We start from the raw sequence: 50557 nt of genomic DNA, 5'->3' as shown, positions 1-50557 counted from the left end.
GCCAAAATACTTCGTGATCGCCGCCGTCAACGTCGTCTTGCCGTGGTCAACGTGACCAATCGTGCCGATGTTTACGTGCGGTTTGGTGCGTTCAAACTTTGCCTTTGCCATCGCGGAGAGCCTCAAACATTAGGGGGCCCCAAAGCGGAACCCGATTTCCATCGGGCGCGAGATATCCACGATCCAAGGGAAAATCAAGTGTCACTTCGTCGAAGCGACCGGCTCCGGCGCTTTTGGCGGCAATCCGAACCATTCCGGGTTGTCGGCCAGCCAGCGTTCGATCCGTTTGGCGGCGTTGAAGCTAAGACGCTCCATCTGCTCTTCGGCGGTGCGGGTCAGACCAGAGCCGACCATGGTTTCCCCGTCCAACCCTTCAAAGACGGTGAATTGCACGCCTTTTTCATTCAGCTTCTTACCTGCCGCATCATCCCAGAGTGTCGCCGTCACGACCAGCGCGGATTTGGGCGATACCACCAACGGAATACCGGGCGGGGCCAGCGCATAGGCATCGACCGAGACGCCGAGATTGTAAAACTTGTCGCCCTCATAGCGCGACAGGCGTTTTTGCAATGCCGCGGTCAGGCTGTCATCCCAATCCTGCGGGTCGGCCTCGCGCGAGATCGGGACCTTTTGCGGATTGTCGGCCACCACGATATTATGGCCAAGCTTGAAATTGCCCAGCGAGACAGGGGCCTCCATCTCGGCTTGCTGACCACAAGCGGCCAGAAAGCCTGCGACGAAAAGGGGCAGAATGCGCGCGATGATCATGCTTCATGTCCTTGGTCAAACCACGCACCAGCCATAGCCTTTGCGGGGGGCCTGTGCAACCATGCCGCCTTCACCTGACCGGATTGCGCCCTATACTTTGTAATGTGCCTCGTATGGATTGGACTGTGCCATGACCTTGCCGCAAACACCTCTCGCCCCCGAGACTACCGCTTACCCAGCCCGCGTGCCGTTGCACAACACGCCGATGGGCCTTTTAGCCTCGGCCCGGGCGGGGCAGCGCAATGTGCTGGAGCTGATCCCCGAGATTGCGACGCGCCAACCGATGCTGTCGGGGCGCACGGGCAGACGCTGGCATATGGTCATGGACCCCGGCGCGCTGAAGCAGGTGCTGCGTGACAGGGTCGAGGATTACCCGAAATCCACCGTCACCAAGCTGATCCTTGAACAGGCAATCGGTGACAGCCTGTTTGTGGCCGAAGGGGCGGAATGGCTGTGGCAGCGGCGCACGGCGGCCCCGGTGTTCAGCCATCGCAATGTGGCAGCACTTGCCCCGGTGATGACGGCGGCGGCAGAACGCTCCAGCGCGCGGATTGCGGCCGCGCATGGGCGGGCGGGGGATATGTTTGCCGAAATGGTCACCGCGACCTTTGAGGTGATTTCCGATGTGACCTTTTCGGGCGGCGAAGGTTTTGACCGCAGCGCCGTGCATCGCGCGATTGAGGATTACATCGCCCATGCCGCCAAAGTGTCCGTGCTGGACCTGTTGGGCGTGCCGGGCTGGGTGCCGCGTCCGGGGCGGGTGATGGCAGGGGCCGCCATGCGGGAAATGAAACGCATCGCGGATGAGGCGATCGACAGCCGCCGCAAGGACGGTCGCCGCCCGGTGCCGGACCTGTTGGACCTGTTGCTGGAAGGCGAAGACCCCAAGACCGGCCGCAAGATGACCACATCCGAGCTGCGCGACAACCTGCTGACCTTTATCGTCGCCGGGCATGAAACCACGGCGCTGACACTGGCTTGGGCGCTGTATCTGTGCGCCTTTGATCAAGGGGTGCAGGCCGAGGCGCGGGAGGAGGCGCGCGCCGTTCTGGGGGACCGTGCGGCAACCCAAGCCGATATTGCGAACCTGCCCCTGACCCGCCAAATCATTGATGAGGCGTTGCGGATGTATCCGCCGGCGGCCTTTCTGTCTCGCACCGCGCAAGTGGCCGATACGCTGTGCGGGCGCGACATTCATCCCGGTGATACGGTGGTTCTGCCGATTTATGCGCTGCACCGCCACCACATGCTTTGGGATGACCCCGACCAGTTCAAGCCTTCGCGGTTCCGTGACCCCAAGGCGATTGACCGCTTTGCCTATCTGCCCTTTGGCGATGGGCCGCGCATCTGCATCGGGGCAAATTTTGCGCTGCAAGAGGCGGTGATCATTCTGGCAACCCTGCTGGCACGGCACCGGTTCACCCCGGTGACAGGCCGCGCGCCAAAACCGGTGATGATTTTGACCCTGCGGCCCGAAGGCGGGGTTTGGCTAAAGGTTGATCCGGTCTGAGGTTACGGCGCGCAGACCGTTTTCAACGCGGCCCAATCCGCCTCTGACAAGGCGGGCTTTGTGACACCTTGGTTGCGGGCGTTTTCCTTGGCACGCTCTGCCCGGTCGGCGCTGGACGGGTGGCTGGAGAAATATTCCGGGATTTCAATCTGATCCATCTCGGCCAGCTTGTCGAAAAAGGCGCCGAACCCTTCGGAACTGATCGCGGCGCGGTTCAGCATGGCCATGGCAAATGCATCTGCCTGCGCCTCTGCCGCGCGGGTGTAGGAGGTTTGCAAAAGCTGATCGCCCAGAATACCGATCACCGTGCCCCCGGACACATCGCCCAGCACAATCGACACGATCCCCGCCGAACCCGCCGCCCGCAGCATCAGCCGCGTCGGGTCACGCGCCTCGACATGGCCGATTTCATGGGCAAGCACGGCGGCCACTTCCCCGGGCGTGTCAGATTTATCCAGCAAACCACGCAGGATGACAACGCGCCCGCCGGGGGCCGCAAAGGCATTGACCATCGGGTGATCCAGAACCGAAACTTTCAGATCATAGGCCATCTCTTGCCCCTCGGTCAGCCGGGTGACCAGACGGTCCAGCGCGGCATTGCCCTGCGGATCGGTGCAGAGCAAAGAGCCTGCCCGCCCGCCAAGGAAACGCTCCATCTGGTTGACGACCGCATCGCCGAACTGGATTTCGGTTTCCAGCGGCATCCGATTGGCCAGAAAATCCGACATGCGCGGCAAAAGCACAAAGACGATGATGCCAATGGACACCACCGCCAGTGCAAAACGGCCAAGGATTCTGGTCGCCGTGCCGCGCCGCACATCGCGCTTTTTCAACGAGGGGGCCGACAGCCGCAACCACGCCTGCAAGGCCGGATCTTCGATCACCAGACGGGCCGGGTCGCGCGGGGTTTCATCCTCGGTATCGGAATGCAGGGTCAGGGTCAGGCTGTCGCTGCGGGCCTGATCGGCAAGGCTGCGCAACCGATCAAGCGGCCAAAGCATCGGCGTGCCGCCGGGGCCTTGCGCATCAATCATCAGGCCGCGCCCGTCCCGGCTGACCGTAACGAAAACCGGGTGGCGCTGCGCGGTATGGCCATCAAAGAAAACAGCCGCAACCGGCGCAGCGCCTATCATGGTCAGATCGCCCCGCCGATATCCAGCGCATCGGCAAAGCCTTCGGCATCTGCGCCTTTGTCATAGGCGCGCTGACGCACTGCGCCCAAAGCCTCGGCGTTATTGACCTTCAGATTAGTTGCCAGATGGCCGATGATCGGATGGGTGATCATCACCACGCCCAAGGCACCAAGGCCGATCAGGATCAGCAGATAGAGGATGACGATAGGCACGATTTGGGCGATGTTTGGCCCCATTCCCATCCCCATGCCGCCCGATGCCGCCATGCCATAGACCACGCCGCCCAGCACGCCAAAGGCAATCGCGGCGACAACGCCCAGAACAATACCGCCGACCAGCACGATCTTGATGATCTCGGCGGTGCTTGGGGTGGCGGTGAAAGTAACCTGTCCGTCCAGCGTCTTGTGGTTTGCAAGATAGGCATAGGCATGCACGCGGTAATAGACAAAGCCGATCATGAACCAGAAATAACCGACAAAGACCGCGATACCGATCAAGGCTTCGGCATTCATCACCCCGCCGACAATCGCGCCAAGGATCATGATGGCAAGGCCAATCAGCACATGTTTCAATGCCGCATAAAGCCCCTGCCAGCGCCCGCCTTGTTCAAATTTGGCATCGCCGTAATAGCTGCGATCCGTCATGTATTTTTCAAGATAAAAGGTCTGGCGCGGCAACAGCGCGCCCAGCGTGATGCCCGTCAACAAGTAGTGCCCAATCGCGCGCCAGGCATAGCCCCAGGCGGCATTATCCATGCCAAAGCGGATGCCCCGCAACCGGGTGCGGGCCAGTTTATAGCGCCGCGCGCGATAGACCGCAAAAAGCAGAAACGGCACGATGGCAAAGAACGAAATATAGACAGAGGCGATGATCGCCAGCTCATTCCCCGGCTGCATCATCACACCCAGCCCCAGGAAGGTCAGGATCAGTTGCACACCGGCCAGATAGACAGCCAGAAACACAATCGCGATCAGAAAGCCCAGCAGCTTTTCCAACCCGGTGCCGGTATATTCAAACGCATCCCCGTCGATCGAGACAGAGGACCAGATATATTTCCGCATCCGGGTTTTCGCCCAAAACCGGTAAATCCCGGCGGTGATGAGCGTCAACAAACCGGTCACAAAAGCCAGTTTGAAAATGGGGCCGGACTGGCCCGAATAGCGGACAATACCGCCTGAGTTCAATGACATAACAAAACTCCTAAAGTTTAATGCAGGTTTAGCAAGACCAAGCTACAGGCTTTGATCTGGCCAATAAAGGGGAAGTTGCGGCAGAGGGCGAAAAAGCGCGCCACTCTGTCGCAGGGGGCGCGCGCTTGCGCCTTAGGTAAAGCGGTTATCGCGTGGGAAACCGCGCGGGGCCATGCGGCCTGCGGTGGCGCGTTTGGCCAGCCATTCCTCCAGGTCGGTTTCTGTCCGGGTGCGGCCTGCCGGGTCTTTCCAGCTTAGGCCTTCGGTCAGCGCAAAGGTCGTGGCATCCGACAAGCCGCCGTCCTTGTATTTCTGCAAGCGCACGCCTTTGCCCTTGGCCATTTCGGGCAATTCATCAAGGCGGAATACCAGCACTTTGCGGTTTTCGCCCACAACGGCCACATGATCGCCGCGCACCACCTTGCAGACGGCGGTTTTGGCCTCGCCGCGCAGGGACAGCACCTGTTTGCCCGCGCGGGTCTGGGCCACCACCTCATCCGACGGGCAAATGAACCCATCGCCATCGCTGGAGGCGACAAGCATCTTGCTGCCGGGCTGGTGGATCATCAGATCGACAATCTCGGCCTCATTCGGCAAGTCCACCATCAGGCGCACGGGTTCGCCCATGCCGCGCCCACCGGGCAGGTTTGCGCCCAGCAGCGTGTAAAAACGGCCATTGCTGCCGACCAGAATGATCCGGTCGGTGGTTTCGGCGTGGAACAGGAAGCGGCCTTCGTCGCCGTCCTTGAACTTGGCTTCGGTATCCAGCGCAGCATGGCCTTTCATCGCGCGGATCCAGCCCATTTTGGAACAGATCACGGTGATCGGCTCGCGCTCGATCATCGCCTCATAGGGCACGTCCTCGACCTCGCCGGCCTCGGCAAAGGTGGTGCGGCGGGTGCCTTTGGCCCAGGAATGACCAAAGTTTTTCTGCACCTCTTTCAGGTCGGCCCCGATGCGCTTCCATTGCAAACGCGGGTCGGCCAGCAAATCCTCCAGATCGGCGCGCTCTTGCATCAAGGCGTCCCGCTCGGCGATCAGCTCCATCTCCTCCAGCTTGCGCAAGCTGCGCAGACGCATGTTCAGGATGGCCTCGGTCTGCACCTCGGTCAGCTCCCCCTCGCCCTCGGGCGGAGAGACGTAATCCTTTTCCGACAGCGCGCGCGGGTGGTCGATGCCCCAGTTTTCCGCCATCAAGGCGCGCTTGGGATCGGCGTCATAACGGATGATATCAATCACGCGGTCAAGGTTCAGGAAGGCGGTGATAAAGCCTTCCAGCACCTCTAGCCGATGGTCGATCTTGTCCATCCGGTGCTGGCTGCGGCGCTGCAACACATCGCGGCGATGATCAAGGAACGCGCGCAAGACGTCCTTCAGGCTGCACACTTTGGGCGTGCGACCATCAATCAGCGTGTTCATGTTCAGGCTGAAGCGAATTTCCAGATCGGAATTCTTGAACAGCATCCCCATCAGCATATCCGGGTCCACGGTGCGGACCTTTGGTTCAAGGATCAGGCGGATGTCATCGGCGGATTCGTCGCGCACATCGCCAAAGACCGGGATTTTCTTGGTCTGGATCAGCTCCGCCAGCTTCTCGATCAGCCGCGATTTCTGCACCTGATAGGGAATTTCGGTGACGACAATCTGCCATTGCCCACGGCCCAGATCCTCCACATGCCATTTCGCCCGCAGCCGGAAAGATCCGCGCCCGGACCGATAGGCGTCGATGATATTGGCGCGCGGTTCCACGATCACGCCACCGGTCGGGAAATCCGGGCCGGGGACAAGTTCGACCAATGCGTCATCTGCAATCGCAGGGTCTTTGATCATGGCCTGACAGGCGTCAATCAACTCATGCAGGTTATGCGGCGGAATGTTCGTTGCCATCCCCACGGCAATACCGCTGGACCCGTTGGCCAACAGATGCGGAAAGGCGGCAGGCATGACGACAGGTTCTTCGAGTGTGCCGTCATAGTTGGGGCGGAAATCGACGGCGTTCTCCGTCAAGCCTTCCATCAGCTTTTCGGCAATCGCGGTCAGCCGCGCCTCGGTATAGCGGCTGGCGGCCGGGTTATCGCCATCAATATTGCCAAAGTTGCCCTGACCATCGACCAGCGGATAGCGCACGTTGAAATCCTGCGCCAGACGTGCCATCGCATCGTAGATCGCGGCATCGCCATGCGGGTGATAGTTGCCCATCACATCGCCCGAGATTTTCGCGGATTTGCGGAAGCCGCCTGTCGGGCTGAGCTTCAACTCTCGCATCGCATAAAGAATCCGGCGGTGAACCGGTTTCAGCCCGTCACGGGCATCGGGCAAGGCCCGGTGCATGATGGTTGACAGCGCATAGGTCAGATACCGCTCGCCAATCGCGCGGCGCAGGGGTTCGGACACGGTCAGCGGCTGGGTATGGGGGATATCGGGCGATTTTGTCATGGATGTTGTGTAATCGGGCTGTGCGGCACGGTCCAGCCGAAATGAAAGCCCCCGCCCGAAGTGGGCGTCAGAAAATGCGGAATTGGGAAAGATTAACGTTTTTTCCCACAGTAAAAACTGTCATAAGGAAGGTAAGTCTGCTCGCGAATGCGAAACTGAATGGGGTTGGTATGATTAAGTTGTTGTCGCTTTTGGCGCTTGCTATGTTTTTGACGCTGTTGATCGGCGGCGAAGACAACGGGCAGGTTCGGCAAGGCCTGTTGAATGCAGATGCACCCGTGAATCGCCCGGTGGTCCGCACCGCCGCCGCCCCGGAAGCCGCAACGCCCCAAGCCACCGCACCGAAAGCCGATGTGACGCTGGCCGCATTCGCCCCCACAACACCGGCAGCCACCAAGGTGGAAGCCGCACAGCCCGTCTCGGCCCCGATCGTCGGCGGATTTGTGGTGATGGATGCGGATAAGGCGGCCTCGGTGGTGCCGCTGCCGAAGGTTGAAGAAGCCCCTGAATTGCCGATCATGTATGTCAGCAGCCGCTCGGTGAATGTGCGTGGTGGCCCCTCCACCGATTATGAGGTTGTGGGCCGCCTGACCCGCGCCGAAGCCGTAACCGTGGTATCGCCAGAGCAAGACGGCTGGGTGCAGATCCGGATCGAAGGCGATGGCATCGACGGCTATATCGCTGCCCGTTTGCTCAGCGAGACTGACCCGTCCAATTAAGGCGGTTTGCGGCCCCGCCCGTTTCGCATTAGATCAAGGGCGCAAGCAATCAGGGGCCGCGCCATGTCACAAAAATCCATTTTGATCACCGGATGCTCATCGGGTATCGGGCTTGACGCCGCGCGCACCTTGCACGCCCGCGGCTGGCGCGTGTTTGCCACCTGCCGGGCCGAGGCGGATTGCGCGCGGTTGCGCGGTGAAGGGCTGGAAAGCTTTCGCCTGGATTATGACGATGTCAGCAGCCTTGAATCCGCCGTTGCCGAGGTGATGACCCGCACGGGCGGCACGCTGGATGCGCTGTTCAACAACGGGGCCTATGCCATTCCCTGCGCCTATGAAGATCTGCCGCGCGATGCGTTCCGGGCGATTCTGGAAACCAATCTCATCGGCTATCATGACCTGACCTGCCGCGTGTTGCCGATCATGCGGGCGCAGGGGCATGGGCGGATTGTGAACAACTCCTCTATTCTGGGGATGGTCGGGTTTCGGTGGCGCACGGCCTATGTGGCGACCAAATTCGCGCTGGAAGGGATCACCGATGTGCTGCGGCTGGAATTGCGCGGCACTGGCATCCACCCGATCCTGATCGAGCCGGGGCCGATCACCACCAAATTCCGCGACAATAGCGCAATTCAGTTCAAACGCTGGATCAAATGGGACTCGTCGCCCCGCCGCGCGGAATATGCCGAAATTCTGGAACGCTTTGAAAACAAGGCCGGGCCGGACCGGTTTGAGCTGCCCGCCTCTGCCGTGACGGACAAGCTGATTCACGCGCTGGAAAGCAAACGCCCCCGCGCCCGCTACTATGTTACTATTCCCACGCATGTGATGGGAATTGCCCGGCGCTTGCTGCCCATCTGGGCGCTGGACCGAATTCTGGCAGGCGGCACATAAGCGTGGTGGACGTTTCGCCACAGCCGTTTTTTCTTCGCTTTTTCCGCGCAGCCGCTTACATCCCCTGCAAACAAGAAGGGACTTTTTATGCTTAGCGACCCGTTATTCATTATCGCCGCGATTGCCTGCCTTGGCGTGCTGTTCGTCCTGATTCTGGGCATAGGCAGTTTTGGCAAGGGTGGCGAAAACAGTGCCAAACGATCCAATAAGCTGATGCGCTATCGGATTTATGCGCAGGCGGTGGCGGTTGCGCTGATCATTCTTTTCGTCTTTTTGCGCCGGATGGGGGGGCAGTAATGGTCGTTCTTTCAAAGATTTACACCAAAACCGGTGACGCGGGCGAAACCGCCCTTGGCAATGGCGACCGGGTGGCGAAACATGCGCTGCGGGTTTCGGCCTATGGCACGGTGGATGAAACCAATGCGACCATCGGGCTGGCGCGCCTGCACAGCACAGGTGATATGGATGCCGCCCTTGCGCGGATTTCGAATGATCTATTCGATCTGGGGGCCGATCTGTGCACCCCGGACCGCGAAAACGATGCTACCGCCCCCTACCCCCGCCTGCGGATGATCGACGCGCAAGTGGCACGGCTGGAATCCGAGATTGACGCGATGAACACCAGCCTGACCCCGTTGCGCAGCTTCATTCTGCCGGGGGGCACCGCCCTTGCCGCCCATCTGCACCTGTGCCGCACGACCTGCCGGCGGGCCGAACGGCTGACGGTGGAACTGGCCAGCGTCGAAGATGTGAACCCCGCCGCCGTCAAATACCTTAACCGTTTGTCGGATTGGTTTTTCGTCGCCGGGCGCATCGCCAATAATGATGGCAAGGACGATGTGCTGTGGGTGCCGGGGCTGACGCGCTGACTCGGAGTGTTGCGAATCCTTACCGCCGAAAGCGGTTTTCGCAGGGCAGACCGGGGGATCGGGCCGGGCGCGGGTTGGAAACGCGGCGTCTGTTGTCGCTAACATGACGATTTTGGCCTGTTTATTCGCCGCGCAAGATTATATCAAAACCCGGAGAGTTTACGGGCCACCCGGCCCTTCCCAACCAAGGAGTCCGCGCCAATGAAGGTTCTTGTGCCTGTCAAACGTGTGATCGACTATAACGTGAAAGTTCGTGTGAAAGCGGATGGCAGCGGTGTTGATCTTGCCAATGTCAAAATGTCGATGAATCCCTTTGACGAGATTGCCGTCGAACAGGCGATCCGCCTGAAAGAAGCCGGCACGGTTGACGAGATTGTGGTGGTGTCGATTGGCGTCAAGCAGGCGCAGGAAACGCTGCGCACCGCGCTGGCCATGGGCGCAGACCGCGCAATTCTGATCGTGGCGGCAGAGGATGTGCATAATGACATTGAGCCGCTGGCCGTGGCCAACCTGCTGAAAGCCGTGGTGGACGAAGAAGGCCCCGGCCTTGTGATCTGCGGCAAACAGGCGATCGACAATGACATGAACGCCACCGGGCAGATGCTGTCGGCGCTGCTGGGCTGGTCGCAGGCGACATTCGCGTCGGAAGTGGCGATTGAAGGCAACCACGCCGTTGTCACCCGCGAAGTCGATGGTGGTTTGCAGACGATCAAGGTGGCGATGCCCACCGTCATCACCGCCGACCTGCGTTTGAATGAGCCGCGCTACGCGTCTTTGCCCAACATCATGAAAGCAAAGAAAAAACCGCTGGATGAAAAGACCGCCGCAGATTACGGCGTCGATGTCACCCCGCGCCTGACCGTAGTGAAAACCACCGAACCCGCAGGCCGCAAGGCCGGGATCAAGGTTGGCTCGGTGGATGAGCTGATTGCAAAACTCAAAGACGAAGCGGGGGTAATCTGATGGCTGTTCTTCTTTTGGGGGAAGTGATTGACGGCGCTTTGGCGACCGATCAGATGGCAAAAGCCCTGACTGCCGTGAACACGCTTGGCCCGGTTACGGTGTTGATCGCGGGCAAAGGTGGCGATGCCGCAGCGGCGGAGGCGGCGACGCTGCAAGGCGTGTCCAAGGTGCTGTTTGCCGATGACCACGTCTATTGCCATTCAATGTCGGAACCGACCGCCGCGCTGATCCAGTCGCTGGCGGGGGATTACAGCCATATCGTTGCCGCCTCTGGCGCGTTTTCCAAGTCGGTGCTGCCGCGCGTGGCGGCCCTGCTGGATGTGATGCTGATTTCCGAAGTGCTGGCCGTGGTGGATGCCGATACGTTTGACCGCCCGATCTATGCCGGTAACGCGATCCAGACTGTCAAATCGACCGATGCGACCAAGGTGATGACCATCCGCACCGCGACCTTTGACGCGGCAGCGGCAGGCGGCAGCGCCTCGGTTGAAAAGATTTCGGCTTCGGTCGATGGCGCGATGTCGTCCTGGGTGGAAGACAAGGTTGCCACCTCTGACCGTCCGGAACTGACCAGCGCGGGTGTTGTGGTATCGGGTGGCCGTGGCGTTGGCTCGGAAGCCGATTTTGCGCTGATCGAAAAGCTGGCCGACAAACTGGGCGCGGCCGTTGGTGCAAGCCGTGCCGCCGTGGACAGCGGTTATGCCCCCAACGACTGGCAGGTTGGTCAGACCGGCAAGGTCGTGGCGCCTGACCTTTATGTCGCCATCGGGATTTCCGGCGCGATCCAGCACTTGGCCGGGATGAAAGACTCCAAGGTCATCGTGGCGATCAACAAGGATGAAGAAGCCCCGATTTTCCAAGTTGCGGATTACGGGCTGGTCGCAGACTTGTTCACTGCTGTGCCGGAAATGATCGAAAAGCTCTGACCTTCGGTCAGCGAGGCAGAAACACAAAGGCGCCCAGTGTTGGGCGCCTTTTTTACTTGTTACTTTGGAAAAAGCTGTCGCGTGGCATCGGCAATAGCTTCGGCAACCTCGCGATGAGCGCGCGGGCCGGGCACTCCTTCGGCGGCGGCACGGTCCATGGCCGAGAACGCCATCTGGTCCACGCCTTCGTCATTGGCCTGCTGACTTGTCACCACCTCCAGATAGGCCGAGGCGGCCCCGCGCACCTGATCAATCATCGCCGCATTGATCAGCACAGGGTTGGAATAAGGCTCCATCGCCGCATCTGCCGCAGGGGGTGGGCGATCTGCCATCCACAAAAGCAGCGTTGGCCCTTTCAGGCTTTGCAACAGCAATTGCATCCGCGCCACCCATGTCGCCTGCAACTCTGCCGCGACCTCACGAAACCGCTGCGGCGACACCTCATACAGGCTTTGCAGCATGTGGCGGGTGAAGTGGAAATCGGTGAAATCCACCTCGCGAAAGGTTTTCTGCAACCAGACACTGGCCCGCAAAAAACGGTCATTCCGGCGCGGATGCACCGTGTAATAACGGTTGCTCAGGTTCTGCGCTCCGACAATCTGCACTATGGTCAGTTCGGCATGGGCCGCGATATCCAGCACCTCTGGATCATGCAAGAACACATCCGGCCCCGCATTCATATAGCCGAAGTTCACCACACTGCGGCCTGTCAACTGCGCCAACAGAACCGAATAGGGTTCCGGAACAAACTTCCCATAAGTTTCCGTTCCGCCAATTGCCACGGAATACGGCTGCCGTAAACTGTGTTTAGGCCCGCGAAACACCAGTTTTGACGCGCCATATTGACATGGAAAATAGTCGAGCGAAAAATCGCCCGGAAAAGCAAAGGCCATAGCACCCACCCAATTTTCATACACCCAAGACCAAGAATGGCCGAGAGTCGTTTAGAATTGGCTAAATCCTCAATTCGCCAAGAATTCTTGGTATTCGGTCTATTCTAGGTCATGCGCCTAGTCGGCCTTGCACCACCCCCCTTTGCGCGCATATGGTTTGCGCAAAGCGGATGCAGGAGAGCGCGGGCATGGAAATCAAGTCGGTCGGGATTGTTGGCGCGGGCCAGATGGGGAATGGCATTGCCCATGTGTTTGCGCTGGCCGGGTATGACGTGACGATGACCGATATCAGCCAGGAAAGCCTGACCAAGGCGGTGGCGCTGATTGATCGCAATATCGAGCGTCAGGTGGCGCGCGGCAAAACCACGGCGGAGGATAAGGCCGCCGCGATGGCGCGCATCAAAACCACGCTCAATCTGGCCGAAATCGGCCCCTCAGACCTGATTATCGAAGCCGCGACCGAACGTGAGACGGTGAAACAGGCGATTTTCGATGACCTGCTGCCGCATCTGAAACCGCATACGATTCTGACCTCGAACACGTCTTCCATCTCGATCACTCGCCTTGCCAGCCGCACCGACCGACCCGAGAAATTCATGGGGTTCCACTTCATGAACCCGGTGCCCGTGATGCAACTGGTAGAGCTGATCCGCGGCATCGCGACCGACCGCGCGACCTATGACAGCTTGCTTGCCGTGGTCGAAAAGCTGGGCAAAACCGCCGCCAGCGCCGAGGATTTCCCGGCCTTCATCGTCAACCGCATTCTGATGCCGATGATCAATGAAGCGGTTTATACGCTTTATGAAGGCGTCGGCTCGGTCAAATCCATCGACGAATCGCTGAAGCTGGGGGCCAACCATCCGATGGGGCCGCTGGAACTGGCAGATTTCATCGGGCTCGATACCTGCCTTGCCATCATGAACGTGCTGCATGACGGTTTGGCCGATACGAAATACCGCCCCTGCCCGCTGCTGACCAAATATGTAGAGGCCGGTTGGCTGGGCCGCAAAACCCAGCGCGGCTTTTACGATTATCGCGGGGAAACCCCGGTTCCGACGCGCTGAAAGCGGTTAGAACGGCTCTCCGAACATGGTCTGGACCAAGTGGTCCAAGGCCTCCAGCAACGCATCGGCCTGCGGGCCAGAGGTTTTGACGGAAATCACCGTCCCGCGCGAGGCGGCCAGCATCAACAGCCCCATGATGGAATCGCCCGAAACGCTCATCCCGTCCTTGGTCACTTCGGCCGTGGCATCGAAAGTTTCGACCACTTCGACAAATTTGGCCGAAGCGCGGGCGTGCAGCCCCTTTTCGTTCACGATTTTCAAATCACGCTCGGTCATCAGGCGTTTCCTTCTGCGCCTAGATCAAGGCTGTTGATGTATTTCCGGCCCGCATCCAGTGCCAAAGTAACGGCATCCGGCAAAGCCATATCGCGGGATTTTGTCAGTTTTATCAACATGGGCAGGTTGGCCCCATAAAGAATACGGCGGTTCTGGCCGCAACAGGCCAACAGCGACAGGTTCGAGGGCGAGCCGCCGAACATGTCTGTGACCACCACGACACCGTCGCCTGCATCAACCAGATCGGCCGCGTGGCAAATCTCGGATTGTTTGAGACCACGATCATGGTCCTCCTCGATCGCGACGGCGATCATGTTGGTTTGCTTGCCAACGACATGTTCAACCGCGGAAAGATATTCCCGCGCAAGCCCCCCGTGGGCGACGATAACAATACCGATCACGCTTTGATCACCCTGTTCCCACTGCGGGCGTGGCCACGGCCCGACGTTCAAGCTCCCGATGTCGTTTTGCCACTGGCCAGCCTGCCTCTGCAAGCTTTGCCGCCAGAAGTTCCGCAACGGCAACTGACCTGTGTTGCCCTCCGGTGCAGCCAAAACCGATGGCCAGATGCGCTTTGCCCTCATCCAGTTGGGCGGGCAACAGGAACAAGACCAGTTCGCTGATCTTGACCATGAATTCTGCAAATCGGGCATCGGTGGCGATATGTTCGACCACAGCCTGATCGCGCCCGTCCATGTCGCGCAAGGCCGATACCCAATGCGGATTGGTCAGAAAGCGGCAATCAAACACCATGTCTATCCCACGCGGTATTCCCCGCTTGTAGGAAAAGGACTGGATCGACACCGCAAGGCCCGGCACCTCTGGCCGACCAAACCAGCGCGCAATTTCCGCCCGCAGATCATGCGGCGACATATCCGTCGTCTCTATCAGGTGGTCTGCCCGCACCCGGATCGGGGCCAGCAGGTCCACCTCCAGCGAAATCCCAATCAGCGGTGTGCCATCAGGGGCCATCGGATGGCGGCGGCGGGTCTGGGCATAGCGGCGGATCAGCTCATCCTGCGCACAATCGAGATAGATCACGCTCAGCGAGACACGGGGGTTCCGGGTCAACCCGTCGATCAATTCGATCAGGGCTGTGGCGTTGAAATCGCGGTTGCGCGCATCCAGACCCAGCGCAATCGGGCGGCCAAGGCTTTCGCCATCAATCAGGCGGGGCACAAGACTAAGCGGGAGGTTGTCAATCACCTCATAGCCCATATCCTCCAAGGCATTAATCGCAGTGGTGCGCCCGGCGCCCGAAGGCCCGGTGACCAAGACAATGCGATGTTCCGTGATCTGTGCGTCGCTCAAGGCATCCGTCCGTCAGTCCATCCGGCCCGCCCGGACATATTGCAAGATAGCATAAGGAAGGTGGCTGCATGTTGCCCCGAATACAAGATCAATCGGCACACCAAACAGGTCACATTGGCGTTTCGGGGGCAATCGTTGCGTCTCTGCCCTGTCCAGATCAACGACAAGGCGAACCGGCGCGGTTTCCAACCTGTCAGCGCGTAAAATGCCAATGCCCCGCGCCTCGATCTTGCCTTGGATAGCTTCGGGACAACGGGCGAAAACTTGTCCATCGGCCTGCGACAGCTGGGTGCGGTCATCCGCGATCAGGGTCGCGCCATGCGCCATCAAGGTCAACGCGAGCGCCGATTTCCCGCTGCCAGAGGCGCCGATAATCAGAACGGCCTGCCCCGCAATTGCGACACAACTGGCATGCAGGGTGTCTGGGCCAGCCCCGGACGCAAGCACGTCATTGGCCGCAGCCCGGCTCACACCGGCAGGCCCACCACGAAGCGCGCGCCAAGCGGTTCCGAAGTGACATCCGCCGAGGTGGGGCGAATGTTTTCAGCCCAGATCACGCCGCCATGTGCCTCGACGATCTGCTTGGAGATCGCCAGCCCAAGGCCAGAGTGATCGCCGAACTGCGCCACAGGACGTTCCGAATAAAAGCGCTTGAACACTTTGGTCAGCGCCTGTTCGGGGATGCCCGGGCCGGTATCTTCCACCACGATCAGCACGCGATTTTCGCGCCGCCGGGCCCAGACGCGCACGGCATCGCCTTCCTCACAGAAGGACACAGCGTTGGTGATCAGGTTGACGAACACCTGTGCCAGCCGCGCCTCCAACCCGTGGATCATGATCGGATCTTTCGGCAGGTCGGTGATGAAATCGACGCCGCGCTGCTTGGCCTGATCGCCCAGATATTCCGACAGGTTCGCGATGGTCTTGATAAGGTTGAATTCTTCTTCCTCTTCCTTCACCAACTCACTGTCGAGCCGGGAGGCGTTGGAAATATCCGACACAAGCCGATCCAGACGCCGCACATCATGTTCGATCACATCCAGCAGCTTTTCGCGGTGGTCTTCCTTTTTGACCATGCGCAAGCTGCCCACGGCAGAGCGCAGGCTGGCCAGCGGGTTCTTGATTTCATGGCTGACATCGGCAGCGAATTGTTCATTGGCGTCGATCCGGTCGTAAAGCGCGGCCACCATGCCCCGCATCGCCACGGAAAGGCGGCCAATTTCATCCGGGCGCGCGGCGAGATCGGGGATACGCACCCGCCCCGGTGCCATCTTGCGGGCATCACGGTCGCGCCCCAGTTCCGCCGCCGCAGCCAGATCAGACAGGGGGTTGGCGATGGTCGAGGCAAGCACGAGGCTGAGGCCAATCGACACCAGCAAAGCGATCACGAACATCTGCAAAACCTGCTCACGCTCATGCCGGACCAAGCGGTCAATCTCCCCCTCAGCCGAGGTCAGGGCCACCACGCCCATCACTTCGCCCGCGCTCCAGATCGGGGTGGCGACGGAAAACAATGTGCCGCCTGCGGAATCCTTGGCCATGTTGGAACTGGTCTGCCCCGTCAACGCCTCGGCGAAACCGCTGCGGGCAAGGCTTTCGGAATCGGTTTTGGCCTGATCCGCCTCGGGGCCGGACAAGACGCCCGACACGGTTTCCCAAACGGTATTGAGGAAATCTGTGATCAGGGTCGAGTTCAACTTGCCATCATCAGACATCGCGACGCGGGCCTTGCCCTCTGCCGTTGCGATGACGCGGCCATCCCGGTCGAACACAAAGGCATCGACGCCGGGGCCGATTTTCAGCGCGCTGAGCGCCGCCGCAACATCCATCCCCGCCGGATCGTTCAACGCCACATTGGCCACGCCGGGCAGCTGCGCCTCAAACACGCCGGCAACCAGCTCTGCCTCGGTGACAAGCCCTTGTTCGCGTTGCAACACAAGGCTGTCGCGGAAGGGATTCATGAACAACACCCCAGCGACCAGGATCACCAGAGCCATCATGTTGAAAATAATGATTTTCCGCGCCAAAGGCGATTTGTTCAGCGCAACAATCCCGCTGCGGCCACGATGGCCCCGAAGCTCCGGCTCCACCAGATCTTCGGGCGCGGTCCAATCTTCACCCAGCAGAACGTCGCCGCTGTTACGGCCAGAGGCGGGCTTACGTGCAACCGCCTTTGAAATTTGAGGTGCCGCAGTCATTCCAGCGCGTCACTCTTCATTATAGCGGTAGCCGATACCATAGAGGGTTTCGATGGCCGAGAAATCATCATCGGCGGTGCGCATTTTCTTGCGCAAGCGCTTGATATGGCTGTCGATCGTGCGGTCATCGACATAGACCTGATCGTCATAGGCCACATCCATCAACTGATCGCGGCTTTTCACAAAGCCGGGGCGTTGCGCCAAGGCCTGAAGCAGCAGGAATTCCGTCACGGTCAGCGAAACTTCCTTGCCCTTCCAGGCAACCGCATGGCGCAGGGGGTCCATCCGCAGATGCCCGCGTTCGATCACCTTGGTTTCCTCGGTCACGGCCACTTCATCGGTTGCAATCGCGTCCTGACGGCGCAGCAGCGCGCGGATACGTTCGACCAGCAGGCGTTGCGAGAAAGGCTTTTTGACGTAATCATCGGCCCCCATGCGCAGGCCCAAAACTTCGTCAATCTCATCATCCTTGGACGTGAGGAAAATCACCGGCATCGTGGTTTTCTGCCGCAGGCGCTGCAACAGGTCCATCCCGTCCATGCGCGGCATCTTTATATCCAGCACCGCCATATCGGGCAGGCGGCGGTTGAACGCGTCCAGCGCCGATTGACCGTCATTATAGGTTTCAACTTCGAAACCCTCTGCCTCCAGAGTCATCGAAACCGACGTCAGAATATTTCTGTCGTCGTCCACAAGGGCGATCCTTGACATGGGTGTTTTCCCTATACTGCTCATTTATTTTTTTCCATTTTCACTTTTTCGCCGCAAAGAATCAACTGCAATCTACGAATCGCCCGTCAAGCCCCCCTGAGTTGACAACAAAAAAACGAATGAATGACTAATTTGCCTCAGTCCGCGATTTGGTTGCGCTAACGTAACTTGGTTGCGCTAACTGTGCGAAAGCGTCCTGTTCCAATCCGAAAACGGCGTGTTATAGGCAAGGTGTCGGCCTCGGCTCCGGGGGCGACCGGATTGCACGCTGCGGTGTGCGATGCGTTCCAAAACCCCAAAAGAAATTGTCGCATCATCGGCATCGGGAGCTTGCACTAGATGAACACAGGACGCGTAAACCCAAGCCAAACGCTTGAAAAACAAGGCATAACAGGGCTGGGGGCAGTTCATTACAACCTGATCGAGCCCGCTTTGATTGAGGCCGCCATCGGGCGCGGCGAAGGAAAACTGGGGATCGGCGGCGCGTTCCTTGTCTCCACCGGGCAGTTTACGGGCCGTTCGCCCAAAGACAAATTCGTGGTGCGCACACCGTCGGTCGAAAACGCGATCTGGTGGGAAAACAATGCGCCGATGTCGCCCGAGGGCTTTGCTGCCCTGCGCGCCGACATGCTGGCGCATATGAAAGGCCGCGACTATTTCGTGCAGGATCTCTATGCAGGCGCTGACCCTGCGCATCGTCTGGATGTGCGTGTGGTGGCGGAACTGGCATGGCATGGGCTGTTCATCCGCCATTTGCTGCGCCGCCCCACGCGTGAGGAGTTGGACAGCTTTACCCCTGAATGGACGATCATCAACTGCCCCAGCTTCAAGGCCGACCCTGCGCGCCATGGCTGCCGCACGGAAACCGTGATCGCGATGAACTTTGACGCAAAAGAAATCCTGATCGCGAATACCGAATATGCAGGCGAGAACAAGAAATCGGTGTTCACCCTGCTGAACTATCTGCTGCCCGAAAAGGGCGTGATGGCGATGCATTGTTCGGCCAATCATGCGGTGGGTGATCCCGAAGATGCAGCTGTGTTCTTTGGCCTGTCAGGCACCGGCAAGACCACGCTGTCAGCAGACCCGTCACGCACCCTGATCGGGGATGACGAACACGGATGGTCGGAAAAAGGCACCTTCAACTTTGAGGGCGGCTGCTATGCCAAGACCATCAACCTGCGGGCCGAGGCAGAGCCGGAAATTTATGCCACGACCCATCGGTTTGGCACCGTGATCGAAAACATGGTCTATGACCCGGAAACGCTGGAACTTGATTTCGACGATGACAGCCTGACCGCGAATATGCGCTGCGCCTATCCGCTGGAAGCGATTTCGAATGCCTCCAGCACCGGCCTTGGCGGGCATCCGAAGAATATCATCATGCTGACTTGTGATGCCTTTGGGGTTCTGCCGCCGATTGCCAAGCTGACGCCCGCGCAGGCGATGTATCACTTCCTGTCGGGCTTTACCTCCAAGGTTGCAGGGACAGAACGCGGCGTGACGGAACCGACACCGACTTTCTCGACCTGCTTTGGTGCGCCTTTCATGCCGCGCCGGCCAGAGGTTTACGGCAAGCTTCTGCAAGCCCTGATCGCACAGCATGGCGCGACCTGCTGGCTGGTGAACACCGGCTGGACCGGGGGCGCTTATGGCACCGGCTCTCGCATGCCGATCCGGGCCACGCGCGCCCTGCTGACGGCGGCGCTGAACGGCACGTTGGTCCAAGGCAGCTTCCGCCGTGATCCCAACTTCGGCTTCGAAGTGCCGGTGGCAGCCGATGGGGTGGCGGATGTTCTGCTGGACCCGCGCCGCACATGGGAAGATCAGGACGCCTATGATGCGCAAGCGGCCAAACTGGTGCAGATGTTTGCCGATAACTTCGGCCAGTATGTGCCCTATATCGACGATGACGTGAAAGCCGCTGCGATCTGATCCAACGCTGCTGACACTCACAGACCGGGGGGCCTTCCCCCGGTCTTTTCCTTTTGCCCTACAGCCCGAAGGCCCGGCGCAGCAGGTTCAGCCCGGTCAGCACCAGCAACACCTGCGTCCACCAGCGGAACCGCACCTGATTCATGCGGTTGCCAACGCGGTAGCCAAGCGCCATGCCCAGCACCGCAGGCACCACCAAAGCCGCCGAAAAGGTCGCGTTTGCCCCGCTCATCACCCCGGAATTCAGATGGGCGAACAGCAGGATGACAGAGCCAAGCATGAACACCACGCCTTGCACGCGCAGCATCTCGCGCTTTTCGGTGCCGATGGACATCAGGTAAACGATCAGCGGCGGCCCCCAAACACCAGACAAGCCACCGTAAAGCCCGGCCACTACGCCCAACAGCCATTCGGCGCGGGTTTGGTGATCCAGCCGGATAGCAAGGCTGCGCCCTGACAATTGCAGCAGGGCATAGGCGGTGATCGGTCCGCCCAACAGCGCCAGAAACAGGTTCTGCGGGATATCGCGCACGAATTGGGCCGAGATGGTGATAAAGATCACGGTGGCCAGCAAAAACCGCCAGTATTTCCGCAACGACCCCATGAAAGCCGCCCCACCATCACGAAAGGCCTGGCTGACATTGGTGACCAAGGTCGGCAGAATCAGGCCCGACAAGGCCAGTTCCGGCGACAAAAACGACGAGAAGGCCGAGATCATGATCATCGGCATCGCAAAGCCCACAGCCCCTTTGACAAAGCCCGCGAACAACGTGATCGCCATCGCAAGGGCGAATATGGCAAGGCTTTGATCTGCCATGATACTGTTTAGAATGGCCATCGCCCTGCCCGCCCCTGCTTCGCGTCTATACGCCCTGCATAGACCCGCGCGCGCGAAGTTTCTATGCCTGAAAGCTTGCCAATTCTCAGCCCCGCCCTAGCGCGCCGCAATATCTGCGACATATTCGGTCGCATTGCGCAGTTGAATTGAAATCTTGTTGCGCTGCGCCTGCAAAGGCTTTAGACCATTTCGCAAGTGCAGCAATTAGCCGAGGAAGGACCACGCCATGGCCCATGATGGACAACCTTTTGCCGATACCGAAGCCGCTATACTGGTCGATCTTCTGGGTCTGACCGAAGAAACCCTGCCCGAGGTCAACGCTGTGTTCGAGGACGCGCGCGAGGCGCTGCGGGCGCTGGCGACGGTGGATGGCAAAATCTCTGGCCCCGCGATGGAGGCCAACCAATTCGCTGCCCATTGCCTCAGCTGGCTTGCAACCTATCGCGAAAGCCTTGTGCAGATGCACGCCTGGGCCAAGCGGCTGTCGCAATCCGGGGCCTTTGGCGATATGGAGCGGTTGCTGCTGCAAATCGGTTTTGGCGAATATCTGGCGCAATTGCGCGGCGGCATCCCGATGAGCCAAGGCGAAACCGCGCGTCTGTCAGACCTTGGGGTTGACTGGCAGCCGGGTGCTGCTGCCACGCGGCTTATCACGCTTGGCAATACCCAAGCCGCGCGGACGGCCCTTGTCGGGCTGATGCAGGAAAATCATGGCCGCGCGACCTTTGGCGCCAGCGGTCTGGATGAAGAACTGGAAATGATCCGCGATCAGTTCCGCCGCTTTGCCGATGAGGAAGTGGCCCCCCATGCCCATGGCTGGCATATGCGCGATGAGCTGATCCCGATGGAGATTATCGACAAACTTGCTGAAATGGGCGTGTTTGGCCTGACGATCCCGGAAAATCTGGGCGGGTTCGGCTTGTCCAAAGCCTCGATGGTGGTGGTGTCGGAAGAATTGTCGCGCGGATATATCGGCGTGGGGTCACTGGCCACCCGGACCGAGATCGCGGCAGAGCTGATTCTCTGCGGCGGCACGGATGAGCAAAAGTCGCAATGGCTGCCGAAACTGGCGAGTGGTGAGATTTTGCCAACCGCCGTGTTCACCGAGCCAAACACCGGGTCGGATTTGGGCAGCCTGCGCACCCGCGCCGTAAAGACCGGCGAGGATTGGTCGATCACTGGCAACAAGACATGGATCACCCATGCCGCCCGCACCCAAGTGATGACCCTGCTGGCACGCACCGACCCCGAGACGACGGATTATCGCGGGCTGAGCATGTTTCTGGCCGAAAAGCAGCCGGGAACCGATGCTGCGCCCTTCCCCACCCCCGGCATGACGGGCGGCGAGATTGAAGTGCTCGGCTATCGCGGCATGAAGGAATATGAACTGGCGTTTGACGGTTTCGCGGTCAAAGGTGAAAACCTGCTGGGCGGCGTGCCGGGGCAAGGCTTCAAGCAATTGATGCAAACCTTTGAATCCGCCCGCATCCAGACCGCAGCACGCGCGATTGGCGTGGCGCAGAACGCGCTGGAAGTGGGCCTGCAATATGCCAATGACCGCAAGCAATTCGGCAAGTCGCTGATCGCCTTTCCCCGCGTGTCGGGCAAGCTGGCCATGATGGCGGTGGAAATCATGATCGCGCGGCAGCTTACCTATTTCAGCGCCTGGCAAAAAGACCATGACAAGCGCTGCGATCTGGAGGCCGGGATGGCGAAACTGCTGGGCGCACGGGTGGCTTGGGCGGCGGCAGACAATGCCTTGCAAATCCACGGCGGCAATGGGTTCGCCTTGGAATATCAGATCAGCCGCATCCTGTGTGATGCACGCATTCTGAACATCTTTGAGGGTGCAGCCGAAATTCAGGCGCAGGTCATCGCCCGGCGTTTGCTGGATTAAGCCGAAGGCCGGGGGGTCATTCCCCCGGCAGCAACCGCCCGTGGGAGGGGCGGCTGGTGCCAAGACGCGGATGCAATTTGCTGGCAATGCCCACACAGACGGCCATGCCAAGCCCCGCCACCGCAAACACCCCCGGCAGCGGGGCAACCAGCAGCACCAACCACGCGGCGCCCGGCGTCAGAATACCGGAAACATCGCGGAAGCTGGAATAGATCGCGGCCATCTCTGTCCGCTCTGACGGTTTCACCGCCATCAGGAAGGGCAAGCCCCCCGCCACATCCAGCACCACCAGCATCACCGATCCGGCCATCATCAAAGCCACGGCCACCCAAGGCAACGGCGAGGCCAGCGCCGAACCGATAAAGGCCAGCGCGCATAGCGCAAAGGCCGCGCGCACCCCGCGCCGCACCGTCAGCTTGTTGACCACCCGCAGCATCAAGGGTGTCACGAACAGCAAAGCGTTGGACAGCGACAGCGCCACCCCGCCGACCTTATCGCTCAGCCCCGCCTCGATGCAGAAAATCGGCAGGTAAACGACATAAACCCACCACCCGCAGGACCGCACCACAGCAAACAACCAGCCCGCGATCAAGCGCGGCTGGGCAAAGAAACGGCCCAGAAAGGCGACCGGGTTGGTGGCGGGGCGGCGCGCGCGGCTGATCTGCTTGCCATTGCCCAGCCGCAATATCCAAAAGGTGATCAGCAGGGTCACGCCAAAGCACCCGGCAGCAAGGAAAGGCAGCGGGGCCCAAAGCTCTCGCAACCACACGCCAAGCAGCGGACCAATGGCCCAAGGGGCAGCGGCATAGACCATGTTCAGCGACTGGCTGCGCCCAAGGTTCGACCGCTCGATATAATCCAGCACATAGGCGTTGAAACAGACAAAGGTGGTCGCTGTGGCTGCGGCATTCGCCATCAGGGCAAGCGGCACGGCAACCGGGCCACCCTGCACCGCAAGCGCCGCGCCCAGCATGTAAAGCAACGCCCCAAGCGTATACATCCAGCGGCGCGGGACAAACCGGGTCGCCCAAGGCACCATCAACCCGATCATCAAAGAGACAAGGCCCGCGATGAAATACACGCGGCTGACCGATTCCGCATCGCCCAGCGCATCATAAACCGTCAGCGGCATGACGGAAATCAGCATCCCCCGCACCGAGGCATCCAAGCCCGCAAGCAAGGCAAAATCCTGCACCTTCGGGGCCGGGCTGTGCCGCAAAAGCACGGGGATGTATTTATTGGCCATAACGTCTCAGGTTGCCTTGGCGCGGGCTGCGATGGGTCTTTGTGTGCGCGCGGGCTGCGTGGCGTCTAGGCAGACGGCGACAGAAAAGGTCGGAAACGGGGCGTCCGGGTCAAAAACCCGAACCCTGCGCCCCAATCTCCTGCGCGATCTGCCCGGCCTCGTCCAGCCAAGCCCGGCGTGTCGCATCCGTATTGGGAACCAGTGGCACGAAACAGCGATAGCTCACCTGTTCCACGCCGCAAAAGCCAAAGATCGTCTCGCGCCAAATGCGTTCCAACGGATCATCGACCACAGGCGCGCCATTCGCGGTGCACAGCACCAGAACATGCCGCAGCCGCAGCAGCCCCATGGCCTTGCCCCCGTCGGCCTCGGGCGCGTCAGGGGCAAACCCATAGGCGACATCGGGCGCGAACACCCTGTCCACCCACCCTTTCAGCACAGCAGGCGGCATCCCCCACATCACCGGGTGAATGATGGCCAAGTAATCCGCCGCGCGCAGGGCTGCGATATGCCCCAAGACGGCTGGGTCTTGCCGGGGAGCCCCGCTTGCCTCCGCTTGGGTCAGGGATGGATCAAACCCAAGGGCGGCAAGGTCCAACACCTCCACCGCAATCCCCAAGTCACGCCAAGCCGCCGCAACCTGATCACCCAAAGCATGGCTGTAACTGGGGCAAGCCGGGTGGCCTATGACAACTAGTCCCTTCATCGACGCTTCTCCAACATGGTCAATAATCGCGTGCGGGCCTCTGGCATCGGGCGATTGCCCAAAACCGGGGCCAATTCGCGCGCCAGAAAATGCCCGGTGATCGCCAACCCCTGCGCCACCTCTGCGGCCGAGGCAGGCCCCTGCCCCATCAGACATTGCGGCAGCGGGAACAACCGATCCGCCCATTCCCCCGCCCCGCCACGGCTGACCGCGCGCCCGGTCTTCGGGCTGACAAAGGCCAGATCATCGCGACTGCCTGTGGCCGCACAGCGGGTCAGATCCAGACCGAAACCCAATTCCTCCAGCAAGATCAACTCCCACCGCAGATAGAGCGCGGGCCAGTCCGGATCATGCTCCAATGCCGCCAAAAGCGCCATGGTCGCCCGCCACAGGTTCGGATGCCCCTCGCGTTCGGGCAGCGCCACCCGTAGCATCGCACAAATCGCCGACAACCCCGCCAAAGCCAGCCGATCCCCCAGCAAGGCGGCGCGGCTTTGCAAGGGCTCCACGCTGAAACTGCCGATGTGATCCTCCAGCCGCGCGCGCCATGTCACGGCAAGCTGCGTGCCGGGTTGCATGATAGCGGCCACCTTGCGCGAGGCCCCGCCCCGCACAACCCCGGCATGGCGTCCATGCACGGCTGTGAACACTTCTATGATCGCAGAGGCCTCACCATGCGGGCGCATGGCAATCAGCACCCCTTCATCTTGCCATTCCATCGGCTGACTATCGCAAGGGCCGCGTCACTCCGCCAGCCCCTCTTGCTCCAGCAAATGACGGCCCGCGCGGTCTTCGACCTCAATCACCCACAGATCAGGGTCAAAACCGCGTTGACGGGCAATGGCGGCATCCACCTCCCGCTCGGGGCCTTCGGCCATCATCACCCAAGCCCGCGCCCCTGACATCAGATCGAAAGAGCGTTGAAACGCCCGCGCCGTGCCATCCAGCGGCGTTTGCTTGACCAGAACCGCCCCCGCCGTGGCATCACCATGCGCGGTGACGAAGGCCGGTATCCCCGCCAGTTCCAAACGGCGCAGATAGGCCCGCACCCAAAAATCTGCCGTCACCCGTGCGCTCATGGTCGCAGCTTTCATCTATTCAAAAATATCCCCGCCGGAGGCAATTTTTCGAAGAAAAATAGAACGCCGTCAGTTCCCGTCCTTAAACTCCAGCCCCATCTCGGAATAGCGCTCCGGCTCTTCCAGCCAGTTTGGCCGCACCTTCACCTGCAAGAACAAATGCACGGGCCGGCCCAGAAATTCCATCAAATCGACCCGCGCGGCCTGCCCGACGGATTTGATCGTCTCGCCCTTGTTGCCCAGCACAATCCCCTTGTGCCCATCGCGTGCGACATAGACGATCTGGTCAATCCGGGTAGAGCCGTCCTTGCGGTCTTCCCATTTTTCCGTTTCCACGGTCAGCTGATACGGCAGTTCCTCATGCAGGCGCAGGGTCAGCTTTTCGCGCGTCACCTCGGCGGCGATCATGCGCATTGGCAAATCGGCAATCTGATCTTCGGGATAGAACCACGGCCCGGTCGGCAATTCCCCCGCCAGCCATTCGCGCAGCTTGTCGACGCCATAGCCCTTTTCGGCCGAAATCATGAAGGTTTCGGCAAAGGGAAAGGCCTCGTTCAGCTTTTGCGACAGGCCCAGCAAGACCTCGGCCTTCACCCGGTCGATTTTGTTGATCGCAAGCGCCACTTTCTGCCCCTGCGGAATCCGGTCGCGCATGGAATCGATGATGGCAGCGGTGCCTTCGGTCAAACCGCGATGCGCCTCGACCAACAGCACGATCAAATCGGCATCGGCAGCCCCGCCCCAAGCGGCGGCGATCATGGCGCGGTCCAAGCGGCGGCGCGGGCGGAACAGGCCGGGGGTATCGACAAACACAATCTGCGCCCGGCCTTCCATCGCGATGCCGCGAATACGGGCGCGGGTGGTCTGCACCTTATGCGTCACGATCGACACCTTAGAACCGACCATGCGGTTCAGCAGCGTCGATTTCCCGGCATTCGGCTCGCCGATCAGGGCGACAAAGCCCGCCCGCGTGTTGCCTTCGCCGCCGACGGGGCCGGTTTCCTGCGTGGTGCCGGGGCCGATAGGGTTGGTTTCATCTGTCATGTCATATGCTCCATCCGGGCCAGCAGGGTCCGGGCTGCGGCCTGTTCGGCGGCGCGTTTCGTTCCGGCGGATGCCGTCTCGGTTTCATCATTGTCCAACCGCACCTCAACCGTAAAGATCGGTTGATGATCCGGGCCAGAGCGGGATGTTTCGGTATAGCGCGGCGGCGTCATGCCGCGCGCCTGTGCCCATTCCTGCAAGGCGGTTTTCGGGTCGCGGGCATCTACCTTGACCGTGGCAATCCGCGCCACCCAAAGCCGCGTGATCAGCGCGCGCGCCGCATCAAAGCCGCCATCCAGATAGACCGCCGCAATCAAGGCTTCCAGCGCATCGCCCAGCAAGGCCTCTTTGCGCCGCCCGCCCGACATCATCTCGGACCGGCCAAGCTTCAACACCTCGCCCAGCCCGATCTCACGCGCGACATCGGCGCAGGTTTCCTTGCGCACCATCGCGTTGAAGCGCGGCGCAAGCTGGCCTTCGGCGGCCCCTTCATCAGCGGTCAGCAAAGCCTCGGCCATGACAAGGCCCAAAACCCGGTCGCCCAGAAACTCCAGCCTTTGATTATCCGGCCTTGTGGGCGATGAAATCGACGCATGGGTGACAGCCTGCACCAGCAATTCGGGGTTGTGGAACTTATGCCCCAACTGCGCCTCAAAGGCGCGCAGATCAGCGGAAAGCTTCATTCAACCGGCCTCCAGTTTCGCCCGTCTCGCCATGTCGACACATCGCCCAAAGACTCCCCCGCCGCGGAAAACACCACGCGCGACACCCGCCCGATCACATTCTCAAACGGCACAAAGCCCAGCCCGCCATTGGCCGGGGCGATGCGGCTGTCCATCGAATTGTCGCGGTTATCGCCCAGAAAGAACAGATGCCCCGGCGGCACTGTAAAGATGGCCGTGGTATCGGCAAAGCCGTTGGGTTCGATGTCCAGCACAGCATAGCTGCGGCCATCGGGCAGGGTTTCCCGCGCCATCGGTTTCACGCAATCGCCGCCCTTGGCCGGGGCCGGGGCCTGACAGCGCGGCAGATGGTGGCTTGGTCCTTGGCGGTCATAGGGTTCGGTAAAGGCGCCCAGCGGCGCCTGCGGCAGCGGGGTGCCGTTCAGAACCACCTGCCCCCCGACCATCTGCACCGTATCGCCGGGCAGGCCGATCAGCCGCTTGATGAAATCAAAGTGCTTTGTCGTATGGCGAAACACCACCACATCGCCGCGCTGCAAATCAGCGGCATCGGTAAAGGGCACCAGAATGTAATCGCCAACCAGAAGCGTGGGCTTCATGCTGCCGCTGGGTATCCAGAACGCACCTACAAAAAAGCGCAGAACGCAAAGCACGGCAAACGCCGCCAGCAGACCATAGCCCAACCCTTGCGCAACGCGGTGGCCCGGTGCGGCAAAGGCCCCCGGCGCGGGGCGCAGCAGGTTGATGCCCATGCTTGCCACCAGCCCCAAAACCGGGATCAGCGTCAGCCATGACCAGTAGCCGGACCGCCCGGCATCGTGCAAACGCTGCACAACTGTGACCACCTGCACCGCCATGATCGGCCCCACCAAGGGCAACAGCCAGCGCTGGGTATCGGAACTGACCGCGCCAATCCCCAGAATAAACAGCGTGGCAAAGGTGCACAGCCCAAAAACCAACCAGCCCCGCTTGCGCGAGGCTGTGCCGTTCATATCAAAAAATGATCGGAAAAAGGTTTGGCTTTGGCTCATGCGGCGCGCACCGTCATCTGGTCATTCCACCGCTTTGAAAAAGCGATCAGGACGCCATGTCCAGAAATAGAACAGCGACGTCCCCGCCGAGGAAAACATCACCCGATCCGCCCGGCCGATCAGGTTATCAACCGGCACAAAGCCAACGCCACCAACGGCTTGGCCGTAACGGCTATCCTGCGAGTTGTCGCGGTTGTCACCCATGAAGAAGTAATGCCCGGCAGGCACGGTGAACACATCGGTATTATCGGCGAAGCCGTTGGTATCAATGTTCAAAACGCTATGCGTGCGGCCCTCCGGCAGGGTTTCGGTAAAGCGGGATTTGGTGCAGCTTGCGCCCACACCCACCGCCCCGGCAGAGTTTTCGCAGCGCGGCAAATGGCCCATCGGGCCCTGACGCTCATAGGTTTCTTCAAACTGACCATCGGGGGTTTGCGGCACTTCGGTGCCGTTCAGGATGATCTTGCCATCGCGCATCTGCACCGTATCACCCGGCAAGCCGATCAGCCGTTTGATGAAATCCGACCCGTTCACAGGGTGGCGGAATACCACGACATCGCCACGCTCGGGTTCCGAAAACAGCAGCCGTCCGTCAAAGGGGCACATGGAAAACGGGCAGGAATGTTTGGAATAGCCATAGGCCATTTTGTTGACGAACAGAAAGTCGCCAATCAGCAGCGTGTCTTTCATCGAACCGGAGGGAATCCAGAAGGGTTGAAAGAACAGCGTCCGAAACACGCCTGCAATCAGCAGCGCATATACGATCGTCTTGATTGTCTCGACAATGCCGCCTTCGGATTTATCGTTTCGGGCCATGTTTTCTGCCTTTTGCTGCTTTGCGGCGTTACATGCGCGTGAGGGCGCGGGGAGTCAAGCGGATGCTGCCGAAGCCGCGCCAATCGGGCGGGCCTCGATCACCACAAAGGCTTGCGCCCAAGGGTGGTCGTCGGTCAGGGTGACATGGATCACCGCCTCATGCCCCGGCGGGGTCATCGCGGCGAGGCGTTCGGCGGCCCAGCCTGTCACCTGCATTTGCGGCTGGCCCGTGCGCAGGTTGGACACCGCCATATCGCGCCAGGAAATCCCCATGCGCAACCCTGTGCCCAACGCCTTGGAACAGGCCTCTTTCGCGGCCCAGCGCTTGGCATAGGTGGCGGCAATCGCGCGGGGGCGGCTTTCGGCCTTGCGCTGTTCACGCTCGGTAAAGACCCGGTTGCGAAACCGGTCGCCAAACCGGGTAAGCGTGGCCTCGATCCGTTCAATATTCGCAAGGTCAGAGCCGATACCAAGGATCATGGCAAGCGATGGATCAGCGGGGCGAAAGGGGCGGACATGGCTCAGGCCGTCACGTTGCGGGCAATATCCATCCGGCGGCGCATTTCTTCGATGGCCGGGCCAAGACCACGGAACACCGCCTCGCCGATCAGGAAATGGCCGATGTTCAACTCCATCACCTCGGGGAAGGCGGCGACTTCGGCGGCGGTTTCAAAATCGAGCCCGTGGCCCATATGCACCTCGAGGCCCAGCGCATGGGCATGGGCCGACCCTTTGCGCAGGGCCTCCAGCTCGGCGGCGGCAGCGTCATGCTGGCCTTCGGTGGTCAGGTCGCAATAGCGCCCGGTATGCAGTTCCACCACCGCAGCGCCGATCTTGGCCGAGGCTTCGATCTGTGCCGCCTCATGCCCGATGAACATCGACACACGGCAACCCGCATCCCGCAGCGGCGCGATGAATTCGGCCAGCCGCTTGGCATCGCCCGCCACATCCAGCCCGCCCTCGGTGGTGCGTTCCTCGCGCTTTTCGGGCACAAGGCACACCGCATGGGGTTTATGGCGCAGCGCAATGGCCTGCATTTCCGCCGTGGCGGCACATTCAAAGTTCAACGGCACCGACAGCCCGGCCATCAACGCCTCGATATCGGTATCGCGGATGTGGCGACGGTCTTCGCGCAGATGGGCGGTGATGCCATCGGCCCCCGCTGCCTCGGCCAGCAGGGCCGCGCGCAAAGGATCAGGCAGCGCACCGCCTCGCGCGTTGCGAATGGTTGCCACATGGTCGATGTTGATGCCAAGCCGAAGCCGCCCCAAGGGTTTCATGCCACTGTCCTTCCCATGTTCCGTCCGCAACCCGTCAGGGCCTTGCGCGGAAGATTAGCCCTTGTTCTCGGCGGCGTCATCCCTTGACGTGCCGCCGGTCTCTGTCTTTGACCCGGATTTCGGCGCCATGCCGGGATCGGCCTTTGCCTGCTCTCCCTTCAGAACCGCGACACGCTTTGCCAAGCGGTCCCGCAGCTTTTTCTTGCGGCGGTTCTGATAGGCAAGGATCACCGGAAGGCTGATGTAATAGCTGGCAATCCCGCAAACCAGACCCCAGATCATGCCCCCGACCAAAAACGGCAAATAAACCCTAAGGAAAAACCGATGCAACCGGTCCCAATGTGCGACCTCATCATTGAACAACGATGTAATGTTGCGCCAGAATTCGGCCCCGGCCTGCCCGAAATCGGAAAAGATTTCCAATGGTGACATGACACCGGGATGCCCCAGCAACCAATTTCCCAGTTCGACCCCACCCGCTGCAATGAAGGGAAAGGTAATCGGGTTGCCGACAAAAGTCGCCATCAGCGAGGCCAGAATATTGCCCCGCATGATCCAGGCCAGAAACGCGGCACCCGCGAAATGCAGACCAAAGAGCGGCGTGAAAGAGATCAGCACACCTGCAAAAATACCGCGCGCAATCCGGTGCGGCGCATCCGGCAGGCGCCGCAAACGGTGCTTCATGTAATGGGCGGCGCGTGTCCAACCGCCACGCGGCCAAAGCGCTTCGGCGATGGTGCGCCCCCAGGACCTTTTGTTTCGCCGTTTGAATACCATCTGCCCTGCGACTTCCTTTTTCGATCAGGGCTTGCGCCGCGCATCCCGACGACGGCTGACTTCGGCCACGTCGGTTTCGGCTTCGAGTGCTGTCATGATCATATGCAGATGCTCTACGTCCCGCAGGTCAACGTCAATCAGCAAACGGTAAAAATCTGGTTTGCGGTCAATGAATTGCAGGTCTGAAATATTGGCCTTCTGTTCGCCGATCAAGGTGCAGATGCGCCCCAGCACGCCTGCATCATTCGAGATCGTCAGATCAAGGCCCACGGTGTTCACAGGCGCGTGGCGGCCTGATTGCCAGTTCAGATCGACCCAGCGTTCGGGCTGATCCTCCAACTCCTCCAGCGCGGGGCAGTCGATGGCATGCACCACAACGCCTTGGCCGCGATAGGTGATGCCGACAATCCGTTCCCCCGGCACCGGCTGGCAGCAGGCAGCGCGCTGAAAGGTCTGATCCGAGCTAAGGCCGATCACAGGGCGGCGGGCATCGACCACCTCGCCCGAGGCTTGGGAAAGTTCGGGGTAAAGCGTTTCCAGCACCCGCCGCGCCGTCAACTCGGCAGAGCCGACACGGGCCAGCAGATCGTTTTCATCGGCAAGGCCCAACATCCGCGCCGCTGTGCGCAGCGCCTTGTCGGTGGCCTTGCGCCCGACATGGTCAAAGGCCGCGCGCGCCAGTTCCCGGCCCAGTTTGACAAAACGGCCCCGATCCTCCTCGCGCAAAGAGCGGCGGATGGCGGCCTTGGCGCGGCCTGTCGTCACAATCTCAATCCAGCTTGCTTGCGGGCGCTGGCCTTCGGCGGTGATGATCTCAACCGATTGGCCGTTCTTCAGCCGGGTCCAAAGTGGCACGCGGATGCCATCGACCTTGGCCGAAACCGTGGAATTGCCGATACGGGTGTGGATGGAATAGGCGTAATCCAGCGGGGTTGCCCCGCGCGGCAGTTGCACCACATCGCCTTTGGGCGTGAAGCAGAACACCTGATCGGTATACATCTCCAGCTTGACGTTTTCGAGGAAATCATCGTGATCGTCCTCGTCCATGTTCTCGGTCAGGCGGGCCACCCATTTCGCGGGGTCAACCGCAAAAGGGTTATTGGCGCGCACGCCTTCACGGTAGGACCAATGCGCCGCAACCCCGGCTTCGGCCACCTCATGCATCTGGCGGGTGCGGATCTGCACCTCCACCCGCTTGCCATCGCGCCCCGAAACGGTGGTGTGAATGGACCGATAGCCGTTGTTCTTGGGCTGGCTGATGTAATCCTTGAACCGCCCCGGCACCGCACGCCAGCGTTGGTGAATCACGCCAAGGGCGCGGTAGCAATCGGCCTCGTTCTGGGTGATGATGCGAAAGCCGTAAATGTCTGACAGGCGCGAAAAGGACAGGTCTTTTTCCTGCATCTTGCGCCAGACGGAATAGGGTTTCTTGGCACGGCCAAAAACATCGGCGTCAATATTCGCCTTGTCCAGTTCGGTGCGGATATCGGCGGTGATCTTGTAAACCACATCGCCCGCTTCGCGCTGCAAGGTGATGAAACGGCGGATGATGGAATTGCGCGCATCGGGGTTGAGCACGCGGAAAGACAGGTCCTCCAACTCCTCGCGCATCCATTGCATACCCATGCGGCCTGCAAGTGGCGCAAAGATTTCCATCGTCTCGCGCGCCTTCTGGCCCTGCTTTTCGGGGCGCATGGATTTGATCGTGCGCATATTGTGCAGACGGTCGGCCAGCTTGACCAAGATCACCCGCAGGTCTTTCGACATCGCCATGAACAGCTTGCGGAAATTTTCGGCCTGTTTGGACTGGGCCGAGGATAGCTGAAGATTGGTCAGCTTGGTCACACCATCGACCAGCTCTGCCACCTCGTCGCCGAACAGCGCGGCCACTTCGGTATAGGTGGCCTTGGTATCTTCGATGGTGTCATGCAGCAGGGCGGTGATGATGGTGGCATCATCCAGCCGCTGCTCGGTCAAAATGGCCGCCACCGCGACCGGATGCGAGAAATACGGCTCCCCCGAATGGCGGAACTGCCCTTCATGCACGCGCATGCCGTAAGCATAGGCCGCGCGAATCAGATCAGCATTGGTGCGGGGGTTGTAGTTGTGGACGAGGGCGATCAGGTCTTCGACGTCGATCATCCTCGCCACATCCTATTTCGGCGGTTTCGCCAGTAACCAGACGCCTCAGTTGGCGCCTTGGGCTTCCATCAATGCGCGCAGAAGGCGCTCTTCCGACATGTCATCCGTTGCCGGACGATCCATCTCGCCGCCCATAAGCAGGGCCATCTGATCTTCTTCCGGCTCATCAACCTCGATCTGGGTCTGATGGCTTTCGATCATCCGCTCACGCAGGCTGTCGGCGGATTGGGTTTCCTCTGCGATCTCGCGCAGGGAAACGACGGGGTTCTTATCATTGTCGCGATCCACCGTCAGCGGAGAACCGGACTGAATCTCACGCGCGCGATGGGCGGCAAGCATTACCAGCTCAAACCGGTTCGGAACTTTGTCAACGCAATCTTCAACCGTGACGCGGGCCATGGAGACACCCTTTCAGATTTGAGGTTAGGAGTGGTCTATGTAAGCCGTGGCAAAACCCTTGACAAGCACCTTATCCCAAGGGTTTGCCCCCAAGATGTGACAAAATGCCGTGATTTGGTGCGAATTTGCCATCCGCACGCGAATCGCAACCATGGCTCAGGCTGGCAGAGCCTGCACTGCGTTCAGATCGGCGGAGGGCAAGGCATCGCGCATTTCGGCCACGCTGCGCCCGGTTGCCGGGTGCCGCCAGTCAGGCGCAATCTCGGCCAAAGGCACCAGAACGAAGGCACGGTCCGCCAGCCTCGGATGCGGCAGGATCAAGCGATCAGGCGCGGTTTGGGCTTGTTGCGCCAGGGGCAAGCTGCGCCACATCTCAAAGGTTTCGCGGTCCGGCAATACCGCTTGGCCCATGGCCAAAAGATCCAGATCCAGCACGCGGCCTGCCCAGCGCGTGCTGCGCGCACGGCCATGCGCGGCCTCCACCCTATGCAGCAGCGCCAGAACCTCATCGGGGCGCAGCCCTTGCGGATTGTCAAAGCGCGCGGCAGCATTCACATAATCCGGCCCTGCCCCGGCTGGAAAGCAGGGCGTGGCGTAAAAGCGGCTGCATGCGACCAGCGACAGTCCTTCTCCCGCCAGATCAGCCAAAGCGTGACGCAACGTCTCGGCAGGAGATCGCCGAATTGACCCTAGGTCGCGCGGCAAATTCGCGCCCAAGGCCACCAGAGTGAGTGTTTTGTTCAGCTTTTCCCCCTTACACTTCCGTATAGTTCAGCTTGAACTTTCGGATATACGACCGATACTGATGGGCATTCGCATAAAAGTCTTTTTCGATCTAGATACCACTCTCGAAAATGATGATGCGATGTTTTTTTGAGGGGAAATATAATGTTTTACAAGGACGAAAGGCTCGCCCTTTTTATCGATGGTTCCAACCTTTACGCGGCCGCAAAATCGCTCGGGTTCGACATTGATTACAAGTTGCTACGTCACGAGTTCATGCGTCGCGGAAAACTGCTGCGGGCGTTCTACTATACCGCCTTGCTGGAGAATGACGATTATTCGCCCATTCGCCCGCTGGTGGATTGGCTGCATTACAACGGGTTTTCCATGGTCACCAAAGCCGCCAAGGAATACACGGACAGCCAAGGCCGCCGCAAAGTCAAAGGCAATATGGACATCGAGTTGACGGTGGATGCGATGGAACTTGCGCCACGCATCGACCATGCGGTGATCTTTTCGGGCGATGGCGACTTCCGCCCGCTGATCGAAAGCCTGCAACGTCAGGGCGTCCGGGTTTCGGTGGTATCGACCATCCGCAGCCAACCGCCAATGATCGCGGATGAATTGCGCCGTCAGGCCGATAACTTCATCGAGCTGGATGAGTTGCGCGATGTCATTGGCCGCCCCCCGCGTGAACCGCGCTTTGACCGGGACGATATGGAAGATGTCGAAACCGTGAAATAGGCCAGCTTTCCAACGGCTGTCAGGTGGGGACCGGGCGGCCGACGGTGATAGGGTCAAAGGAGGGGGCATTGCTTCCTCCTTTTTTGTTGCGCGGTGGTGACGGCGCGATTTGCTTTGCGCCGCCGATGGAATTCGGGCAAGGCCTGTGCATGGGTCTGATCTCCTCTCTTGTGGCGATGTTTGCTGCGGCCTTTGTCGCGGCGACGGTCGTGCCATTTCAGTCCGAAGTGGTGTTTGTCGGCTTGCAACTGGCCGATGAGGTGCCCTTGGTCTGGCTGGTGGGGGTGGCGAGCTTGGGCAATACGCTGGGGGCGGTGGTCAATTATGTGCTGGGCCGGTCGCTGACCCGGTTTGAAGGGAAAAGCTGGTTCCCTGCCACGCCTGCGCAGATGGCCAAGGCCGAACGCTGGTTTCAACGCTGGGGGGTTTGGGTGCTGTTGGTCAGTTGGTTGCCGGTGGGCGATGTGATGACTGTGGTCGCAGGCGTGATGCGCACGCCGCTTTGGTTGTTCTTGCTGCTGGTCGGCATCGCCAAAACCAGCCGCTACATCGGATTGGCCCTGATTACGGCAGGTGTCATCGGGTTGTAAGCCCCCCTTGCCAGAAACGGTGCCGCGCCGCCGCAGGCGGCGCCCGGCCCAACGGGATAAGCGGCGCCGCGCCGCGCAGACGGGCGGGAGGCCCCCCGTAGTCGCAAGCGGGGCTTTGCCCCCTTTGCCTTACGGCAAATTCCCCCAGGATATTTTTGCCGAAAAGAAAGCGCTGCGGGCTGGACCTGTGCTTTGCCGGGCCTTACCTGTAGCACAAGCCAAAACGGAGAGAGTGATGACGCCCCTGACCCTTTATCTTGCCGCTCCGCGCGGGTTTTGTGCAGGCGTGGACCGGGCGATCAAGATCGTCGAGCTTGCGTTGCAGAAATGGGGTGCGCCGGTTTATGTGCGGCATGAGATCGTTCACAACAAGTTCGTGGTTGATGATCTTCGGGCCAAAGGCGCGGTTTTCGTTGAGGCGTTGTCGGAATGTCCCGATGATCGCCCTGTGATCTTTTCCGCGCATGGTGTGCCGAAATCGGTGCCGGCGGCGGCGCAGGCCCGGCAGATGATTGCGGTTGATGCCACTTGTCCGCTTGTGACCAAGGTTCACAATGAAGCTGCGCGCCATTCGGCGGAGGGTTTGCAGATGGTCATGATTGGTCACGCAGGCCATCCCGAGACCATCGGCACCATGGGTCAACTGCCCGAAGGCGAGGTTTTGTTGGTCGAGACAGAGGCCGATGTGGCGCGATTGCAGGTGCGCGATGCGGGCAAGCTGGCCTATATCACCCAGACAACCTTGTCGGTTGATGACACTGCCGGGATCGTTGCGGCTTTGCAGGCGCGGTTTCCCGCGATTGTTGGTCCGCATAAGGAAGACATTTGTTATGCGACCACCAACCGTCAGGCAGCAGTCAAGGCCATCGCGCCGAAGGTGCAGGCGATTCTGGTGATCGGTGCGCCAAATTCCAGCAATTCGCAGCGCTTGGTTGAGGTCGGGCGCGCGGCGGGCTGTTCCTATGCCCAACTGGTGCAACGCGCCGCCGATATCGACTGGCGCGCGCTGGAAGGTATCCGCGCTGTGGGGATCACTGCCGGGGCCAGCGCGCCTGAGGTGCTGATCAATGAGGTGATTGACGCGTTCCGCGCCCGCTATGATGTCACGGTGGATGTGGTTGAAACCGCGCAGGAGAATGTGGAGTTCAAGGTGCCGCGCCTGCTGCGCGAGCCTGTCTGACCAACCGCCGCGCGATTGCCGCTTCCGCTGGCCGTCTCTGCGTTGACCTTTTGCGAGGCGCTGCATAGACGGAAGCAAAGAGGAGTGTGCCGATGCCAGAGCTTTTTGCCTATACCGATGGGGCCTGTTCGGGGAACCCCGGCCCGGGCGGTTGGGGCGTTTTGATGTTGGCGCGCGATGGTGAAACCATCGTCAAGGAACGCAGCTTGCAGGGCGGCGAGGCGGATACCACCAATAACCGCATGGAATTGATGGCTGCCATTTCGGCGCTGGAGGCTTTGGCACGCCCGTCCAAGATCGTGCTTGTGACCGATAGCGCTTATGTCAAAAACGGCATCACTGAATGGTTGGCAGGCTGGAAGCGCAAGAACTGGCGCACGGCGGCGGGATCGGCGGTCAAGAATGTAGATCTTTGGCAACGGCTGGATGCAGCGCGGCAGCGCCATGACGTTGAATGGCGCTGGATCAAGGGGCATGCGGGCCATGCCGAAAACGAGCGCGCCGATGAATTGGCGCGCGCCGGGATGGCGCCGTTCAAGCCCGCCAAATCCGAGGCCGCGAAGTGACGCTGCTGGGTGTTTTGGATATCGCCTCGGTGGCGGTGTTTGCGCTGACGGGGGCGTTGGTGGCCTCGCGCAGTCAGCTTGATCTGGTTGGTTTCATCTTCATCGCATGCCTGACGGCGGTGGGCGGCGGGACGATCCGTGATGTGTTGCTGAACCGGGATGCCGTGTTCTGGATCTCTGATCCGTCGATCCTGCTGGCAGCCGTTGGGGCTGCGGTGGTGGTGTTTCTGGGGGCGCATCTGTTGGAAAGTCGCTATCGCGCGATTGTCTGGCTGGATGCTTTTGCTTTGGCGATTGCAGTGCCCGCTGGTGTGGGTGTGGCGATGGGAATGGGCCAACACTGGGCCGTGGTCATGGTGATGGGTGTGGCCACGGGCTGCTTTGGCGGTTTGCTGCGCGATGTGGTCTGCAATGAGGTGCCGCTGGTTCTCAAGCAAGGCGAGATTTATGCGACCGCCGCTTTTGCAGGGGCGGGTGTGGCGGTGGCGGTTGTCACGCTGGGCCACCCGCCGGGTTGGGCGCTTTTGGCCTGCGCGGGCGTAACCTTCACCTTGCGCGCAGGCAGTATTGCTTTCGGCTGGCGCTTGCCCGTCTATAAAACCAAACCACCGCGCCCCGAGAACCCCAAGCAAAAATAAGCCTGTCCGGGTGCTACCGCCGCCCGCGCCAGCGGGCGGCCCGGCCCAACCTTGAGGCGCTGCCGCGGCACGCGGTAGCAACGAATGGCGGGAGCGCCCCCTTCTGCGCGATCAGCCTTGGCGACGGAAGGTCAGGTAATGCTGCGGGCGGCCTTCGCGGATGGCTTTTTGTTCATAGCGGGTCGAAATCCAATCCGCCCATGGCGTCGCCGATTGACTGATCAGGTCAAACCCGGCGGGCGGCACCTCTTCCAGCGTTTGCCGGACGTAATCGTCAATATCCGTGGCCACGCGAAACTCTGCCCCCGGTTTCATCACCCGCGCCAAGGGCAGCAGGTGGTTCGGTGTCACGAAACGGCGGCGGTGGTGGCGGGCTTTGGGCCAAGGGTCGGGATAGTTCAGAAAGGTTTTGTCGATACAGGCATCCGGCAGGATGTCGAACAATTCGCGCACATCCTCGGGGTGGACGCGCAGATTGCTGACGCCTGCTGCGCGGATCTTGCCCAACAGCATCGCAACCCCGTTCACAAAGGGTTCACAACCGATGATGCCCACATCCGGATAGCGCGCCGCCATATGGACCAAATGCTCCCCCCCGCCAAAGCCGATTTCCAGCCACAGGGGGCGGCCATCGGCAAAGAAGCTGTGCGGGTCCACGGGTTTGCGGGCCGGGTTATCGGCGCGGCTGGTGCCTTTGGGGCGCAGCGCCTCCAGGTCTTCGGCCAGATAGGCCTTTTGGCTGGAACGCAGGGTCTTGCCATGGTGGCGGCCATAGAAATTGCGGCGCTCTGGCGTGGTTTTGCTGTCATCGTTGGTCATGGCGCCCCCTTTGGTTGGCGCGGCGGGGGTAGCCCGTGGGGCGCGGCGCGTCAAGCATCTGTGGCTGTGGCTGTGGCTGTGGCCGGCCGGGGCCTGCGGCGCGGATATTTGGGAATAGATGAATGGGGGCCGTTGCATTTCCGATTGGGCGGGGCGAAGCTTGACCCGGACACTGCCGGAGTATGCCCCTGATGAAGACGATCTATTTGTTGAACGGCCCGAACCTGAACCTGTTGGGCAAGCGCCAGCCGAAAATCTATGGGCGGGAGACGCTGGAAGACGTGCTGCGCGATTGCACGGCTTTGGGCCAAGGGCTGGGTTTGGCGGTTGAGGGGTTTCAATCCAACCATGAGGGCGCGATCATCGACAAGATCCATGAGGCGCGCGAGAAAGCCGCCGGAATCGTGATCAACCCCGGGGCCTTTACCCATACATCCGTTGCCATTCTGGACGCGCTGAACGCGTTTGACGGCCCGGTGATCGAGGTTCACATCTCTAACGTCCACAAGCGCGAGTCGTTTCGGCATCACTCTTATGTCTCGTTGCGGGCCGAAGGGGTGATCGCGGGTTTGGGGACCGAAGGCTATCAGGCCGCGATCCGGCGCCTGGCCACGCTTTTGGCCTGAACCTGCGCAAAGGCGCCTAAGGGGGATACTGCGATGGACTTGCCGAAAAACCACTTCAAGGCCGCGCTGAAAGCGGGGCAGCAGCAGATCGGGCTTTGGGTTTCCATTGCCAATGCCGCTTCGGCCGAGGCGGTGGCGACCTGTGGGTTTGACTGGGTGATGGTCGATACCGAACACACGCCAAATGATCCCGCGCAGGTGCAGGCGATGTTGCAGGCCATGGCCCCCTACCCCACCCATGCCGGCGTCCGCCCCGGCTGGAATGACGCGGTAGAGATCAAGCGGATCATGGATGCAGGGGCGCAGACGATCCTTGTTCCCTATGTGCAAACAGCCGAGGAAGCCCGCGCCGCCGTTGCCGCCGTGCTTTACCCGCCACATGGTATGCGCGGTGTTTCCGGCCTGTCGCGGGCCAGCCGGTTTGGCGCGATTCCGAACTATACCGCCCGTGCGAATGCCGAGATTTGCTTGCTGGTGCAGGTGGAAACCAAAGCCTCGCTCGACCAGATAGAAGCGATTGCGGCGGTGGAGGGCGTGGATGGCCTGTTCATCGGCCCTGCCGATCTGGCCGCCTCCATGGGTTTTCCGGGGCAGTTGGGCCACCCAGAGGTGAAAGCCGCCATTCTGGATGCCGTGCGGCGGATAAAGGCCACGGGCAAGGCGGCGGGAATATTAAGCGCCGACCCTGCCTTTCTGCGAGAAGCAGTAGGGGCAGGAACCACTTTTACCGCCGTGGGGCTGGATATCGGTGTGATGCTGGCGGGATGCAAAGCCTTGGTGAAAGAGTGGAAGGGGTAGGGTGGTGAATCCGCGAAAAGACCATCCTGCCTCAGAGAACGGATTAAATGGATCGGATGCCACCGCCAAAGTATTTCCCAATAGTGGCGTTCAATTGGAAAATGGCATCAAGCTATGAAAATCCATTGCTCTTGTGGTGCGATCATACTGGATCAAACGGATTACCTATCCTGCAAAGCCCATATTATTGGTGATAAGACCTATTTTGATTTTCTGAATGCCATTGATGAGGCCATTGAAAGTAAAGACGAAGATCGAGAAACATTGTGTATGCGTGTCAGACGCGCAGAAACCAGTCGTTTGGCGTGGGAGTGCAACACTTGCGGTAGCCTCTATCTTTCTGACGGAAACGGAGATTTGGTCGAATATCGACCGGTGAACGGAAAAGCCAATCGCGTTTTTGATCGACCACGGTCGAAGGTAAGCGAATAATTTGGTGTCATCACGAAGGGTTGTTCCCCCCTACCTGGCAGCCCCTCGAAACACAAAAAAGCCCCGCTATCGCGGGGCTTTTTCATTTCGGTCCAACTCTAATCAGAACGACTTTTTCAGTGCATCGACGAGGTCGGTCTTTTCCCAGCTAAACCCACCGTCTGCTTCCGGCGCGCGGCCAAAGTGGCCGTAAGCTGCGGTGCGGGAATAGATCGGCTTGTTCAGGCCCAGATGGGTGCGGATGCCGCGCGGGGTCAGGTCCATCGCACCCCAGACGGCCTTTTCCAGCTCGGCGTCCGGCACTTTGCCGGTGCCATGCGTATCGACATAGATCGACATCGGCTTGGCCACACCAATCGCATAAGACACCTGAATGGTGCAGCGATCGGCCAGCCCTGCGGCCACCACGTTTTTCGCCAGATAGCGCGCGGCATAAGCTGCCGAACGGTCAACCTTGGTTGGGTCTTTGCCGGAAAACGCGCCGCCGCCATGCGGGGCCGCACCGCCATAGGTATCCACGATGATCTTGCGGCCCGTCAGGCCCGCGTCACCATCCGGCCCGCCGATGACAAAGGTTCCCGTCGGGTTGACCCACCATTCAGTGTTGGGGGTGATCCAGGAGGCGGGCAGCACTTCGCGGATATAGGGTTCCACAATCGCGCGGATGTCGTGGCTGGATTGCTTCTTGTGCTCATGCTGGGTCGACAGCACGATCGAGGTTACCTCCACCGGCTTGCCATCTTCATAGCGCAGCGAAATCTGGCTTTTGGCATCGGGGCGCAGGGTGCTTTCCTGACCGGATTTGCGCACCTCGGCCAAGCGCCGCAAGATCGCGTGGCTGTATTGGATCGGGGCTGGCATCAGCGCATCGGTTTCGCGGCAGGCATAGCCGAACATGATGCCCTGATCGCCCGCGCCATCCTTATCGACGCCTTGCGCGATATGGGCGGATTGTTCGTGCAGGTAGTTATGAACCTTCACTGTTTCCCAGTGAAATTTCTTCTGCTCATAGCCGATGTCGCGGATGCAATCGCGCACGATGCCGTCGACATTGCCCATCATCTCCCGCAGTTTGTCCGGGTCTGACAGGCCAACCTCGCCCCCCACGACAACGCGCTTGGTGGTCGCAAAGGTTTCGCAAGCGACACGCGCATTCGGTTCAATCGCAATGAAAGCATCCAGAATGGCATCGGAAATCCGGTCGCAGACCTTATCCGGGTGCCCTTCCGAGACGGACTCGGAGGTAAAAACGTAATTATTTCGTGACATGGGGAAGTGCTCCGTTTGTTATACACGCCACGCCAGGAAGCCGTTGTGACGGTTTATAACGGTTCGCTATGCCCGCGCTGCAGCCAAGTCAAGCATTTGCGCGGCGGCGGCGGGTGAACATCAAGGCGGCGAGTCCGATCAGCAACAGAAAGATCGGGCCATCGCCACTGCGGGCATAAAGCGGGGCAGGCAGCGCGGGCGGCAGGGCGGCATCAAGGAAATCGGCCACGCCCAGTGGGATCTGTGCGACGATTTGCCCGCGCGCATCAATCACCGCCGAGACACCGGTATTGGCAGCCCGCAGCAAGGGCAGCCCCTGTTCAATCGCGCGCAGGCGGGCTTGGGCAAGGTGTTGCCACGGGCCCGTCAGCTTGCCGAACCACGCATCATTTGTGATCTGCAAAATCCAATCCGCCCGGCCCGGTGCCGCGCGCAAGTCTTGCGGAAACACCGCCTCATAGCAGATCAGCGGCAGCGCTGTGCCAAGCCGCGTGCCAAGCGGCAGCAGCGCCGCCCCCGACCCCGCCGAATAGCCCGCCCCCTGCTGCGCGGCAAAGGCCGAGATGCCGAACAGATCAAAGGCCAGATCACCAAAGGGGATATATTCGCCAAAGGGAACAAGGTGGAACTTGTCATAAATATGGGTGGCACGGCCTTCGGCTGAAATCACCGCAAGGCTGTTGAACCCGCGATTGCCCTCAACCCGCTGGATACCCACCGCCACCTGCGCCCCCTGCCCCGCACGCGCAATCGCGGCCAGAACGCCCTCGTTGTCGTTCAACAGATACGGAACCGAGGTTTCCGGCCAAACAACAAGATCCGGCGGCGGGCCATCCTTCCGGGCGGCGGTCAGGTCCAACTGGCGCTGAAAGTAGAAATGGGCGCGATCTGCCTCCCATTTCAAGTGCTGTTCGGCATTGGGCTGCACAAGGCGGACGATTGCGGGGGCGGCGCGCGGCGGGATGGGCGTGTTCAATGTGGCCGCGCCAAAGATATAGGCGCCCCCCAGTGCAAGGGCCGCTGCGGCCACCGGGCCGACCCGCGCGCTGGCAATGGCTGCGGCAATGGCTGCCGTCAGCAGTGTCAACCCGATGGGGCCGGCAAAAGCTGCAAGCTGCGCCACAGGGGTATCGACCCAGATATGGCCAATCAGCGCCCAGGGAAAGCCGGTGAACAGATAGCTGCGCAACAGCTCCGCTGCGGCGAACATCACCGCCAAAGCGGCAAGGCGCTGTGGCAGTCGGTGGCCCAGACCCGCCGCCAAAGCCCAGAACAGCCCCATGCCAAAAGGCATCAGCACCAGAACGAAAGGGATCATCCAGGCATAGGTTTCGGCATCAATCAGAAAGGGTTCCACGATCCATGACAGCGACACCAGAAAATAACCGCCGCCCAGAAACCACCCCAGCCAAGCCGCCCGGCCCCAGCTTTGCGCCTGCGCGATCAGATGGAGTGCGGCGGCAAAAGCGGGCAGCGTCAGCCACCACAACCCCAGCGGGGCCTGACCCAAGGCCATGACCGCGCCAAGGCCAAAGGCGGCCCCGGCAGCAGTCCAGCCCGGCCAAGCGCCCAAAAGGCGTTGCCTCATTCTGCGGCTGTGGCCGAGGCGGCAGCCGTTGCCGCGCGGCGCGCGACCGCACCGGGAAGGCGCACCCGCAAACGCTTGATGCGGCGCGGATCGGCATCGACAACCTCAAACTCCGCCCCGCTTTCATGCGGCACAACCTCACCCCGCGCGGGAATACGCCCGATGCGCAGGAAAACAAGGCCGCCCAGCGTATCAATATCGCCGTCATCCTCGCCGTTGCGCAGAGTCAGGCCCAGCGCTTTTTCAAATTCGTCCAGCGGGGCATTGGCCTGCGCAAGGAACACGCCCTGCGGCTCTTCCTTCCACAGCGCGCCTTCAACCTCATCATGCTCATCCTCGATCTCACCGATCACGGTTTCGATCAGGTCTTCGATGGTGACAAGCCCGTCGACACCGCCATATTCATCAATGACCAAAGCCATGTGAACCCGCTCTTTCTGCATCTTTTGCAGCAGCACACCGACAGGCATGGACGGCGGGGCATAAAGCATCGGGCGCAGCAGTTTGCGCAGTGAAAACCGGCCAGAGGCCCCGGCAAACCCGTATTGCAGCGCCAGATCCTTAAGCAGAACAAGGCCCAGCGGATGATCCAGCGTGCCTTTGTAAACCGGAACGCGGCTGAAACCGTTTTCGCGGAACACCTCGACCAGTTCTTCCTTGCCGATGGTCACAGGGACGGCGGTGATTTCGACCTTGGGAATGGCCACATCATCGACGCGCAACTTGCGCAGATTGGCGATGCCATGGGTGGTTGCAGCGGCGCTAGGGCGTTGGGGGCCCTGCACGGGGCGCGCATCACCGTCTTGCACAGGGTCAGACGGGCTTAGCGCGTCAATGATCCTGCCAAAGAACCCCCGTTGCGGAGGCTCGCCTTCATCCTGGTCCGTCGCGCTTTGCAAATCCGCTGCGGCAACCGACCCATTGTTCGTACTACCCATCTGTCCTTTTCCGAAAATATCACCCCGCGAACGGGGCGGCCTCTTTATATGGGTCCGACAGGCCCAAGGTTTCAAGTATGGCGATCTCAGTGTTTTCCATCAATGTGGCATCTGTGTCGTCAATGTGGTCATAGCCCAGAAGATGCAACAAGCCGTGAATCACCAAATGTGTCACATGGTCGACCATGGGTTTGCCCGCAGCCTCTGCCTCTCGGGCGCAGGTTTCCCATGCGATGGCAATGTCACCAAGACTTTCGGGATCGTCTGCCTCGCCCGGTTCCGGCGGCTCTGGCCGCTCGCCTGCATATTCCGCCGCGCGCTCCTCCGAGGGCCATGACAGCACATTGGTCGGCGTGGGCTTGCCACGAAAATCGGCATTCAGCGTGGCGATATGCGCATCATCGCAGCCCATCAGGCACAGGGTAAAGCCCTGCGTGGGCAGCCCCAGATGCGCCATCGCCGCAGCGCAGGCGCGGCTTGCCACGGCGGGCAGGCCGAACCCGTCCCACCGTGGGTCTTCGATCACTGTGTCAACCAGAGGCTCCATCCTGTGCCTCATACGCCTCGATGATGCGGGCGACAAGCGGGTGGCGCACAACATCCTTGGAGGTGAAGTAATTGAAGCTGACGCCTTTAACCCCTTTCAGGATGCGCTCGGCATCGGCCAAACCGCTGGCTGTGCCGCGCGGCAGGTCTACCTGCGTGCGGTCGCCCGTGATCACCATGCGCGATCCTTCGCCCAGACGGGTCAGAAACATTTTCATCTGCATGGTCGTGGCGTTCTGCGCCTCATCCAGCACCACAAAGGCATTGGACAGGGTGCGCCCCCGCATGAAGGCCAGCGGCGCAATCTCGATCCGTTTTTCCTCCATCAGCTTGGCAAGCTGCTTTTGCGGCAGAAAATCGTTCAGCGCATCGTAAAGCGGCTGCATGTAAGGGTCGATCTTTTCCTTCATGTCACCGGGCAGAAAGCCCAAACGCTCCCCCGCCTCGACCGCGGGGCGCGACAGGATGATTTTATCAACCGCGCCCGCCAGAAACATCGTCACGCCAACGGCCACGGCCAGATAAGTCTTGCCCGTGCCCGCCGGGCCGATGCCAAAGCCAAGCTCATGGTCAAACAGATTGCCGACATAGGCTTTCTGCGCCTCGGTGCGCGGCTCCACCGGTTTCTTGCGGGTGCGCAGCTCGTATTTCTCGCCCGAGAACATTTCGATCTGTTCGGTCGCGGCAAGCTCTCGGTCGGGCATCGGGCGGCCCATGCGGATTGCGCCGTCGATGTCGCCAGCCTCGACGCCTTTTCCAGCCTCCAGCCGCGCATAAAGCCCCGACAACACCGCCGAGGCCAACTCACGCGAGGCTTTGTCCCCGATCACCGCCAGCCGATTGCCCCGTCGCAAGATGTGAACCCCGGTTTGATGCTCAATCTGTGCAAGATTGCGATCAAATTCGCCACAAAGGTCGATCAGCAAGCGATTGTCAGGGAACTCCATCAGGGTTTCTACAATGTCTTGCGGGGGTGTCGGGGGGGTCAGCGCGCTGATGCCCAAGGAATTCTCCTTCTTGCAACGGTTATTAGCTAAGTGTGGGGCTGCATTGCCCCTCTGACAAGTGACAATTTTCTAACAAGCGGAAACTGCGCGCTTTTTGGGCGACAGACAGGCGAAAGCGCGCCAAACCAGCACCCCGGAAAAACGCAAAAAGGGCCGCAGCTTTCGCTGCGGCCCCGGTTTTTCGTGTCGCCACCATCAGCGACGCACAACCACTGTCTTGCGCCCGTGGCCGGACACACGGTCCTCGATGCCTTCGGTGCTGGACTGGTAATCGCGGATCACGGTGCCCGGCGGGTAATAGTCATTGCAGATCGGCAGACCGGATACCGGGTCATAACGCGGCGAGGAATAGCCTTCCAAACCATCGTCGATGATCCAGTTCTGGCAACCATCCGGGTCATAGGCAATGGCTGCGCGGCCATTGTTCAACACGCCCGTATCGCGCCCTTGGTCCTGACCCGTCGCGATGACGGAACTGGCCCCGCGATAGCGCTCGGTTCCTTCGAAGTGTTCACCCGCGACGCAGCCCGACAGAACCGTAGCGGCAACAAGACCTGCGCCCATTTTCATTGCGTTGATCATATCCGTTACCACCTGTAGCAAATAACTTCGACGCGACGGTTCTTCTGCATTCCGGCAGCAGAGGAATTCGACGCAATCGGATGGGTTTCACCAAAGCCGATCTGACGTTCAACCATGGCGCCAACCGAGCGGGCCACAGCCGCAACCGAGGCCGCCCGCCGTTCGGACAGACGCTGGTTATAGCTGTGCGAGGCGCGGCTGTCGGTATGGCCATAGATCGCATAGCCGAACGCATCGGTGCTTTGGAAGAACTGCTGAAGCCGCGCACGACCATGCGCCGTCAGGTGGTGGCTGTCGGTCTGGAACAACGTATCGGTGTTTTCCACCAGACAGGTGTTCTTTTTCAAGCAAACCGGCTTGCCGGTTTTCGGGTTGCGGCGCGGCACCATGTAGCCTTCAAGGCCACCATCCGCCCACCAATGCATGCAGCCGTCATCATCGACCCATACACCCCATTCGATCTGCCCCGTGACCTTAGGCTGCGCCATAACCGCACCCGGCCCGGTCAGGCCCAGCGCAAGCGCGGCCCCGCCGATCATCATCTTCATCGCTGTATTGAACTGTCTTTTCACAGTGGTAACCCCCCCGGGCGTTCCGCAGACTTTACTATCATCACAAAGATTTGCAGGCCGCAGCCGGAATTGTAAAGCAAAAACTGGACCCTTTTCAGCGACATGACACCAATAGTTGCGGGCCCTGCTGCAATCCGGTCCAGATTTCGGTTTACCGGCGGTATTGGAAACAATACGCCAAGCTGCCCTTGGGCCCGCCGCTCAGGCCAGACGCTCTGCCGCGAGGGAATTGGTGACGGCGGCTGTGACCCGCACGCGCGCAAGCTCCCCCACCTTGCCCGTGGGGTCGGTAACATGGACGGCATGCAGATGCTGGGATTTGCCAACCATCTGGCCGGGAAGACGCCCGGCTTTTTCATATAAAACATCAACTTCGCGGCCAACCATTGCCTCTTGCCCCGCGCGTTGCTGCGCGCTCAGCAGGGCCTGTATTTCTTGCAGGCGGGCATCTGCAACGGCGCTGTCGACATTCGGCTTTTCCGCCGCAGGTGTGCCGGGACGGGCGGAATATTTGAAAGAATAGGCCATGCCATAGCCCACTTTGCGGATCAGCGAAAGCGTCGCCTCAAAATCTTCATCGGTTTCGCCGGGAAAGCCCACGATGAAATCCGAGGTCAGCAAAATATCGGGCCGCGCCGCGCGCACACGGTCCAGAACGCGCAAATAGTCATCAGCCGTATGCTTGCGGTTCATCGCCTTCAGAATCCGGTCAGAGCCGGATTGCACCGGCAAATGCAGATAGGGCATCAATTCCGGGCAATCGCCATGCGCGGCAATCAGGTCATCTTCCATGTCATTGGGATGGCTGGTCATATAGCGCAGCCGGTCGATACCTTCGACCTTGGCCAATGCGCGGATCAGGCGCGCAAGCCCGTAACCATCGGCGCGGTAAGCATTCACGTTCTGGCCCAGCAGTGTCAACTCTCGCACGCCCCGGCTTGCCAGATTGCGCGCCTCCGTCAACAGCCGTTCCGGCGGGCGGCTGACCTCGGCACCGCGGGTATAGGGCACCACGCAAAAGGCACAAAACTTGTCGCAGCCTTCCTGCACCGTCAAAAAGGCGGTGGGGCCGCGCATCGCCTTGCGTTCCGGCAGGTGGTCAAACTTGTCTTCGGGCGGGAACTCGGTGTCGATCGCCCGCTCTCCGCCTTGCACACGCGCTTCCATCTCTGGCAGCCGGTGATAGCTTTGGGGGCCGACCACAAGGTCCACCAAGGGCATCCGGCGCATGATCTCTTCGCCCTCGGCCTGGGCCACGCAACCCGCCACACCGACCTTCAGGTTCGGGTTCGCTTCTTTCGCAGGGCGCAGGCGGCCCAGATCGGAAAACAGCTTTTCCGACGCTTTTTCGCGGATGTGGCAGGTGTTGATCAACACCATATCGGCATCTTCAACCGTATCGGTGGGCACATACCCCGTCGCGCCCAGACTCTCGGCCATGCGCTCGCTGTCATAGACGTTCATCTGGCACCCGTAGGTCTTGATGAACAGTTTCTTTGGCCCGATAGGCTTGGCGTCGGTCATGGCAGCACCCTTTGCAGATTGCGCTGGCCTTCTACACCGCAAGGCCATCCCCCGCAACGCCGCACATCTTTACGGGCCAAGCGCCCCCTGCGGGCCTTGCCTTTGGCCGATGCACTGCCTTAACCTTTGGCAGCAAGACTGGCCGCACGCCGCGCCAATGACCGGGGACACTATGCGTTATTCAAATCTGGCGGCCTTTGTGGACAAAGGGCGCGATGTGCTTGCCAAAGGCCCCATCGCCATCATCATGGCCGAAGACCCGGTAGAGGTGGAAAGCACGCTGCTGCACCATCTCGATATCGGCTTTCGCGCGGTGCTGATGCTGGCTAACCCCGAGATAGACCTGCCCGCCTCGGTCGAAGACAAAATCCACCGGATTGATTTTGCGACCCATCAGCCAGAGGCGATGATGACAGCTGTCAACCAATTGATCGAGGCGGCGCCGGGGCTTTGGTTCTATTACGGATATAACGCCGAATATCTGTTCCACCCGTTCTGCGAGTCACGCAACATCCGGGAATTGCTGGCCTTTCACACCGAGGAACGGCGCGATGCCCTGCTGTCTTATGTGATCGACCTTTACGCCGATGATCTGGACAAGCACCCCAGTGCCGTGTCGCTGGAAGACGCGATGCTGGATAAATCGGGCTATTACGCTTTGGGTCGGCCCGATCCGGCCAATCACAACCACCCGCGAGAGCGTCAGCTGGACTTTTTCGGCGGGCTTCGCTGGCGGTTTGAGGAACATATCCCCGCCGCGCGCCGCAAGATCGACCGGATCGCGGTGTTCCGCGCCAAACCGGGGCTGCGCCTGCGCCCGGATTTCACCTTCTCGGATGAGGAATACAACACCTACGCCTGCCCGTGGCACCACAACATCACCACGGCGGTCGTGTCCTTCCGCACCGCCAAGGCGCTGAAATCCAATCCGGGGTCGCGCTATGACATCCATGATTTCAAATGGCATAATTCCATCAAGTTCCAATGGCACAGCCAGCAATTGATGGATTTGGGGCTGATGGAGCCGGGGCAATGGTTCTGACCCTGCGCCCCGCGCGCGCCGAGGATGCGCTTGCCGCCGCCGAGGTGTTGAACGCGCTGATTGCCAAGGGCGGCACCACGGCGATCGAAACGCCGCTGGACCCTGACACGCTGCGCGACTGGTTCTTGATCGGGGATAAGGTCTGGTGCTGCCATGTGGCGCTGGCGGGCGGTGTGCTGATGGGTTTTCAGTCGGTCGGCCGCTATGGCGACCTGCCCGAGGGTTGGGGCGAGATGGGCACCTATACCCGGCTGGGCCATGCGCAAAAAGGCATCGGTGCGGCGCTGTTTGAACAGACCAAGGCAGCGGCGCGGGGGCTGGGGCTGACACATCTGAACGCCCTGATCCGCAGCGACAATCACGGCGGGCTGGCCTATTACAGCCGCATGGGCTTTGGCCAGGACCGCGCGGGGAAACCTGCCACCCTGTCGGATGGCAAGGTGATTGCCCGCGTGGCCAAGCAGTTCGACCTTTAGCGCAGCGCAACAGGCTTGCTCGGCCTATCGTTCCGCCTTTGGCCCTTTTGCGCGGGCCATATCTGTCAACATCTGGCGAATGGCCTTTACGTCTTCTTCGATCACTGCGATCCGCATTTCACTGGATCCATCGCTGATCTCGACCCCTTGTTCAGCCAGCTTG

At 60.5% G+C, this 50557-nt stretch carries 57 protein-coding genes and 1 riboswitch (1 of these 58 cut by a window edge); of the genes, 20 read left to right on the top strand and 37 right to left on the bottom strand.

Features of this window, described 5'->3' with window-relative positions; genetic code table 11:
* A partial coding sequence (locus EGN72_RS10840; protein ID WP_158623108.1) for a GTP-binding protein occupies positions 1-111 on the bottom strand: 111 nt, incomplete at its 3' end.
* A 90-nt stretch (positions 112-201) separates the two neighbouring features.
* On the bottom strand, positions 202-768 hold the full coding sequence (locus EGN72_RS10835; protein ID WP_233587110.1) for a hypothetical protein: 567 nt from the start codon (positions 766-768) through the stop codon (positions 202-204).
* A gap of 130 nt (positions 769-898) precedes the next feature.
* Between EGN72_RS10835 and EGN72_RS10830 the strand changes: the two genes are divergently transcribed.
* A complete protein-coding gene (locus tag EGN72_RS10830) occupies positions 899-2278 on the top strand; it encodes a cytochrome P450 (protein ID WP_127047419.1) in 1380 nt (459 codons plus the stop codon).
* 2 nt (positions 2279-2280) lie between these two features.
* Here EGN72_RS10830 and EGN72_RS10825 read toward each other — a convergent pair whose 3' ends face one another.
* From EGN72_RS10825 to EGN72_RS10815, 3 genes are all read right to left on the bottom strand, one after another.
* Positions 2281-3411, bottom strand: coding sequence for a M48 family metallopeptidase (locus EGN72_RS10825; RefSeq protein ID WP_127047417.1), 1131 nt, complete (start codon positions 3409-3411; stop codon positions 2281-2283).
* A gap of 2 nt (positions 3412-3413) precedes the next feature.
* A complete protein-coding gene (locus EGN72_RS10820) occupies positions 3414-4601 on the bottom strand; it encodes a YjgN family protein (protein ID WP_127047415.1) in 1188 nt (395 codons plus the stop codon).
* Positions 4602-4733: 132 nt separating this feature from the next.
* Complete coding sequence (locus EGN72_RS10815; protein ID WP_127047413.1) at positions 4734-7037, bottom strand: DNA topoisomerase IV subunit A; 2304 nt, start codon at positions 7035-7037, stop codon at positions 4734-4736.
* Positions 7038-7207: 170 nt separating this feature from the next.
* Between EGN72_RS10815 and EGN72_RS10810 the strand changes: the two genes are divergently transcribed.
* From EGN72_RS10810 to EGN72_RS10785, 6 genes are all read left to right on the top strand, one after another.
* Complete coding sequence (locus EGN72_RS10810; protein WP_127047411.1) at positions 7208-7756, top strand: SH3 domain-containing protein; 549 nt, start codon at positions 7208-7210, stop codon at positions 7754-7756.
* Positions 7757-7819: 63 nt separating this feature from the next.
* Complete coding sequence (locus EGN72_RS10805; protein WP_127047409.1) at positions 7820-8650, top strand: SDR family NAD(P)-dependent oxidoreductase; 831 nt, start codon at positions 7820-7822, stop codon at positions 8648-8650.
* A gap of 87 nt (positions 8651-8737) precedes the next feature.
* Complete coding sequence (locus tag EGN72_RS10800; protein ID WP_127047407.1) at positions 8738-8947, top strand: twin transmembrane helix small protein; 210 nt, start codon at positions 8738-8740, stop codon at positions 8945-8947.
* A complete protein-coding gene (locus tag EGN72_RS10795) occupies positions 8947-9519 on the top strand; it encodes a cob(I)yrinic acid a,c-diamide adenosyltransferase (protein ID WP_127047405.1) in 573 nt (190 codons plus the stop codon). The genes EGN72_RS10800 and EGN72_RS10795 overlap by 1 nt, the downstream gene beginning before the upstream one ends.
* 201 nt (positions 9520-9720) lie before the next feature.
* Positions 9721-10482, top strand: a complete 762-nt coding sequence (locus tag EGN72_RS10790; RefSeq protein WP_127047403.1) for an electron transfer flavoprotein subunit beta/FixA family protein — start codon at positions 9721-9723, stop codon at positions 10480-10482.
* Positions 10482-11408: an FAD-binding protein gene (locus EGN72_RS10785; protein WP_127047401.1), complete on the top strand. Its 927-nt coding sequence runs from the start codon at positions 10482-10484 to the stop codon at positions 11406-11408. Before EGN72_RS10790 ends, EGN72_RS10785 begins: the two co-directional genes overlap by 1 nt.
* A gap of 59 nt (positions 11409-11467) precedes the next feature.
* On the opposite strand, the gene EGN72_RS10780 is transcribed toward EGN72_RS10785, so the two are convergent.
* Positions 11468-12301 (bottom strand): DUF6473 family protein, encoded by an 834-nt coding sequence (locus EGN72_RS10780; protein ID WP_127047399.1) that lies wholly within the window; start codon positions 12299-12301, stop codon positions 11468-11470.
* Between the two features lie 188 nt (positions 12302-12489).
* Between EGN72_RS10780 and EGN72_RS10775 the strand changes: the two genes are divergently transcribed.
* The gene (locus tag EGN72_RS10775) at positions 12490-13365 is read left to right on the top strand and encodes a 3-hydroxybutyryl-CoA dehydrogenase (RefSeq protein ID WP_127047397.1); all 876 of its coding nucleotides are present in this window, start codon (positions 12490-12492) and stop codon (positions 13363-13365) included.
* Positions 13366-13371: 6 nt separating this feature from the next.
* On the opposite strand, the gene EGN72_RS10770 is transcribed toward EGN72_RS10775, so the two are convergent.
* From EGN72_RS10770 to EGN72_RS10745, 6 genes are read right to left on the bottom strand one after another with little or no spacing between them, the layout of a single operon-like run.
* On the bottom strand, positions 13372-13641 hold the full coding sequence (locus EGN72_RS10770; protein WP_127047395.1) for an HPr family phosphocarrier protein: 270 nt from the start codon (positions 13639-13641) through the stop codon (positions 13372-13374).
* Positions 13641-14042, bottom strand: coding sequence for a PTS sugar transporter subunit IIA (locus EGN72_RS10765; protein ID WP_127047393.1), 402 nt, complete (start codon positions 14040-14042; stop codon positions 13641-13643). The genes EGN72_RS10770 and EGN72_RS10765 overlap by 1 nt, the downstream gene beginning before the upstream one ends.
* Positions 14043-14049: 7 nt before the next feature.
* Complete coding sequence (gene rapZ / locus EGN72_RS10760) at positions 14050-14952, bottom strand: RNase adapter RapZ (RefSeq protein WP_233587109.1); 903 nt, start codon at positions 14950-14952, stop codon at positions 14050-14052.
* A 12-nt stretch (positions 14953-14964) separates the two neighbouring features.
* A complete protein-coding gene (locus tag EGN72_RS10755; RefSeq protein WP_233587108.1) occupies positions 14965-15423 on the bottom strand; it encodes an HPr kinase/phosphorylase in 459 nt (152 codons plus the stop codon).
* Positions 15420-17150 (bottom strand): sensor histidine kinase, encoded by a 1731-nt coding sequence (locus tag EGN72_RS10750; protein WP_127047391.1) that lies wholly within the window; start codon positions 17148-17150, stop codon positions 15420-15422. The genes EGN72_RS10755 and EGN72_RS10750 overlap by 4 nt, the downstream gene beginning before the upstream one ends.
* Positions 17151-17159: 9 nt before the next feature.
* Positions 17160-17861 (bottom strand): response regulator transcription factor, encoded by a 702-nt coding sequence (locus tag EGN72_RS10745; protein ID WP_127047389.1) that lies wholly within the window; start codon positions 17859-17861, stop codon positions 17160-17162.
* 339 nt (positions 17862-18200) lie between these two features.
* On the opposite strand from EGN72_RS10745, the gene EGN72_RS10740 reads away from it, so the two are divergent.
* Positions 18201-19796, top strand: coding sequence for a phosphoenolpyruvate carboxykinase (locus tag EGN72_RS10740; RefSeq protein ID WP_127047387.1), 1596 nt, complete (start codon positions 18201-18203; stop codon positions 19794-19796).
* 58 nt (positions 19797-19854) lie between these two features.
* Here the strand turns inward: EGN72_RS10740 and EGN72_RS10735 are convergent, their stop codons facing one another.
* Positions 19855-20634, bottom strand: coding sequence for a sulfite exporter TauE/SafE family protein (locus tag EGN72_RS10735; protein ID WP_127047385.1), 780 nt, complete (start codon positions 20632-20634; stop codon positions 19855-19857).
* 226 nt (positions 20635-20860) lie between these two features.
* On the opposite strand from EGN72_RS10735, the gene EGN72_RS10730 reads away from it, so the two are divergent.
* Positions 20861-22531: an acyl-CoA dehydrogenase family protein gene (locus EGN72_RS10730; RefSeq protein ID WP_127047384.1), complete on the top strand. Its 1671-nt coding sequence runs from the start codon at positions 20861-20863 to the stop codon at positions 22529-22531.
* A 16-nt stretch (positions 22532-22547) separates the two neighbouring features.
* Here EGN72_RS10730 and EGN72_RS10725 read toward each other — a convergent pair whose 3' ends face one another.
* The 14 genes from EGN72_RS10725 to folK form a co-directional block, all read right to left on the bottom strand.
* On the bottom strand, positions 22548-23777 hold the full coding sequence (locus tag EGN72_RS10725; RefSeq protein ID WP_127047382.1) for an MFS transporter: 1230 nt from the start codon (positions 23775-23777) through the stop codon (positions 22548-22550).
* A gap of 109 nt (positions 23778-23886) precedes the next feature.
* On the bottom strand, positions 23887-24483 hold the full coding sequence (locus EGN72_RS10720) for an NAD(P)H-dependent oxidoreductase (protein ID WP_127047380.1): 597 nt from the start codon (positions 24481-24483) through the stop codon (positions 23887-23889).
* Positions 24480-25202: a DNA repair protein RecO gene (gene recO / locus EGN72_RS10715; RefSeq protein ID WP_127047378.1), complete on the bottom strand. Its 723-nt coding sequence runs from the start codon at positions 25200-25202 to the stop codon at positions 24480-24482. The genes EGN72_RS10720 and recO overlap by 4 nt, the downstream gene beginning before the upstream one ends.
* A gap of 24 nt (positions 25203-25226) precedes the next feature.
* Positions 25227-25562, bottom strand: a complete 336-nt coding sequence (locus tag EGN72_RS10710) for a DUF1491 family protein (RefSeq protein WP_127047376.1) — start codon at positions 25560-25562, stop codon at positions 25227-25229.
* A 69-nt stretch (positions 25563-25631) separates the two neighbouring features.
* Positions 25632-26606 (bottom strand): GTPase Era, encoded by a 975-nt coding sequence (gene era, locus EGN72_RS10705; RefSeq protein ID WP_127047374.1) that lies wholly within the window; start codon positions 26604-26606, stop codon positions 25632-25634.
* A complete protein-coding gene (rnc, locus tag EGN72_RS10700; RefSeq protein ID WP_127047372.1) occupies positions 26603-27289 on the bottom strand; it encodes a ribonuclease III in 687 nt (228 codons plus the stop codon). The genes era and rnc overlap by 4 nt, the downstream gene beginning before the upstream one ends.
* Positions 27286-28281 (bottom strand): signal peptidase I, encoded by a 996-nt coding sequence (gene lepB / locus EGN72_RS10695; RefSeq protein ID WP_158623178.1) that lies wholly within the window; start codon positions 28279-28281, stop codon positions 27286-27288. Before lepB (EGN72_RS10695) ends, rnc begins: the two co-directional genes overlap by 4 nt.
* 60 nt (positions 28282-28341) lie before the next feature.
* A complete protein-coding gene (gene lepB, locus EGN72_RS10690; RefSeq protein WP_127047368.1) occupies positions 28342-29136 on the bottom strand; it encodes a signal peptidase I in 795 nt (264 codons plus the stop codon).
* A gap of 54 nt (positions 29137-29190) precedes the next feature.
* A complete protein-coding gene (gene acpS, locus EGN72_RS10685) occupies positions 29191-29616 on the bottom strand; it encodes a holo-ACP synthase (RefSeq protein ID WP_127047366.1) in 426 nt (141 codons plus the stop codon).
* Positions 29617-29657: 41 nt separating this feature from the next.
* A complete protein-coding gene (locus EGN72_RS10680; protein WP_127047364.1) occupies positions 29658-30416 on the bottom strand; it encodes a pyridoxine 5'-phosphate synthase in 759 nt (252 codons plus the stop codon).
* A 54-nt stretch (positions 30417-30470) separates the two neighbouring features.
* Positions 30471-31193: a DUF2062 domain-containing protein gene (locus tag EGN72_RS10675; protein WP_127047362.1), complete on the bottom strand. Its 723-nt coding sequence runs from the start codon at positions 31191-31193 to the stop codon at positions 30471-30473.
* Between the two features lie 24 nt (positions 31194-31217).
* On the bottom strand, positions 31218-33335 hold the full coding sequence (locus EGN72_RS10670) for a bifunctional (p)ppGpp synthetase/guanosine-3',5'-bis(diphosphate) 3'-pyrophosphohydrolase (RefSeq protein WP_127047360.1): 2118 nt from the start codon (positions 33333-33335) through the stop codon (positions 31218-31220).
* A 45-nt stretch (positions 33336-33380) separates the two neighbouring features.
* A complete protein-coding gene (gene rpoZ, locus EGN72_RS10665; RefSeq protein ID WP_127047358.1) occupies positions 33381-33734 on the bottom strand; it encodes a DNA-directed RNA polymerase subunit omega in 354 nt (117 codons plus the stop codon).
* A gap of 156 nt (positions 33735-33890) precedes the next feature.
* Positions 33891-34457 carry a 2-amino-4-hydroxy-6-hydroxymethyldihydropteridine diphosphokinase gene (folK, locus tag EGN72_RS10660; protein ID WP_370323249.1) on the bottom strand — a complete coding sequence of 189 codons (567 nt, stop codon included), beginning with the start codon at positions 34455-34457 and terminating at the stop codon, positions 33891-33893.
* Positions 34458-34622: 165 nt separating this feature from the next.
* Here folK and EGN72_RS10655 point away from each other — a divergent pair, with 165 nt between their 5' ends.
* From EGN72_RS10655 to EGN72_RS10635, 5 genes are all read left to right on the top strand, one after another.
* Positions 34623-35201 (top strand): NYN domain-containing protein, encoded by a 579-nt coding sequence (locus EGN72_RS10655; RefSeq protein ID WP_127047354.1) that lies wholly within the window; start codon positions 34623-34625, stop codon positions 35199-35201.
* Positions 35202-35269: 68 nt separating this feature from the next.
* Positions 35270-35791 (top strand): YqaA family protein, encoded by a 522-nt coding sequence (locus EGN72_RS10650; protein WP_370323247.1) that lies wholly within the window; start codon positions 35270-35272, stop codon positions 35789-35791.
* Between the two features lie 235 nt (positions 35792-36026).
* Positions 36027-36971 carry a 4-hydroxy-3-methylbut-2-enyl diphosphate reductase gene (gene ispH / locus EGN72_RS10645; RefSeq protein ID WP_127047352.1) on the top strand — a complete coding sequence of 315 codons (945 nt, stop codon included), beginning with the start codon at positions 36027-36029 and terminating at the stop codon, positions 36969-36971.
* 92 nt (positions 36972-37063) lie between these two features.
* Positions 37064-37537, top strand: a complete 474-nt coding sequence (gene rnhA / locus EGN72_RS10640) for a ribonuclease HI (RefSeq protein ID WP_127047350.1) — start codon at positions 37064-37066, stop codon at positions 37535-37537.
* Positions 37534-38175: a trimeric intracellular cation channel family protein gene (locus EGN72_RS10635; protein ID WP_127047348.1), complete on the top strand. Its 642-nt coding sequence runs from the start codon at positions 37534-37536 to the stop codon at positions 38173-38175. Before rnhA ends, EGN72_RS10635 begins: the two co-directional genes overlap by 4 nt.
* Before the next feature lie 111 nt (positions 38176-38286).
* On the opposite strand, the gene EGN72_RS10630 is transcribed toward EGN72_RS10635, so the two are convergent.
* Positions 38287-38994 carry a tRNA (guanosine(46)-N(7))-methyltransferase TrmB gene (locus tag EGN72_RS10630; RefSeq protein ID WP_127047346.1) on the bottom strand — a complete coding sequence of 236 codons (708 nt, stop codon included), beginning with the start codon at positions 38992-38994 and terminating at the stop codon, positions 38287-38289.
* 188 nt (positions 38995-39182) lie between these two features.
* On the opposite strand from EGN72_RS10630, the gene aroQ reads away from it, so the two are divergent.
* The 3 genes from aroQ to EGN72_RS10615 all read left to right on the top strand — a co-directional run bounded on the left by aroQ (position 39183) and on the right by EGN72_RS10615 (position 40850).
* Positions 39183-39620, top strand: a complete 438-nt coding sequence (gene aroQ, locus EGN72_RS10625) for a type II 3-dehydroquinate dehydratase (RefSeq protein ID WP_127047442.1) — start codon at positions 39183-39185, stop codon at positions 39618-39620.
* A gap of 33 nt (positions 39621-39653) precedes the next feature.
* Positions 39654-40418, top strand: a complete 765-nt coding sequence (locus EGN72_RS10620) for an HpcH/HpaI aldolase/citrate lyase family protein (RefSeq protein WP_127047344.1) — start codon at positions 39654-39656, stop codon at positions 40416-40418.
* A gap of 114 nt (positions 40419-40532) precedes the next feature.
* Positions 40533-40850, top strand: coding sequence for a hypothetical protein (locus tag EGN72_RS10615; RefSeq protein WP_127047342.1), 318 nt, complete (start codon positions 40533-40535; stop codon positions 40848-40850).
* 102 nt (positions 40851-40952) lie between these two features.
* Here the strand turns inward: EGN72_RS10615 and metK are convergent, their stop codons facing one another.
* The 8 genes from metK to miaB all read right to left on the bottom strand — a co-directional run bounded on the left by metK (position 40953) and on the right by miaB (position 48876).
* Positions 40953-42119 carry a methionine adenosyltransferase gene (gene metK / locus EGN72_RS10610; protein WP_127047340.1) on the bottom strand — a complete coding sequence of 389 codons (1167 nt, stop codon included), beginning with the start codon at positions 42117-42119 and terminating at the stop codon, positions 40953-40955.
* A gap of 7 nt (positions 42120-42126) precedes the next feature.
* Positions 42127-42174, bottom strand: a riboswitch (SAM-SAH riboswitch).
* A gap of 33 nt (positions 42175-42207) precedes the next feature.
* Entirely contained in the window at positions 42208-43707 is a 1500-nt protein-coding gene (lnt, locus tag EGN72_RS10605) for an apolipoprotein N-acyltransferase (protein ID WP_127047338.1), read from the bottom strand.
* A complete protein-coding gene (locus EGN72_RS10600; protein ID WP_127047336.1) occupies positions 43704-44645 on the bottom strand; it encodes a hemolysin family protein in 942 nt (313 codons plus the stop codon). The genes lnt and EGN72_RS10600 overlap by 4 nt, the downstream gene beginning before the upstream one ends.
* 19 nt (positions 44646-44664) lie before the next feature.
* Positions 44665-45192, bottom strand: coding sequence for an rRNA maturation RNase YbeY (gene ybeY, locus EGN72_RS10595; RefSeq protein WP_127047334.1), 528 nt, complete (start codon positions 45190-45192; stop codon positions 44665-44667).
* Positions 45176-46195: a PhoH family protein gene (locus EGN72_RS10590; protein ID WP_199743732.1), complete on the bottom strand. Its 1020-nt coding sequence runs from the start codon at positions 46193-46195 to the stop codon at positions 45176-45178. Before EGN72_RS10590 ends, ybeY begins: the two co-directional genes overlap by 17 nt.
* A 198-nt stretch (positions 46196-46393) precedes the next feature.
* Positions 46394-46780 carry a hypothetical protein gene (locus EGN72_RS10585; protein WP_127047330.1) on the bottom strand — a complete coding sequence of 129 codons (387 nt, stop codon included), beginning with the start codon at positions 46778-46780 and terminating at the stop codon, positions 46394-46396.
* A gap of 5 nt (positions 46781-46785) precedes the next feature.
* Positions 46786-47328 (bottom strand): OmpA family protein, encoded by a 543-nt coding sequence (locus EGN72_RS10580; RefSeq protein WP_233587106.1) that lies wholly within the window; start codon positions 47326-47328, stop codon positions 46786-46788.
* Between the two features lie 225 nt (positions 47329-47553).
* Entirely contained in the window at positions 47554-48876 is a 1323-nt protein-coding gene (gene miaB / locus EGN72_RS10575; protein WP_127047328.1) for a tRNA (N6-isopentenyl adenosine(37)-C2)-methylthiotransferase MiaB, read from the bottom strand.
* Between the two features lie 172 nt (positions 48877-49048).
* Here miaB and EGN72_RS10570 point away from each other — a divergent pair, with 172 nt between their 5' ends.
* Together EGN72_RS10570 and EGN72_RS10565 are read left to right on the top strand one after the other, a co-directional pair.
* Positions 49049-49918, top strand: coding sequence for a hypothetical protein (locus EGN72_RS10570; RefSeq protein WP_127047326.1), 870 nt, complete (start codon positions 49049-49051; stop codon positions 49916-49918).
* Positions 49909-50394: a GNAT family N-acetyltransferase gene (locus tag EGN72_RS10565; protein WP_158623177.1), complete on the top strand. Its 486-nt coding sequence runs from the start codon at positions 49909-49911 to the stop codon at positions 50392-50394. The genes EGN72_RS10570 and EGN72_RS10565 overlap by 10 nt, the downstream gene beginning before the upstream one ends.
* 24 nt (positions 50395-50418) lie before the next feature.
* Here the strand turns inward: EGN72_RS10565 and EGN72_RS10560 are convergent, their stop codons facing one another.
* A protein-coding gene (locus tag EGN72_RS10560; RefSeq protein WP_158623176.1) for an ion transporter crosses the window boundary here: on the bottom strand, positions 50419-50557 show its end. 707 nt of this gene lie beyond the right edge of the window; only the last 139 of its 846 coding nucleotides appear in the window; its start codon lies beyond the right edge, outside the window; it ends in the stop codon at positions 50419-50421.

This window comes from Pseudorhodobacter sp. E13 (assembly GCF_003991405.1).
Classification (GTDB): Bacteria; Pseudomonadota; Alphaproteobacteria; order Rhodobacterales; family Rhodobacteraceae; genus Pseudorhodobacter.
The sequence above is the reverse complement of the archived record's forward strand: the minus strand, read 5'-3'. Positions and strand labels throughout refer to the sequence as shown.

Coding starts and splice junctions, on each gene's coding strand:
- EGN72_RS10835 (WP_233587110.1), bottom strand. CDS start 768: ATGATCATCGCGCGCATTCTGCCCCTTTTCGTCGCAGGCTTTCTGGCC.
- EGN72_RS10830 (WP_127047419.1), top strand. CDS start 899: ATGACCTTGCCGCAAACACCTCTCGCCCCCGAGACTACCGCTTACCCA.
- EGN72_RS10825 (WP_127047417.1), bottom strand. CDS start 3,411: ATGATAGGCGCTGCGCCGGTTGCGGCTGTTTTCTTTGATGGCCATACC.
- EGN72_RS10820 (WP_127047415.1), bottom strand. CDS start 4,601: ATGTCATTGAACTCAGGCGGTATTGTCCGCTATTCGGGCCAGTCCGGC.
- EGN72_RS10815 (WP_127047413.1), bottom strand. CDS start 7,037: ATGACAAAATCGCCCGATATCCCCCATACCCAGCCGCTGACCGTGTCC.
- EGN72_RS10810 (WP_127047411.1), top strand. CDS start 7,208: ATGATTAAGTTGTTGTCGCTTTTGGCGCTTGCTATGTTTTTGACGCTG.
- EGN72_RS10805 (WP_127047409.1), top strand. CDS start 7,820: ATGTCACAAAAATCCATTTTGATCACCGGATGCTCATCGGGTATCGGG.
- EGN72_RS10800 (WP_127047407.1), top strand. CDS start 8,738: ATGCTTAGCGACCCGTTATTCATTATCGCCGCGATTGCCTGCCTTGGC.
- EGN72_RS10795 (WP_127047405.1), top strand. CDS start 8,947: ATGGTCGTTCTTTCAAAGATTTACACCAAAACCGGTGACGCGGGCGAA.
- EGN72_RS10790 (WP_127047403.1), top strand. CDS start 9,721: ATGAAGGTTCTTGTGCCTGTCAAACGTGTGATCGACTATAACGTGAAA.
- EGN72_RS10785 (WP_127047401.1), top strand. CDS start 10,482: ATGGCTGTTCTTCTTTTGGGGGAAGTGATTGACGGCGCTTTGGCGACC.
- EGN72_RS10780 (WP_127047399.1), bottom strand. CDS start 12,301: ATGGCCTTTGCTTTTCCGGGCGATTTTTCGCTCGACTATTTTCCATGT.
- EGN72_RS10775 (WP_127047397.1), top strand. CDS start 12,490: ATGGAAATCAAGTCGGTCGGGATTGTTGGCGCGGGCCAGATGGGGAAT.
- EGN72_RS10770 (WP_127047395.1), bottom strand. CDS start 13,641: ATGACCGAGCGTGATTTGAAAATCGTGAACGAAAAGGGGCTGCACGCC.
- EGN72_RS10750 (WP_127047391.1), bottom strand. CDS start 17,150: ATGACTGCGGCACCTCAAATTTCAAAGGCGGTTGCACGTAAGCCCGCC.
- EGN72_RS10745 (WP_127047389.1), bottom strand. CDS start 17,861: ATGTCAAGGATCGCCCTTGTGGACGACGACAGAAATATTCTGACGTCG.
- EGN72_RS10740 (WP_127047387.1), top strand. CDS start 18,201: ATGAACACAGGACGCGTAAACCCAAGCCAAACGCTTGAAAAACAAGGC.
- EGN72_RS10735 (WP_127047385.1), bottom strand. CDS start 20,634: ATGGCCATTCTAAACAGTATCATGGCAGATCAAAGCCTTGCCATATTC.
- EGN72_RS10730 (WP_127047384.1), top strand. CDS start 20,861: ATGGCCCATGATGGACAACCTTTTGCCGATACCGAAGCCGCTATACTG.
- EGN72_RS10725 (WP_127047382.1), bottom strand. CDS start 23,777: ATGGCCAATAAATACATCCCCGTGCTTTTGCGGCACAGCCCGGCCCCG.
- EGN72_RS10720 (WP_127047380.1), bottom strand. CDS start 24,483: ATGAAGGGACTAGTTGTCATAGGCCACCCGGCTTGCCCCAGTTACAGC.
- recO (WP_127047378.1), bottom strand. CDS start 25,202: ATGGAATGGCAAGATGAAGGGGTGCTGATTGCCATGCGCCCGCATGGT.
- EGN72_RS10710 (WP_127047376.1), bottom strand. CDS start 25,562: ATGAGCGCACGGGTGACGGCAGATTTTTGGGTGCGGGCCTATCTGCGC.
- era (WP_127047374.1), bottom strand. CDS start 26,606: ATGACAGATGAAACCAACCCTATCGGCCCCGGCACCACGCAGGAAACC.
- rnc (WP_127047372.1), bottom strand. CDS start 27,289: ATGAAGCTTTCCGCTGATCTGCGCGCCTTTGAGGCGCAGTTGGGGCAT.
- lepB (WP_158623178.1), bottom strand. CDS start 28,281: ATGAACGGCACAGCCTCGCGCAAGCGGGGCTGGTTGGTTTTTGGGCTG.
- lepB (WP_127047368.1), bottom strand. CDS start 29,136: ATGGCCCGAAACGATAAATCCGAAGGCGGCATTGTCGAGACAATCAAG.
- acpS (WP_127047366.1), bottom strand. CDS start 29,616: ATGATCCTTGGTATCGGCTCTGACCTTGCGAATATTGAACGGATCGAG.
- EGN72_RS10680 (WP_127047364.1), bottom strand. CDS start 30,416: ATGAAACCCTTGGGGCGGCTTCGGCTTGGCATCAACATCGACCATGTG.
- EGN72_RS10675 (WP_127047362.1), bottom strand. CDS start 31,193: ATGGTATTCAAACGGCGAAACAAAAGGTCCTGGGGGCGCACCATCGCC.
- EGN72_RS10670 (WP_127047360.1), bottom strand. CDS start 33,335: ATGATCGACGTCGAAGACCTGATCGCCCTCGTCCACAACTACAACCCC.
- rpoZ (WP_127047358.1), bottom strand. CDS start 33,734: ATGGCCCGCGTCACGGTTGAAGATTGCGTTGACAAAGTTCCGAACCGG.
- EGN72_RS10655 (WP_127047354.1), top strand. CDS start 34,623: ATGTTTTACAAGGACGAAAGGCTCGCCCTTTTTATCGATGGTTCCAAC.
- ispH (WP_127047352.1), top strand. CDS start 36,027: ATGACGCCCCTGACCCTTTATCTTGCCGCTCCGCGCGGGTTTTGTGCA.
- rnhA (WP_127047350.1), top strand. CDS start 37,064: ATGCCAGAGCTTTTTGCCTATACCGATGGGGCCTGTTCGGGGAACCCC.
- EGN72_RS10630 (WP_127047346.1), bottom strand. CDS start 38,994: ATGACCAACGATGACAGCAAAACCACGCCAGAGCGCCGCAATTTCTAT.
- EGN72_RS10620 (WP_127047344.1), top strand. CDS start 39,654: ATGGACTTGCCGAAAAACCACTTCAAGGCCGCGCTGAAAGCGGGGCAG.
- EGN72_RS10615 (WP_127047342.1), top strand. CDS start 40,533: ATGAAAATCCATTGCTCTTGTGGTGCGATCATACTGGATCAAACGGAT.
- metK (WP_127047340.1), bottom strand. CDS start 42,119: ATGTCACGAAATAATTACGTTTTTACCTCCGAGTCCGTCTCGGAAGGG.
- lnt (WP_127047338.1), bottom strand. CDS start 43,707: ATGAGGCAACGCCTTTTGGGCGCTTGGCCGGGCTGGACTGCTGCCGGG.
- EGN72_RS10600 (WP_127047336.1), bottom strand. CDS start 44,645: ATGGGTAGTACGAACAATGGGTCGGTTGCCGCAGCGGATTTGCAAAGC.
- ybeY (WP_127047334.1), bottom strand. CDS start 45,192: ATGGAGCCTCTGGTTGACACAGTGATCGAAGACCCACGGTGGGACGGG.
- EGN72_RS10585 (WP_127047330.1), bottom strand. CDS start 46,780: ATGATCAACGCAATGAAAATGGGCGCAGGTCTTGTTGCCGCTACGGTT.
- EGN72_RS10580 (WP_233587106.1), bottom strand. CDS start 47,328: ATGAAGATGATGATCGGCGGGGCCGCGCTTGCGCTGGGCCTGACCGGG.
- miaB (WP_127047328.1), bottom strand. CDS start 48,876: ATGACCGACGCCAAGCCTATCGGGCCAAAGAAACTGTTCATCAAGACC.
- EGN72_RS10570 (WP_127047326.1), top strand. CDS start 49,049: ATGCGTTATTCAAATCTGGCGGCCTTTGTGGACAAAGGGCGCGATGTG.
- EGN72_RS10565 (WP_158623177.1), top strand. CDS start 49,909: ATGGTTCTGACCCTGCGCCCCGCGCGCGCCGAGGATGCGCTTGCCGCC.